General features: G+C 71.6%; 48 protein-coding genes and 2 tRNA genes (1 of these 50 only partly in view). 36 read left to right on the forward strand and 14 right to left on the reverse strand.

Features of this window, described 5'->3' with window-relative positions; all coding sequences use genetic code 11:
- The 4 genes in view from dnaN to AB0I42_RS07810 are tightly spaced (at most 29 nt apart) and all read left to right on the forward strand, a layout consistent with a single transcriptional unit that may run on beyond the window.
- Positions 1-933 carry the 3' portion of a DNA polymerase III subunit beta gene (gene dnaN, locus AB0I42_RS07795; protein ID WP_357535162.1) on the forward strand. It extends 201 nt beyond the left edge of the window, so only the last 933 of its 1,134 coding nucleotides appear in the window; its start codon lies beyond the left edge, outside the window; the stop codon is at positions 931-933.
- Positions 934-962: 29 nt separating this feature from the next.
- The gene (gnd, locus tag AB0I42_RS07800; RefSeq protein ID WP_357535164.1) at positions 963-1,835 is read left to right on the forward strand and encodes a phosphogluconate dehydrogenase (NAD(+)-dependent, decarboxylating); all 873 of its coding nucleotides are present in this window, start codon (positions 963-965) and stop codon (positions 1,833-1,835) included.
- Between the two features lie 7 nt (positions 1,836-1,842).
- Complete coding sequence (gene recF / locus AB0I42_RS07805) at positions 1,843-2,976, forward strand: DNA replication/repair protein RecF (RefSeq protein WP_357535166.1); 1,134 nt, start codon at positions 1,843-1,845, stop codon at positions 2,974-2,976.
- A complete protein-coding gene (locus AB0I42_RS07810; RefSeq protein WP_357535167.1) occupies positions 2,966-3,574 on the forward strand; it encodes a DciA family protein in 609 nt (202 codons plus the stop codon). The genes recF and AB0I42_RS07810 overlap by 11 nt, the downstream gene beginning before the upstream one ends.
- 5 nt (positions 3,575-3,579) lie before the next feature.
- On the opposite strand, the gene AB0I42_RS07815 is transcribed toward AB0I42_RS07810, so the two are convergent.
- On the reverse strand, positions 3,580-4,134 hold the full coding sequence (locus tag AB0I42_RS07815) for a hypothetical protein (RefSeq protein WP_357535169.1): 555 nt from the start codon (positions 4,132-4,134) through the stop codon (positions 3,580-3,582).
- Between the two features lie 572 nt (positions 4,135-4,706).
- Here AB0I42_RS07815 and gyrB point away from each other — a divergent pair.
- The 7 genes from gyrB to AB0I42_RS07850 all read left to right on the forward strand — a co-directional run bounded on the left by gyrB (position 4,707) and on the right by AB0I42_RS07850 (position 11,281).
- Complete coding sequence (gene gyrB / locus AB0I42_RS07820) at positions 4,707-6,650, forward strand: DNA topoisomerase (ATP-hydrolyzing) subunit B (RefSeq protein ID WP_357535171.1); 1,944 nt, start codon at positions 4,707-4,709, stop codon at positions 6,648-6,650.
- Positions 6,651-6,773: 123 nt separating this feature from the next.
- Complete coding sequence (gene gyrA / locus AB0I42_RS07825) at positions 6,774-9,296, forward strand: DNA gyrase subunit A (RefSeq protein ID WP_357535173.1); 2,523 nt, start codon at positions 6,774-6,776, stop codon at positions 9,294-9,296.
- 3 nt (positions 9,297-9,299) lie between these two features.
- Positions 9,300-10,184 carry a DUF3566 domain-containing protein gene (locus tag AB0I42_RS07830; protein WP_357535175.1) on the forward strand — a complete coding sequence of 295 codons (885 nt, stop codon included), beginning with the start codon at positions 9,300-9,302 and terminating at the stop codon, positions 10,182-10,184.
- Positions 10,185-10,378: 194 nt separating this feature from the next.
- Positions 10,379-10,452: transfer RNA gene (locus tag AB0I42_RS07835), tRNA-Ile, on the forward strand.
- A gap of 39 nt (positions 10,453-10,491) precedes the next feature.
- A complete protein-coding gene (locus AB0I42_RS07840) occupies positions 10,492-10,620 on the forward strand; it encodes a DLW-39 family protein (RefSeq protein ID WP_212824929.1) in 129 nt (42 codons plus the stop codon).
- Positions 10,621-10,656: 36 nt separating this feature from the next.
- Positions 10,657-10,732 (forward strand) — tRNA-Ala (locus AB0I42_RS07845).
- 126 nt (positions 10,733-10,858) lie between these two features.
- On the forward strand, positions 10,859-11,281 hold the full coding sequence (locus AB0I42_RS07850) for a hypothetical protein (protein ID WP_357535177.1): 423 nt from the start codon (positions 10,859-10,861) through the stop codon (positions 11,279-11,281).
- 11 nt (positions 11,282-11,292) lie between these two features.
- Here AB0I42_RS07850 and AB0I42_RS07855 read toward each other — a convergent pair whose 3' ends face one another.
- Positions 11,293-12,483, reverse strand: coding sequence for a winged helix DNA-binding domain-containing protein (locus AB0I42_RS07855; protein WP_357535178.1), 1,191 nt, complete (start codon positions 12,481-12,483; stop codon positions 11,293-11,295).
- Positions 12,484-12,695: 212 nt separating this feature from the next.
- Here AB0I42_RS07855 and AB0I42_RS07860 point away from each other — a divergent pair, with 212 nt between their 5' ends.
- A complete protein-coding gene (locus AB0I42_RS07860) occupies positions 12,696-14,612 on the forward strand; it encodes a hypothetical protein (protein ID WP_357535180.1) in 1,917 nt (638 codons plus the stop codon).
- Positions 14,613-14,677: 65 nt separating this feature from the next.
- Here AB0I42_RS07860 and AB0I42_RS07865 read toward each other — a convergent pair whose 3' ends face one another.
- From AB0I42_RS07865 to AB0I42_RS07875, 3 genes are read right to left on the reverse strand one after another with little or no spacing between them, the layout of a single operon-like run.
- Positions 14,678-15,151 carry a hypothetical protein gene (locus AB0I42_RS07865; RefSeq protein ID WP_357535182.1) on the reverse strand — a complete coding sequence of 158 codons (474 nt, stop codon included), beginning with the start codon at positions 15,149-15,151 and terminating at the stop codon, positions 14,678-14,680.
- 38 nt (positions 15,152-15,189) lie between these two features.
- A complete protein-coding gene (locus AB0I42_RS07870; RefSeq protein WP_357535184.1) occupies positions 15,190-15,753 on the reverse strand; it encodes a WHG domain-containing protein in 564 nt (187 codons plus the stop codon).
- The gene (locus tag AB0I42_RS07875; protein ID WP_357535186.1) at positions 15,746-16,552 is read right to left on the reverse strand and encodes an alpha/beta hydrolase; all 807 of its coding nucleotides are present in this window, start codon (positions 16,550-16,552) and stop codon (positions 15,746-15,748) included. The genes AB0I42_RS07870 and AB0I42_RS07875 overlap by 8 nt, the downstream gene beginning before the upstream one ends.
- Positions 16,553-16,640: 88 nt before the next feature.
- On the opposite strand from AB0I42_RS07875, the gene AB0I42_RS07880 reads away from it, so the two are divergent.
- On the forward strand, positions 16,641-17,192 hold the full coding sequence (locus AB0I42_RS07880) for a YbaK/EbsC family protein (protein WP_357535266.1): 552 nt from the start codon (positions 16,641-16,643) through the stop codon (positions 17,190-17,192).
- A 151-nt stretch (positions 17,193-17,343) separates the two neighbouring features.
- On the opposite strand, the gene AB0I42_RS07885 is transcribed toward AB0I42_RS07880, so the two are convergent.
- The 3 genes from AB0I42_RS07885 to AB0I42_RS07895 form a co-directional block, all read right to left on the reverse strand.
- Positions 17,344-18,051 carry a DsbA family oxidoreductase gene (locus AB0I42_RS07885; protein ID WP_357535187.1) on the reverse strand — a complete coding sequence of 236 codons (708 nt, stop codon included), beginning with the start codon at positions 18,049-18,051 and terminating at the stop codon, positions 17,344-17,346.
- Positions 18,052-18,072: 21 nt separating this feature from the next.
- Entirely contained in the window at positions 18,073-18,498 is a 426-nt protein-coding gene (locus AB0I42_RS07890) for a SufE family protein (RefSeq protein WP_357535188.1), read from the reverse strand.
- 93 nt (positions 18,499-18,591) lie between these two features.
- Entirely contained in the window at positions 18,592-19,017 is a 426-nt protein-coding gene (locus tag AB0I42_RS07895) for a CBS domain-containing protein (protein ID WP_357535190.1), read from the reverse strand.
- A gap of 119 nt (positions 19,018-19,136) precedes the next feature.
- Here AB0I42_RS07895 and rfbC point away from each other — a divergent pair, with 119 nt between their 5' ends.
- A complete protein-coding gene (rfbC, locus tag AB0I42_RS07900) occupies positions 19,137-19,742 on the forward strand; it encodes a dTDP-4-dehydrorhamnose 3,5-epimerase (RefSeq protein ID WP_357535192.1) in 606 nt (201 codons plus the stop codon).
- 65 nt (positions 19,743-19,807) lie between these two features.
- On the opposite strand, the gene AB0I42_RS07905 is transcribed toward rfbC, so the two are convergent.
- Positions 19,808-21,547 (reverse strand): proline--tRNA ligase, encoded by a 1,740-nt coding sequence (locus tag AB0I42_RS07905; protein WP_357535194.1) that lies wholly within the window; start codon positions 21,545-21,547, stop codon positions 19,808-19,810.
- 102 nt (positions 21,548-21,649) lie between these two features.
- On the opposite strand from AB0I42_RS07905, the gene AB0I42_RS07910 reads away from it, so the two are divergent.
- The 14 genes from AB0I42_RS07910 to AB0I42_RS07975 all read left to right on the forward strand — a co-directional run bounded on the left by AB0I42_RS07910 (position 21,650) and on the right by AB0I42_RS07975 (position 43,232).
- Positions 21,650-22,417, forward strand: a complete 768-nt coding sequence (locus AB0I42_RS07910) for an SGNH/GDSL hydrolase family protein (RefSeq protein ID WP_357535196.1) — start codon at positions 21,650-21,652, stop codon at positions 22,415-22,417.
- Between the two features lie 77 nt (positions 22,418-22,494).
- On the forward strand, positions 22,495-23,397 hold the full coding sequence (locus AB0I42_RS07915) for a sulfurtransferase (RefSeq protein WP_357535197.1): 903 nt from the start codon (positions 22,495-22,497) through the stop codon (positions 23,395-23,397).
- A 22-nt stretch (positions 23,398-23,419) separates the two neighbouring features.
- Positions 23,420-24,088, forward strand: coding sequence for a VanZ family protein (locus AB0I42_RS07920; protein ID WP_357535199.1), 669 nt, complete (start codon positions 23,420-23,422; stop codon positions 24,086-24,088).
- Positions 24,089-24,158: 70 nt separating this feature from the next.
- Complete coding sequence (locus AB0I42_RS07925) at positions 24,159-25,946, forward strand: HSP90 family protein (protein WP_357535201.1); 1,788 nt, start codon at positions 24,159-24,161, stop codon at positions 25,944-25,946.
- Positions 25,947-25,948: 2 nt separating this feature from the next.
- Positions 25,949-28,855 (forward strand): hypothetical protein, encoded by a 2,907-nt coding sequence (locus tag AB0I42_RS07930; protein WP_357535203.1) that lies wholly within the window; start codon positions 25,949-25,951, stop codon positions 28,853-28,855.
- Between the two features lie 89 nt (positions 28,856-28,944).
- Positions 28,945-29,574, forward strand: a complete 630-nt coding sequence (locus tag AB0I42_RS07935) for a helix-turn-helix domain-containing protein (RefSeq protein ID WP_357535205.1) — start codon at positions 28,945-28,947, stop codon at positions 29,572-29,574.
- A 69-nt stretch (positions 29,575-29,643) separates the two neighbouring features.
- Positions 29,644-30,981: a biotin carboxylase N-terminal domain-containing protein gene (locus AB0I42_RS07940; RefSeq protein WP_357535207.1), complete on the forward strand. Its 1,338-nt coding sequence runs from the start codon at positions 29,644-29,646 to the stop codon at positions 30,979-30,981.
- Positions 30,982-31,127: 146 nt separating this feature from the next.
- Entirely contained in the window at positions 31,128-32,036 is a 909-nt protein-coding gene (locus AB0I42_RS07945) for a hydroxymethylglutaryl-CoA lyase (RefSeq protein ID WP_357535209.1), read from the forward strand.
- A 127-nt stretch (positions 32,037-32,163) separates the two neighbouring features.
- Positions 32,164-33,366, forward strand: coding sequence for a hypothetical protein (locus tag AB0I42_RS07950; protein WP_357535211.1), 1,203 nt, complete (start codon positions 32,164-32,166; stop codon positions 33,364-33,366).
- 314 nt (positions 33,367-33,680) lie between these two features.
- A complete protein-coding gene (locus AB0I42_RS07955) occupies positions 33,681-35,012 on the forward strand; it encodes a hypothetical protein (RefSeq protein WP_357535213.1) in 1,332 nt (443 codons plus the stop codon).
- Positions 35,013-35,155: 143 nt separating this feature from the next.
- On the forward strand, positions 35,156-36,688 hold the full coding sequence (locus AB0I42_RS07960; protein WP_357535214.1) for an acyl-CoA carboxylase subunit beta: 1,533 nt from the start codon (positions 35,156-35,158) through the stop codon (positions 36,686-36,688).
- Positions 36,689-36,751: 63 nt separating this feature from the next.
- The gene (locus tag AB0I42_RS07965) at positions 36,752-37,900 is read left to right on the forward strand and encodes an acyl-CoA dehydrogenase family protein (protein WP_357535216.1); all 1,149 of its coding nucleotides are present in this window, start codon (positions 36,752-36,754) and stop codon (positions 37,898-37,900) included.
- A 163-nt stretch (positions 37,901-38,063) separates the two neighbouring features.
- Positions 38,064-40,463, forward strand: coding sequence for an MMPL family transporter (locus AB0I42_RS07970; RefSeq protein WP_357535218.1), 2,400 nt, complete (start codon positions 38,064-38,066; stop codon positions 40,461-40,463).
- 108 nt (positions 40,464-40,571) lie between these two features.
- Complete coding sequence (locus AB0I42_RS07975; RefSeq protein WP_357535220.1) at positions 40,572-43,232, forward strand: helix-turn-helix domain-containing protein; 2,661 nt, start codon at positions 40,572-40,574, stop codon at positions 43,230-43,232.
- 256 nt (positions 43,233-43,488) lie between these two features.
- Here AB0I42_RS07975 and AB0I42_RS07980 read toward each other — a convergent pair whose 3' ends face one another.
- A complete protein-coding gene (locus AB0I42_RS07980; protein ID WP_357535221.1) occupies positions 43,489-43,989 on the reverse strand; it encodes a MarR family transcriptional regulator in 501 nt (166 codons plus the stop codon).
- 103 nt (positions 43,990-44,092) lie between these two features.
- Between AB0I42_RS07980 and AB0I42_RS07985 the strand changes: the two genes are divergently transcribed.
- Both AB0I42_RS07985 and AB0I42_RS07990 read left to right on the forward strand, forming a co-directional pair.
- Positions 44,093-44,668, forward strand: a complete 576-nt coding sequence (locus tag AB0I42_RS07985; RefSeq protein WP_357535223.1) for a YceI family protein — start codon at positions 44,093-44,095, stop codon at positions 44,666-44,668.
- Positions 44,669-44,921: 253 nt separating this feature from the next.
- Positions 44,922-46,400, forward strand: coding sequence for a glutamate--cysteine ligase (locus AB0I42_RS07990; protein WP_357535225.1), 1,479 nt, complete (start codon positions 44,922-44,924; stop codon positions 46,398-46,400).
- 45 nt (positions 46,401-46,445) lie between these two features.
- On the opposite strand, the gene AB0I42_RS07995 is transcribed toward AB0I42_RS07990, so the two are convergent.
- Positions 46,446-48,071 (reverse strand): hypothetical protein, encoded by a 1,626-nt coding sequence (locus tag AB0I42_RS07995; protein ID WP_357535227.1) that lies wholly within the window; start codon positions 48,069-48,071, stop codon positions 46,446-46,448.
- A gap of 233 nt (positions 48,072-48,304) precedes the next feature.
- Between AB0I42_RS07995 and AB0I42_RS08000 the strand changes: the two genes are divergently transcribed.
- The gene (locus AB0I42_RS08000) at positions 48,305-48,820 is read left to right on the forward strand and encodes a PASTA domain-containing protein (RefSeq protein WP_357535229.1); all 516 of its coding nucleotides are present in this window, start codon (positions 48,305-48,307) and stop codon (positions 48,818-48,820) included.
- A 105-nt stretch (positions 48,821-48,925) separates the two neighbouring features.
- A complete protein-coding gene (locus tag AB0I42_RS08005) occupies positions 48,926-49,783 on the forward strand; it encodes a PASTA domain-containing protein (RefSeq protein WP_357535230.1) in 858 nt (285 codons plus the stop codon).
- Positions 49,784-49,790: 7 nt separating this feature from the next.
- Here the strand turns inward: AB0I42_RS08005 and AB0I42_RS08010 are convergent, their stop codons facing one another.
- Entirely contained in the window at positions 49,791-50,480 is a 690-nt protein-coding gene (locus AB0I42_RS08010) for a hypothetical protein (protein ID WP_357535232.1), read from the reverse strand.
- Between the two features lie 114 nt (positions 50,481-50,594).
- Positions 50,595-50,861: a hypothetical protein gene (locus AB0I42_RS08015; protein WP_357535233.1), complete on the reverse strand. Its 267-nt coding sequence runs from the start codon at positions 50,859-50,861 to the stop codon at positions 50,595-50,597.
- Between the two features lie 522 nt (positions 50,862-51,383).
- Between AB0I42_RS08015 and AB0I42_RS08020 the strand changes: the two genes are divergently transcribed.
- From AB0I42_RS08020 to AB0I42_RS08030, 3 genes are all read left to right on the forward strand, one after another.
- The gene (locus AB0I42_RS08020) at positions 51,384-52,265 is read left to right on the forward strand and encodes a helix-turn-helix transcriptional regulator (protein ID WP_357535235.1); all 882 of its coding nucleotides are present in this window, start codon (positions 51,384-51,386) and stop codon (positions 52,263-52,265) included.
- Positions 52,235-52,456 (forward strand): DUF397 domain-containing protein, encoded by a 222-nt coding sequence (locus AB0I42_RS08025; RefSeq protein WP_357535268.1) that lies wholly within the window; start codon positions 52,235-52,237, stop codon positions 52,454-52,456. Before AB0I42_RS08020 ends, AB0I42_RS08025 begins: the two co-directional genes overlap by 31 nt.
- A gap of 141 nt (positions 52,457-52,597) precedes the next feature.
- Complete coding sequence (locus AB0I42_RS08030) at positions 52,598-52,990, forward strand: hypothetical protein (RefSeq protein WP_357535270.1); 393 nt, start codon at positions 52,598-52,600, stop codon at positions 52,988-52,990.
- Here AB0I42_RS08030 and AB0I42_RS08035 read toward each other — a convergent pair.
- Positions 52,947-53,600 carry a hypothetical protein gene (locus AB0I42_RS08035; RefSeq protein ID WP_357535237.1) on the reverse strand — a complete coding sequence of 218 codons (654 nt, stop codon included), beginning with the start codon at positions 53,598-53,600 and terminating at the stop codon, positions 52,947-52,949. The two genes, AB0I42_RS08030 and AB0I42_RS08035, sit on opposite strands and share 44 nt — an antisense overlap.
- A 218-nt stretch (positions 53,601-53,818) precedes the next feature.
- On the opposite strand from AB0I42_RS08035, the gene AB0I42_RS08040 reads away from it, so the two are divergent.
- Positions 53,819-55,687: a S8 family serine peptidase gene (locus tag AB0I42_RS08040; protein WP_357535239.1), complete on the forward strand. Its 1,869-nt coding sequence runs from the start codon at positions 53,819-53,821 to the stop codon at positions 55,685-55,687.
- Positions 55,688-55,783: the final 96 nt, after the last annotated feature.

Below are 55,783 nucleotides of genomic sequence, written 5' to 3' on the forward strand. Positions count from 1 at the left end.
CTGGTCTCCGGTCGGCTGCTCGCCGAGATCACCAAGGCGCTGCCCGCCAAGCCGGTCGACATCGCCGCGGTCGGAGCACATCTGGAACTCGTCTGTGGCAGCGCGCGGTTCACACTGCCGACGATGCCCGTCGAGGACTACCCGGCGCTGCCGGACATGCCGGCCAGCACCGGCAGCGTCGACGCCGCCGCGTTCGCCGCCGCCGTCGCCCAGGTCGCCATTGCCGCTGGACGTGACGAGACGCTGCCGATGATGACCGGCATCCGGGTCGAGCTCAACGGTTCGACGCTGGCCATGCTCGCCACCGACCGCTACCGGCTCGCGCTGCGCGAGATGCAGTGGCGTCCCGACGACCCCGACATCAGCATCAACGCGCTCGTGCCGGCCCGTACCCTCGCCGACACCGCCAAGACGCTCGGCCCGCTCGGTGGTGAGGTGACCGTCGCCCTCGCCCAGGGATCGGCCGGCGAGGGCATGATCGGGTTTGCCGGCGGTACCCGGCGTACCACCAGCCGGCTTCTCGACGGGGCCAACTATCCGCCGGTGCGATCGCTCTTCCCCAGCTCGCACAACGCCGAGGCCAGGGTGCTCGTGGCCGCCCTCGTCGAGGTGGTCCGCCGGGTCGCCCTGGTCGCCGAGCGCACCACCCCGGTTCTGCTGAGCTTCAGCTCCGACGGCCTGGTCGTCGAGGCCGGCGGCACCGAGGAGGCGCGGGCGAGCGAGGCGATGGACGCGACCTTCACCGGCGAACCGCTGACCATCGGCTTCAACCCGCAATACCTGATCGACGGGTTGCAGAACCTCGGGTCGCCCCACGCGGTGCTCTCGTTCGTCGACGCGTTCAAGTCGGCCGTGATCTCGCCCGCCACCGAGGACGGCGAGATCATCGAGGGCTACCGCTACCTGATCATGCCGATCCGCGTCACCCGCTGATCGCGCTGAACCGGAAGGAAAGGCACAAAATGCAGCTTGGCCTCGTTGGTCTCGGCCGGATGGGCGGCAACATGCGCGAGCGTCTGCGCACGGCTGGTCACGAGGTTGTCGGCTACGACCCCAACCCCGACCTGGCCGACGTCGCCAGCCTCGCCGAAATGGTGGAGAAGCTGGCCACGCCCCGCGCAGTCTGGATCATGGTGCCGGCCAGCGTCACCGAGCAGACCGTCGACGAACTGGCCGCGCTGCTCTCCGAGGGCGACATCATCATCGATGGCGGCAACTCGCGCTACAGCGACGACCTGCCGCGGTCCGAGCGGCTGAACGCGGTCGGGGTCGGCTACATCGACGTCGGAGTCTCCGGTGGGGTCTGGGGCCGGGAGAACGGCTACGCCCTCATGGTCGGCGGCTCCGAGGAGCACGTCGAACGGCTCATGCCGATCTTCGAGTCGCTGAAGCCGGCGGGCGAGTTCGGCTTTGTCCACGCCGGTCCGGTCGGCGCCGGCCACTACGCCAAGATGGTGCACAACGGCATCGAGTACGGGCTCATGCACGCGTACGCCGAGGGCTACGAGCTGCTGTGCAAGTCGGAACTGGTGACCAACGTCCCCGGCGTGTTCAAGTCGTGGCGGGAGGGCACCGTCGTGCGTTCCTGGCTCCTCGACCTGCTCGACATCGCGCTCGAGGAGGACCCGGAGCTGGCCAGCCTGCGCGGCTACGCCGACGACACCGGCGAGGGCCGGTGGACGGTCGAGGAGGCGATCCGGCTGGCGGTGCCGATGAACGTCATCGCCGCCTCGCTGTTCGCCCGGTTCGCCTCCCGGCAGGACGACTCGCCCGCGATGAAGGCGATCGCCGCGCTGCGCCAGCAGTTCGGCGGTCACGCGATCCACAAGAACTGACCGACGCATGCATGTCCGCCGGCTCGAACTGGTCGACTTCCGCTCGTACGAGCGGGTCGTGGTCGACCTCGAGCCGGGGGTCAGCGTGCTCGTCGGCCCGAACGGGGTCGGCAAGACGAACCTCGTCGAGGCGTTGGGTTACGTGGCGACCCTGGGCAGCCACCGGGTCGCCACCGACGCCCCACTGGTCCGGATGGGGGCCGGCGCGGCGGTGATCCGCTGCGAGATCGTGCACGGCGGCCGTGAACTGCTCGTCGAGCTGGAGATCGTGCCGGGCAAGGCCAACCGGGCCCGGCTGGGCCGGTCACCCGTACGCCGGTCGAGGGACATTCTCGGCGCGCTCCGGCTGGTGCTGTTCGCACCAGAGGACCTCGAACTGGTCCGGGGCGATCCGGCCGAACGGCGGAGCTACCTCGACGACCTGCTGGTCGCCCGGCTGCCCCGCTTCGCGGGCGTACGGGCCGACTACGAACGGGTCGTCAAGCAGCGCAACGCCCTGCTGCGCAGCGCCTACCTGGCCCGCAAGACCGGCGGCACCCGAGGCGGTGACCTCTCGACACTCGACGTGTGGGATGCCCACCTGGCCCGGCACGGCGCCGAGTTGCTGGCCGGCCGGCTTGCCCTGGTCGCCGCGCTGGCCCCGCACGTGACCAAGGCGTACGACGCCGTCGCGGCCGGTCGGGGGGCGGCCGGTATCACCTACCGCTCCACGCTCGAGGCCGCCGAGACCGCCCCGGCCCGGGCCGAGCTGGAGGCGGGGCTCGCCGCAGCGCTGGCTGCCGCCCGGCAGTCGGAGGTCGACCGGGGCATGACGCTGGTCGGCCCGCACCGCGACGACCTCGCACTGACGCTCGGCCCGATGCCCGCCAAGGGCTACGCCAGCCACGGTGAATCCTGGTCGTACGCGCTCGCGCTGCGCCTGGCCGCGTACGACCTTCTCCGGGCCGACGGGATCGAGCCGGTACTCGTGCTCGACGACGTCTTCGCCGAGCTGGACAGCGGCCGGCGGGAGCGGCTCGCCGAACTGGTCGGCTCCGCTACCCAGATGCTGGTCACCTGCGCCGTCGCCGAAGACGTACCGGAGGCGTTGCGCGGTGCCCGGTTCACGGTGACCGAGGGCGCGGTGGCCCGTGCCGGCTGACTCCGGACGCAAGCCGCCGGCCCGACCCGCCGACCCGCCGGCGGGCGCGGGTGCGGGCGGCGAGGCGGCGCAACCCAGCGGCCCGGAACTGGCCCGCGCGGTGCTCGACGCCGCCAAGGCCCGACGGGAGGCCGCCCGCCCCCGTCGACGTACCGGCGGCGACCGGGACCGGGACGGCGGTGACGGGAGCGACGGCCAGCCGCGACGGCGGCTGCGGGGCTATTCCGGCCCCGGTCCCGATCCGCGCGACCCGCAGTTGTTCGGTGACGTGCTGGCCCGGCTGGTCAAGGCGCGGGGCTGGCAGCAGCCGGCCGCCGAGGCGACCGTCTTCGGGGCCTGGGAACGGGTCGTCGGGCCGGACGTGGCCAAGCACAGCCGGCCGGTCAAGCTCGAGGACGGCGAACTGACCGTGGAGGCGGAGTCGACCGCGTGGGCGACCCAGCTCCGGCTGCTCGCCGCCTCGCTGCTGCGCCGGATCGCCGCCGAGGTCGGCCACAACGTGGTGCGCAAGCTCCACATCCACGGCCCGGCGGCGCCGTCGTGGTCACGCGGGCCGCGCCGGGTGCGCGGTCGTGGTCCCCGCGACACGTACGGCTGACCGGGTCAGAAGTCGGCGTAGACGGCGAAGCCCTGGTCGGCGCAGCGGCGGTAGAAGCGGGTCAGGACCACCAGCTCCGTGTGCGGGAAGCCCCACTGCGGCACCTGGCCGGTGTCGTCGCGCAGGCCGTCGAGGCGGGCGTCGAGCCACCGCAGTTGCTGTTCGGGGAGGCGCCCGGCCGAGATGGCCGCCCGGAGCACCGCCCCGACGGTGTCGAAGGTGACCAGGTCGCCGTACGCCCGGTGCGCCTCGACGAACCGCTCCAGGCCGCCGGCGATCCAGGCGCAGCCGTCGGGGTCGATCACCGGGTCCTCGTCCTCGGCGGAGGCGTCTGTGGCGTACAGCACACCCTGCAGTCCGAGGAGCAGGTCGACCAGTTCGGTGTACGGGGTGGCGTGGACCGCTCCGGTCTTGGCGATGTGCCCGGCGAGCGTGGCGGTCGGTGCCGGGATCCGTGGCGCGTCGACCAGTTCACCGAACTCGGGGAACCCCGCCGGGCCGACCGGTTCGTAGAACGAGCCGGTCCGGGGCCACTGTACGGCGACGTTGTCCAGCCCCATCGGGCTCCACCTCTCCTGGTCACGGTCCTGTCGGGTCGGCCGCGGCGGTCCACCGACCGGCTCGCGGCCGTCATACGGGCGGTCCGGCCGGCGGCCGAAACCGCCCGTCCGGCACGGCGCCGCCAAATTACGACACCTGACCCGATTCCGCGACCCCCGCACGCCGCGTGTCGCGGTTGCCGGAGCCGGCGCGGGTCCGAAACCGAAGCCTTGATCGCACCGTGGCGTGTGGGGGGAGTCGCGGACAGAGAGGTTCGGCCGGCTATGAACGTCTGAGGCGCCTTCGCGGGTGCCGCGTACCCGTTTGGTCGCCCGGGCACAGTAGGATTCAGTTGGAGACGAGGAACATCGTGACACGACGGCCCGGGCTGTTGTTCTGCCCGGGTTGCCGACACGAGTCCCAGCCGATCGCGATCCGCGGGAGTCCGCGGCGACCGGTGTGTCCGGCCCTCTGGCGATCCGTCGTTCCCCGACCGTGATCGTGGTGTCGGCCGCGCGCCTGCCGTCGTAATGCCCGCCGAACCCCGTGTCCCCGGAGCCGCAGCCCGGGTGGTGCGAGAAAGTGGCCGAGGGTGTCAGCGCAGAAGAAGCAGGAGTACGGCGCCGATTCAATCACCGTGCTGGAGGGCTTGGAGGCGGTCCGCAAGCGGCCCGGTATGTATATCGGGTCGACCGGTGAGCGTGGTCTGCACCACCTTGTCTGGGAGGTCGTGGACAACGCGGTCGACGAGGCGCTCGCCGGTCACTGTGACACGATCGACGTGGTGCTGCTCGCCGACGGCGGTGTGCGCGTGGTCGACAACGGCCGTGGCTTCCCGGTCGACCTCCACCCGAAGCTGAAGAAGCCGGGTGTCGAGGTCGCGCTGACCGTGCTGCACGCGGGCGGAAAGTTCGACGGCAAGGCGTACGCGGTTTCCGGCGGTCTGCACGGCGTCGGTGTCTCGGTGGTCAACGCGCTGTCCGTACGGATGTTCGTCGAGATCCACAAGTCCGGCCACGTGTGGCGGCAGCACTACACCAACTCGGTGCCCTCGCCGCTGGAGAAGGGCGAGACCACCGACCAGACCGGTTCCTCGGTGTCGTTCTGGCCCGACCCGGACGTCTTCGAGACGGTCGACTTCAACTTCGAGACGATCTACCGGCGGCTCCAGGAGATGGCCTTCCTGAACCGTGGGCTGACCATCCGGCTGCGCGACGAGCGGGTGCAGGAGGAGGACGGCAACGCCCGCGAGGTGACCTTCCTCTACAGGGGCGGCATCGCCGACTTCGTCCGGCACCTCAACAACACCAAGAGCCCCATCCACAAGAGCGTGATCGAGTTCGGGGCGGAAGAGGAAGGCATGGCGGTGGAGATCGCCATGCAGTGGAACGAGTCGTACGGCGAGTCGGTCTACACCTTCGCCAACACCATCAACACCCATGAGGGCGGCACCCACGAGGAGGGCTTCCGGGCCGCGCTGACCACCGTGGTCAACCGGTACGGCGCGGACAAGAAGCTGCTCAAGGGCGACGAGAAGCTCACCGGCGAGGACATCCGCGAGGGGCTCGCCGCGATCATCTCGGTGAAGCTGGCCAACCCCCAGTTCGAGGGCCAGACGAAGACCAAGCTCGGCAACACCCCGGTCAAGAGCTTCGTGCAGCGGGTCTGCAACGAGTGGCTGGTCGACTGGTTCGACCGCAACCCGGCCGAGGTCAAGCAGATCATCACCAAGGCGACCCAGGCTTCCCGGGCCCGGATCGCCGCCCAGCAGGCGCGCAAGCTGGCCCGGCGCAAGTCGCTGCTGGAGTCGGGTTCGATGCCGGGCAAGCTCGCCGACTGCCAGTCGACCGATCCGCGTGAGTCCGAGGTGTTCATCGTCGAGGGCGACTCGGCCGGTGGTTCGGCCAAGCAGGGCCGCGACCCGCGCACGCAGGCGATCCTGCCGATCCGCGGCAAGATCCTCAACGTGGAGAAGGCCCGGATCGACCGGGTGCTGAAGAACAACGAGGTGCAGGCGCTGATCACCGCGCTCGGCACCGGCATCCACGACGACTTCGACATCGAGAAGCTGCGCTACCACAAGATCGTGCTGATGGCGGATGCCGACGTCGACGGCCAGCACATCCAGACGCTGCTGCTCACCCTGCTCTTCCGCTTCATGCGTCCACTGGTCGAGCTGGGGCACGTCTACCTGGCCGCCCCGCCGCTCTACAAGATCAAGTGGAACAAGAAGGGCGACGACGCGCAGTACGCCTACTCCGACCGGGAGCGTGACGGGCTGATCGCGCTGCGCCAGCAGAAGAAGCCGAACGCCAGGCCCGACGACATCCAGCGGTTCAAGGGTCTGGGTGAGATGAACTACCCGGAGCTGTGGGAGACCACGATGAACCCGGCGACGCGTACGCTGCGTCAGGTCACTCTCGACGACGCGGCGACCGCCGACGAGTTGTTCAGCGTTCTGATGGGTGAGGACGTCGAAGCTCGCCGTTCCTTCATCCAGCGCAACGCAAAGGACGTGCGGTTCCTGGACATCTAGGTGACTCAGCGGTGGCCAGAACATTGACCACCGCGTTGAGTCACCGAGTTATCCACAGCTTCGACGGTTTCCACAGCCGTTATCCACAGCGATATGCGGCTTTAAGTCTGATAAGGGTTGACTGTGACGGATAATCCCGAGTCCTTCGAGAGCGAGCCGGAGGGCGCTCCGGCCGCCGCCGGTGGTGCGATCGTCCACGACCGCATCGAACCGGTCGGCCTCGAGATCGAGATGCAGCGCTCGTACCTCGACTACGCGATGAGCGTCATCGTGGGCCGGGCCCTGCCGGACGTGCGCGACGGCCTCAAGCCCGTCCACCGCAAGATCCTCTACGCCATGTTCGACTCCGGCTTCCGGCCGGACCGCGGATACGTGAAGTGCGCGCGCGTCGTCGGTGACGTCATGGGTAACTACCACCCGCACGGTGACGCGTCGATCTACGACGCCCTGGTGCGGATGGCCCAGCCCTGGTCGTTGCGCTACCCGCTGATCGACGGCAACGGCAACTTCGGCTCGCCCGGCAACGACCCGGCCGCGGCCATGCGTTACACCGAGTCGAAGCTGTCCCCGCTCGCGATGGAGCTGCTCCGCGACATCGACGAGGACACCGTCGACTTCCAGGACAACTACGACGGCCGGGCCAAAGAGCCGACCATCCTGCCGGCCCGGATCCCCAACCTGCTGATCAACGGCTCCGAGGGCATCGCGGTCGGCATGGCGACCAAGATCCCGCCGCACAACCTCCGGGAGATCGCCGCCGCCGTCCAGTGGTGCCTGGAGCACCCGGAGGCCGACGAGCCGACCACCCTCGACGCGCTCATCGAGATCGTCAAGGGCCCCGACTTCCCGACGTACGGCCTGATCGTCGGCACCCAGGCGATCCAGGACGCCTACCGCACCGGGCGCGGTTCGATCAGGATGCGCGCCGTCGTGGAGGTCGAGGAGGACAAGCGGGGCCGGACCAGCCTCGTCGTCACCGAGCTGCCCTACCAGGTCAACCCGGACAACCTCGCCGAACGGATCGCCGAGCTGATCAAGGAGGGCAAGCTCGCCGGCATCGCCGACATCCGCGAGGAGTCCTCCGGCCGTACCGGCATGCGCCTGGTGCTGGTGCTCAAGCGCGACGCGGTCGCCAAGGTGGTGCTCAACAACCTCTACAAGCACACCCAGCTCCAGGAGACGTTCGGCGCCAACATGCTGGCGCTGGTCGACGGCGTGCCGCGCACCCTCAACCTGGCCCAGTTCATCCGCCACTACGTCGACCACCAGATCGACGTGATCCGGCGCCGGACCGCCTACCGGCTGCGCAAGGCCGAGGAGCGGGCCCACATCCTGCGCGGCCTGGTCAAGGCGCTCGACGCGCTCGACGAGGTGATCGCCCTGATCCGGCGGTCGCCGACGGTGGAGGACGCCCGGCAGGGCCTCATCCAGCTTCTCGACATCGACGAGATCCAGGCCACGGCGATCCTCGACATGCAGCTTCGCCGGCTGGCCGCGCTGGAACGCCAGAAGATCCTCGACGACCTGGCCAAGCTCGAACTCGAGATCCTCGACCTCAAGGACATCCTGGCCAAGCCCGAACGGCAGCGGAAGATCGTCTCGGAGGAACTCGGCGAGATCGTCGCCAAGTGGGGCGACGAGCGGCGTACCAAGATCCTGCCGTTCGACGGCGAGGTCTCGATGGAAGACCTGATCGCCCGCGAGGACGTCGTCGTCACCATCACCCGGACCGGCTACGCCAAGCGCACCAAGGTCGACCTCTACCGCTCGCAGCGGCGCGGCGGCAAGGGTGTGAGCGGCGCCACGCTGCGGCAGGACGACATCGTCAGCCACTTCTTCGTCTGCTCGACCCACGACTGGATCCTCTTCTTCACCAACAAGGGGCGGGTCTACCGCGCCAAGGCGTACGAACTGCCCGAGGCCAGCCGTACCGCCAAGGGCCAGCACGTGGCCAACCTGCTCGCGTTCCAGCCCGACGAGCAGATCGCGCAGATCATCGAGATCCCGAACTACCAGGTCGCGCCCTACCTGGTGCTCGCCACCAAGAACGGCCTGGTCAAGAAGACCCGACTGGAGGAGTTCGACTCCAACCGCAGCGGCGGCATCATCGGCATCAACCTGCGTGACGAGGACGAACTCGTCGGCGCCGCCCTGGTCGCCGCCGAGGACGACCTGCTGTTGGTGTCGAAGCAGGCCCAGGCGATCCGGTTCAACGCCACCGACGAGGCGCTGCGGCCGATGGGCCGGGCGACCTCCGGGGTGATCGGTATGCGGTTCACCGATGACGACGTACTCCTCGCGATGGAGGTCGTTCGCGAGGGAATGGATGTTTTGGTGGCCACGAACGGCGGGTACGCCAAGCGGACGCCGATCGAGGAATATCCCGTCCAGGGACGGGGTGGCAAGGGTGTGCTGACCGCGAAGATCACCGAACGCCGGGGCGGGCTGGTCGGAGCGGTTGTGATCAGTCCGGATGACGAGTTGTTCGCGATCACGAGCAACGGCGGGGTCATCCGGACTCCGGTGAAGCCTGTACGGCGAACGCGGGATCGGAACACAATGGGGGTCAAGCTGATGGACCTGCCAGAAGGCGTAACCATCGTGGCCATCGCTCGCAACGCCGACGAGCCTGACGAACAGGACTAGTTGATGACGGAGACACAGGCGAAGTCGGGGACTGCGGGGGCCCCGACGACCCCGGTCGATGAGGAAGCCGCGAAGAGCGGCGCACCAGCGACCGGTCGCGCGGCCGTTGGTCGGGCGACAGTCCCCGGCGATACACCGTCACCCAAGTTCACGCGGGCTCCCGGGATGGCGCCGCCGCCCGACCAGCCCGCGGACCAGGGCAACGGCACGGCGCCGCCCAACGACGGCGCCGGCCAGGGCCACGTCGTGATGACAAAGGCTCCCGGAGACGCGGGTGGCGACGGGGCCCGGGGCAACCAGGCCGGAACCGCCACCCGTCCGGGCGCCGCCGGGCAGGGTCGCCTGGCTGCCGGCGGCACCACGATCCGCACCTCCGGCGTCGGCGCCGCGCCCGGTTCGACAGGCCAGCCCACGGCCGGGGGCAACGGTGCCGGTGGCCCGGGAGCGGTCGGCGCGGCCCGGGTGACCGAAGCCGTACGCGCCGCCCGCAACACGGTCAGCTCCGCCGCGTCGCGCGGCCCCCGGCGGGCCCGGCTGAACGTCAAGCGGATCGACCCGTGGTCGGTGATGAAGTTCTCGTTCGCCGTCTCGCTGGTGCTGTTCATCGTGGTGATCGTGGCGACGTCGGTGCTCTACCTGGCGCTCGACGCGATGGGCGTCTTCGAGACGGTCAACACCAGCCTCGGTGAGCTGATCAGCGCCGGCGGTGGCCAGGACGGCGGCGGCGGCTTCCAGATCACCGCCAAGGGCGTCATCGGCACCTCCGCCCTGATCGGCCTGGTCAACGTGGTGCTCTTCACCGCTCTGGCCACCCTGGGCGCCTTCGTCTACAACGTCTGCGCCGACCTGGTCGGTGGCGTCGAACTCACCCTCGCCGAGCGCGACTGAGGCTCGGGAAAAGACCCGGACGCCGGGGCGCCGCGAAACGCGGTTGCCCCGGCGTTGCGCATCCGCCTACGGTTACGGCAGGTCGGCGGCCATCCGGAACGGACGGCAGGCGGCCCGGTTCGACCCCCGGCGTGACACCCACCCCCCGATTGGAAAGAAGCGCCGGTGGTGCGGTAACCTTGCTCGTCGCACGGGGGGCTATAGCTCAGTCGGTTAGAGCGCAGAGCTGATAACTCTGAGGTCGATGGTTCGATTCCATCTAGCCCCACTCCACAATCCGGTCCGACAGCAGTCAAGGGGTCTCCCCATGTTGAAGAAGATCCTGATCGTAGTCGGCGTCATCGGCGTCGCGGCCTTCGTCGCGAAGAAGGTCAAGGACGCCAACGACGAGCGCGCCCTGTGGCACGAGGCCACCACCGCGCCTGATCTTCGCTGAGGTTCGACCCGATCCGGCGGCTCCCGCCGCCGCTGCGGGGCCGTAGCTCAACTGGCAGAGCACTGCCTTTGCAAGGCAGGGGTTAGGGGTTCGAGTCCCCTCGGCTCCACCACAGCCCGCCCAGCTCAGGGCACCCCATCCACTCGATGTTCTTCGTAGTCGGTGTCGGCGATCTCGTTCAACGCGCAGGGCTATTGCAAGAGTTGGTTGCAGCCATGCGTTGATGACCATGAGATGGATGGTGGCCGCACGGATCGATTGTGATGATGTGAGCGTGGAGACGCTTGCACTGTTGGTGGCGATCCTTGTCTGCGGACCCATGGCCGGGGCGGGGCTCACGATCATCATGATCAGCCGGAAAGTTGAAGTACTCGGTCTGAGACCGGTTAACGGTGCGCTGTTCCTGTTGTCCGGGTTGACCGGCCTACTGCCGCAGGTCGGGAGACTGATCGGCGACGGTGCCACGCTGTTCTTCCTGCCGGCCTCGATCGGATGTGCTCTCTTCGGGCTGTGGTTGGGGCTGCGGCGCGGCGGTTTCAGTGTGGTGCGGCTGTCGGCGCCCGACGGCGCACGGCTGGAACGGCTTCCAACCGCGGCGACTCGCACCGATGCGCAGGGCATGAAGGCGCCTGGCCACCTCAGCCACGATGACCGGGTCTGACCTGGGGCGTCTCAGTAGGCGTCGAACGCGACGTCCACGGACGACGCGTCTCGCAACGGTGCGACCTGCTCGGCCTCGTCCTGGAGCGACTTCTTGGTCCGGGCCGGTAACGAACCGAACGTCTTGATGGTGATGGTCAGCTTCCGGCCGCTTTTCCGTGGCCGCCAAATACCGGTGATCCTGCCATCGGCGAGTATCGTGCCTGGTTCGCCGACCGTCTTCCACACCTCACCGCGGTACTTCTTGTCGACGATCGTTTCGCGGTCGCGCAGCTGGGTGTACGGGTCGCGCGGCGGGAGCAGACGTGCGCCCTTCGGCGTCGGTGCCGACCGCAACGTGTCGACGTCCTCGGTGAGAACCCACGACTTGCCGCCGAACTCGACCTGCGTCAGCTCGTCCTCGACCAGGCTCCACCAGGGCTCGGTGTCACCGGCCTGGATCCCCACCCACGCGGCGAAGTCTCCGCGGGTCGACGGTCCGTAGCAGCGCAGGTAGCGGCGAAGCAGTTCGGCGCGGGCGGCCTCCGGGTCGATGTCCGGGATCGGATGGCCGAGCCACTCGTCGACCAGGACGAACGGTGCCTTGTTTCCGGCCCGTGGCGCGAAGCAGACGACCCCCTGCAACGTCAGAATGCGGATGCAGAAATGCACGACACCCTCACCGAGTGGCTGGCCCGGGGCGTAGGGACCCTCTTCTTCCCACCTGCGGCGTTGTTCGTCCGGCAGCTTGCCGGCGATCCGCCCGGCGACTTCCGCACCGAGCTCGTTGATGGGGAGTTGGCGCCCGGACAGCACGTCGCCGATCTCGGCGCCGGACAGCCCGACCGCCTCGGTCAGGCTCATGTCGAGCTTGGTCAGCGTCTGTTCCACGCCGGGAACGAAATGCCGCATCGCCTTCTCGGTCGGCGGTAGCACGCCGGTGGTGAAGACCGGTGCGTCCACGGTCGGGAAGTAGAACGGTGAGCCGCGCATGCTCCAGGTCTGCAGCAGGCTCTTCTCGTCGGCGACCGCTTCCGACACCTGTGCCCCGGTGAGGTCGCGCACCCTGGCGTGCAGCGCCAGCAGCGCCGACCCGGGTGGGCTGTTCTGGATACCGCACCGGCCGGCCGCGTCGAGCAGCCTGGGGCCGTCCAGCCGTTCGGTGAGGTGGTGGGCGTTGAGGCGAAAGGCGATGACGTCGCCTTTCGAAACCCGCTCGGCCATCGGCCTACGCTATCGCGACCGGTATGCCGCCGTCCCTTCCTGCACGCCATGGGACGTATCCGCAGGACCGTCGGTGTCGCCCGCCACCCGGAATGATCGAATCGTCGCGCGTCGTGGTGCCCGAAAGGCTGTTGCCGATGATCGCAACTGATAGTTAGATGCCGGTGACTGTCCGGACGGGGGTCCGGGCAGGATACGGGAGGGCAACCTACGTGACAGGATCCTGGCCACGTCGTGGCCTCATCGGCGGACTCGCGCTGGCGCTTGGCGCCACAGGTCTCGCCGTCGTCACCACCGGGGGCGTCGCACTCGCGTCGCCCCACAACGAAACGCCGCCGATCGTGCAGCTCGGCTGGACGGACTCGGCCACCCCGCGCAAGGCGTACGACGCGGATGAAAGGGTCAACCTGCCGCTCGGCACCTGGCAGGACGACACCGGCGACAGTCACACGTCGCGGGTGTACGCCACCTTCGATCTCTCCTCGTTCGAGGGAAAGAAGATCTACGGCGGCACGATGTTCATCCAGGAGCACAGCGCCGCCGACTGCGGCAAGCGGGCAATCGAGATCTGGCACACGAGGCCGGTGGACTCGACGCCCACCTGGCGGCGGGCACCACAGCCGTTGACCAAGGTCGCCGAGGGGCAGGGGCCGCAGTACTGCCCGGCCTATCTCACGTTCGACGTCGGTGCCGCGCTGCGGGACGCCGCCGCGAAAAAGCAGCGCCGGGCCACCTTCGAAATCCGGGTACCGGAGCAGTACGAGAGCGATCCCAGCTACGGTCGCCACATCAACTGGTTCCGTGGCGTCAACCTGACGGTGCAGTACAACTCGCCACCGAAGATCGACAACACCCACCTCTACAACGGCGGGTTCGCCTGCACCCAACTGCGGCCGTACCCCAGGCTCGGCGGGTTCGCCCACCGGCTCCAGGCGGTGGGTACCGACACCGACCCGGCCGACGAGTTGGGCCTGACCACGGAGTACGCCATCTGGCCGAGAGGCGACGCCGCAGCGCGTACCGCCTTCACCCGGGACGGTGGCCGGTCGGGGCGGGTGAACGGCGTCACCCTGCCCGAAGGCACCCTGGTCGACGGGGTGACGTACGGCTGGCAGGCCCGGGTCGGCGACGGCGCGGAGATGTCGGCGTGGTCGAAGAAGTGCTTCTTCACGTACGACGCGACCCGTCCCTCGACGCCGACGGTGACCTCGGCGAACTACCCGCCGGCCGGTGGTGGGGTCTGGGCGCCGGCCGGCGTGCCGGCCGTGTTCACGTTCTCCGGCAACGGTGACCGGGACGTCGCCGGCTTCGAGTATTCCTGGAACGAGCTCGGCGTCCCCGGTTGCAGCTCGAGCGGTGACGTCGGGCAACTGGTCTGCCAAGACCCGTTCAGCTATCCGAACCGGGTGCGGGCCGACGTCCCCGGCGGATCGGCGACGATCACCCTCAGCCCCAACGGCGCCAGCCTGCAGCGGCTGACCGTGCGCGCGGTCGACCTGGCCGGCAACGTCTCCCCGACGACGGAATACCAGGTTCAGGTGCCCCCGTCCATGCCGGAGGTGCTGGTCAAGAGCGGGAAGCCGGAATGGGGCCAGGAGATACGGCTGAAGTTTCTCCCGGAGGACGGCATCACCGGCATCCAGCATTACGAGGTCATCCTGGACAACGGGCAGCCCGAGACGAGGCAGGCCACGGCGGACGGCACGGCCGAGTTCAGCTTCGTCGCCACCAACACCTACGGGCATCGGGTGAAGGTGCGCAGCCACAGCAGCAACGGCTTCGTATCGCAGGAAGCGATGTGGTTCACGTACTTCGACCCCTGGCCCGGGGTCCGGTCGGACATCTATCTCTCCGAAGGGCCGCCGACGGGCGGTGTCGGGGTGCAGGGCACCTTCACCTTCTCCCCGCCACCGGGCTGGACCGACACGGTCGCGTACCGCTATGTCTTCGGGTTCGACCCGGAGGCCGTGTACACCGAGGTCGCCGCCGGCGCCGACGGTCGGGCGACGATCACCTGGACGCCGACCGTGAGCGGCCCCACCGAGTTGATCGTCTACGCCGTACGGGCCAACGGAACGGTCGGCGACGATTACAACTGGTACTCGTTCTCGGTGGCAGCCGCCACCTGACCGGGTCGGTAGTGACGGCGGGGAGGGGCGGCAGCGGCCATCCCTCCCCGCTTTCCTGTCGGTGGTCAGTCGTGGAGTTCGGTCCGCTCGATCTCGGCGAAGGCGGCGGTCAGGTAGCCGTCGAGCGGCCGGCCGTCCACCGCCAGCAGGTCGGCGACGAGGAGCGGTGCGTGCCGGGCGACGGCCTGCGCGTCGGGCGGAGTGGTGTCGTCGTCGGGGTCGTAGACGCCGAGCGCGCCGGCCAGCAGGACCAGCACCACGTGCGGATCCACCCCGGTCTGCCAGGTCGCGGCGGACCGGACGCACCGTTCGAGCACCTGCCGCACGTCGTCGCCGTCGAGCCCGTCCGGATGGGTCTGTTCGAGCAGGAGCCGGACCACCGCCCCGAGGACGGCACCGGACCGGTCGGCCGCGCCGAGGTCGATCACCACCGACCCGTACGCCTCGACGTCGCGGGCCCGGGCCGCGGCCACGGCTTCGGTGCTCGCCCTGGCGATCTCACGGGCGGCTGGGGGCAGGTGTCGCCAACTGCTGGTCATCGCCGACCAGCATCGCAGACGGCCGCCGGGGCGGGAGCCTACGGCCAGGTGGTGAGGGCGCGGTCGAGAGCGTCGATCATGCGCTCGTACGAGCGGTCGACGTTTTGCGGCAGGCCGAACCCGCCGGCGGCGTGCAGGGCGATGAACCCGTGCAGGGCGCTGCGTAGGCAGCGTGCCGCGTCGACGGCCCGCTCGCCGCTGAGGCCGTAACCGTCGAGCACGGCGTAGATGATGTTCACGGCACCTTCGGCGGCGGCGATGTGCGCCGGGTCGGTCGGGTCGGGGGCGCGTACGGTGGCCGCGTAGCGGCCCGGCCGGCGTTGGGCGTACGTGCGGAAGGCGGCGGCGAGGGCGTGCAGTGCCTGCCGACCGGCCCGGCCCGCGACGGCGGTTGTCGCCTCGGTGGTCAGCTCTTCGAGCGCGCGTACGGCGAGCTGCTGGTGGAGCGCGTCGGCGCCGCGTACGTGCTTGTAGAGGCTGGGCAGGGCGACGCCGACCCGTTGGGCGACGCCGGCCAGGGTGAGCCGGTCGAGTCCGATCTCGTCGGCGAGCTGGGCGGCCTGCTCGACCACGATGGCGGGGGTGAGCCCGGCCCTAGGCATCGGCGTGCACCGTGCCGAGGAACCGCACCAGTTCCGGGTTGACCAGTTCCGGGTATTCGGCCATCGGGTAGTGGCCGGCGTCGGGCACCAGCAGTAGTTCGCCGGAGAGGCGTTCGGCGACGAAGCGGGCCTCGGCGACCGGGTCGGGGAAGTCGGGATCTTTCGTACCCATGACGACGAGGGTAGGGGCATGGACCGAGTCGAGGCGCTGCTCGGCCGGCCGGTGACTGGTGCGGGTGGTCTTGACGAACGAGCGCCAGTGGTCGCCCCGGCGCAGGCTCTCGCGGATGCGGGCCCGGTGCTCGGTCAGGTCGGCGGGCGGGCGGCCCGGATAGAACTTCTGGTAGTACCAGTGCCAGGCGGCGGGGCCCCAGGGTTTGGCGAGCAGCAGCCGGAAGGCGAGGTTCATCGCCGGACCGAGGTCGGGGTCGCGGACGAAGGGGCCGAGCAGCACCAGCCCGGTGATCCGGTCGGGGGCTTCGGCGGCGGCCCAGACGGCGGCGCCGGCGCCCATCGAGTTGCCGAGCACGACGGCTGGTCCGCCGAGTTCCTCGATCAGGGCGAGCAGGTCGGTGCCGAGCGCGACGTCGTCGTGGCGGCTGAATCCGTCGTCGCTGTCGCCGTGGCCGCGCAGGTCGACGGTGGCGACCCGGTAGCCGGCGTCGACCAGGGCGGGGACGGTGAATCGGTAGACCGAGCGCAGGTCACCCATGCCGGGCAGGCACACCACCAGCGGGCCGGTGCCGGTCACCTCGTACGCGATGCGGCCCTCGCCGCGATCCAGGTAGCTAACAGGCATGACGTAAAAGCTAATGGCATTAGCTTTTGTTGTCAAGGAGACCCGTGACCGCGCGGGCCCGGAGCGGCGGTGCGAGGATCGCAACGTGATGGGAACCCTGAAGACCGAGCCCGCCCGCAGCCGACCCGACCTGCTCGCACCGCCCGTCATGGCTGCCCTGGAGGCATGGCCGGCCGAGGCGCCGATCGACGTCGACGACGTACTGGTCGCGCCGATCGACGCGACCCTGGCCGACACCGCCGCGTTCTGTGCCGCGTACGAGGTGGGGCTCGAGGAGTCGGCCAACTGCGTGATCGTGGCCGGCAAGCGGGGTGGCGAGACCCGCTATGCGGCGTGCGTCATCCTGGCCACCACCCGCGCGGACGTCAACGGCGCCGTGCGCCGGCTGCTCGACGCGCGTAAGGCCAGCTTCGCCCCGATGGACGAGGCGGTGCGGTCGACCGGCATGGAGTACGGCGGGATCACCCCGATCGGGCTGCCGGCGGACTGGCCGATCCTGGTCGACTCCCGGGTGGTCGCCGTACCGCACGTGATCATCGGTTCGGGGGTACGGCACAGCAAGATCGCACTGCCCGGTCCGGCGGTGGGCGTGCTGCCCAACGCCCAGATCATCGCCGATCTGGCCAAACCCGCCGCCTGACGGGCCGACCGGCGCTGGCACCGGCTGTCGACGAACCGGCTGCCCGACGACGGCACCGGCTGGCGACAGCACGGGCCGGCCCGGAATGCTCGACATTCCGGGCCGACTCAGCTCGGTCGATGTGGTTCCACGTGAAACCAGCGCGGATGCGTCAGACCGCGCAACTGTCGTCGGCGCAGCCGTCGGCCCGGTCGCCGGTCGGCGTACCGCCGACCGGGCGCAGTGCGGCCTCGGCGGCTTCCCGCCGGCGTACCTCTTCGAGCACGCCGCGCAGGGTGTCCGGGTCCTGGGCGCCGGTGACCGCGTACTTGCCGGCGAAGACGAACGTCGGCACGCTGCTCACGCCGATCTCGCGGGCCTCGGCCAGGTCCGTCTGGACCTCGGCGGTGCCGGCGGGGGAGTCGAGGAAGGCGCGGACCTCGGCCTCGTCGAGGCCGGCCCCGGCGGCGACCGTGGCCAGCGCGGCCGGCGATCCGATGTCCACGCCCTGCGTGAAGTGCGCCCGGTAGAGCGCCTCGACCATCTCGGCCGCCCGACCGCGCTGGTCGGCGAACCAGACCAGCCGGTGGGCGTCGAAGGTGTTGGCGCTCAGTGCGCTGTCGAAGTCGAGGTGCAGGCCCGCACCGGCGGCCGCGCCGGTGACCCGGGTGACTATCTCGCTCACCCGGTCCGGGCCGCCGAACTTTCCGGCCAGCGCGGTCAGCAGCGGTTGCGGCTGCTCGACCGGTCGGGGGTCGAGCTGGAACGGACGGTAGCGGATCGTCACGTCACCGTCGTACGACTCGAGGGCCTGCTCCAGCTTGCGCTTGCCGATGTAGCACCACGGGCAGACCACGTCCGAGTAGATGTCAATCTCCACGAACGGTGGTAACGCGGCAGGTCAGGAGATCTGTTCCCGGACCTGCCGCTTCAGCCGGGCGAGTACGGCGGTGCCACCGCGTACCCGCAGCGGGCTGATCGCCTGGGCGAGCCCCATCCGCTGGTAGAGGTCGTCGGGTACGGCGAGGATCTCGTCGGCCGTGGCACCGGCCAGCCCCTCGGTGAGGATGCCGGCGAAGGCACGGGTCGTCGGCGCCTCCGGTGGGCAGTCGAACCACACGTCGACGCTGCGGTCCGGGTTGACCGCAGCCCGCAGGAAGAACTGCGTCTGGCACTCCGGCACCTGCTCCATGCCCTCGTGGCCGGCCAGCGACTCCGGCAGCGGCGCGACCGCGTCGGAGAACTCCAGCAACATCTCCAGCACCACCTCGCGGGGCGCGGCGGCGAACTCGTCGACGATCTCGGCGAGCTTGGGCGGCATCGGCATCTCGTGTCCTCCCTACCCGGTGTCCCGGCCGTACCCAAGCATGCGGGACGCCCGGACCGGCCGGTGAGGCGGTCCGGGCGTCGGAGTCGTACGTCAGGGTGACGGCGCGGTGCCGCTTATCCCGCTCAGGGCCGAGTCGGGATCGAAGCGGACCGCCAGGTCGCCGAGCGAGACGATGCCGACCAGTTGCCGGTCGAGGTCGCAGACGAGCACCCGGCGTACGGCCCGCTCCCGCATCAGTGCCGCCGCCTCCGCGACCGTCGAGTTCTGCTCGATCATGACGACCTCGCGGGTCGCCACGGCCCCGATGGTGGTGCTGGCCGGGTCGAGCTTCTCGGCCACCGCCCGGACCACGATGTCCCGGTCGGTGACCATCCCCGCCAGGGTCGGTCCCTCCGTCACGACGATGTCGCCGATGTCGGCGTCACGCATCGCCCGGGCCGCTTCGTCCAGTGTGGTTTCCGCCGGCAGGTACAGGACCTCCTTGGTCATTACCGCACCGACCGTGTGCCTGGTCATGAGAGCCTCCGCGGTGAGATGGACGATGGCTACCCGTACCCGGTGGGTGCGCGGTTACACGTCCCCGGAGGCGGTATCGTGCTGCCGGGTTGTGCGTAGGACGCGAATGGGGTGAACGGGTGAAGGCCACCGAACTGTCGATCGCCGGCGCGTGGGAGTTCGTCCCCCGGCAGTTCGCCGACGAACGGGGCAGCTTCCACGTCTGGTACGACGCCGCCGTGTTCTCGGCCGCGCTCGGCTTCGAGCTGACCGTGGCCCAGACCAACCACAGCATTTCCCGGCGGGGCGTGATCCGCGGCATCCACTGGGCCGACGTGCCACCCGGCCAGGGCAAATACGTCTACTGCCCGAGCGGTTCGCTGCTCGACGTCATCGTCGACCTGCGGGTCGGGTCGCCCACCTTCGGCGCGCACGAGTTCGTCCAGCTGGACGCGGCCGAGGGGCGGGCGCTCTACCTCGCCGAAGGGCTCGGGCACGGCTTCGTCGCCCTTGAGGACGACACCGTGCTCAGCTACCTGTGCAGCACCGGATACAACCCGGCCCGGGAGCGGATCGTCAACGTCTTCGACGAGGACCTGGCCCTGCCCTGGCCCGCGATCGAACCGCCGATCCTGTCCGAGCGCGACGCCGCCGGCCCACGGCTCGCCGAGCTGCGCACGGCCGGGCTCCTCCCCGACTACGCCGACTGCCTCGCTCACTACCGGGCACTGCGCGGCGAAGCCTGACCCGGCCGTCCACGGCGGAGCCCGACCGACCCGCCCGCCCGGGCCGGTCGGCGGACCCGTCCGCGTCAGCCGGCCAGCCGGGACACCACCTCGGCGAGCGGCACGTCCACCCGCTCCCCGTCGGCGCGGACCCGCAGCTCCACGTACCCTTCGGCGAGCCGGCGGCCGACGACGACGGCACGCGGCACACCGATCAGCTCGGCGTCGGTGAACTTCACGCCCGGCGACACCTGCGGCCGGTCGTCGACCAGCACCCGTAGGCCCGCGTCGGCGAGCTGGCCGGCCAGGTGGACCGCCGCCGCGACCTGGTCGCCCCGGCCGGCGGCCACCACGTGTACGTCCGCCGGCGCGACCGCCGCCGGCCAGATCAGCCCCCGCTCGTCGTGGTGCTGCTCGGCGATCGCGGCCACCGTACGGGAGATGCCGATCCCGTAGCAGCCCATCGTGGGCCGTACCGGCTTGCCGTCCGCGCCGAGCGCGTCGACCTCGAAGGCGTTCGTGTAGCGCCGGCCGAGCTGGAAGATGTGGCCGATCTCGATGCCCCGCCGGATGGCCAGCGCACCGGTGCCGCAACGTGGGCAGGGGTCGCCGGCGCGGACCTCGGCCGCCTCGATCGTGCCGTCCGGCACGAAGTCGCGTCCGCAGACCACGTCGACCGCGTGCCGGCCCGGCTGGTTGGCGCCGGTCAGCCACCCGGTGCCGGCCACCACCCGGGGGTCGACCAGATAACGGATGCCAAGGTCGGACAGGACCTGCGGGCCGATGTAGCCGCGGACCAGCTCCGGATGGTCGGCCCAGCCGTCGAACATCGTCACGGTCGCCGGTTCGAGCGCGGCGGCGAGCCGTTTCAGGTCCACCTCGCGGTCCCCGGGTATCCCGACGACCAGCAGCTCGTCGGTGTCGGCTCCGGGGCGGCGTACGGCCAGCACCACGTTCTTCAGCGTCGCCGCGGCGGTCCAGCCGGTCCGCCCGCCGAGCCGCCGCTCGTTGGCCATCGCGACCAGCGCGGCGATCGTCGGGGTGTCCGGCGTGTCGTGGACGGTCATCGCCGGGTGGTGGGCCGGATCGCCGGGCGCCGGTGCCGCCGTGACCACCGCCTCGGTGTTCGCCGCGTAACCGCACGCCGGGCAGCCGACGTAGGTGTCCTCGCCGGCCGCGGTAGTGGCCAGAAACTCCTCCGACGCCGAACCGCCCATCGCCCCCGAGGTCGCCGCCACCACCGCGAAGTCCAGCCCGAGCCGGGTGAAGATCCGCTCGTACGCCGCCCGGTGCCGGTCGTACGCCGCCCGCAGGCCGTCGTCGGACAGGTCGAACGAGTACGCGTCCTTCATCAGGAACTCGCGGGTGCGCAGCAGTCCGGCGCGTGGGCGGGCCTCGTTGCGGAACTTCGTCTGCACCTGGAAGAGCGTCACCGGATAGTCCCGGTGCGAGCCGAACATGTCCCGGACCAGCAGCGTCGCCATCTCCTCGTGGGTCGGCGCGAGCAGGAACTCCGCGCCCCGCCGGTCCCGCAACGTGAAGATGTCGTCGCCGTACTCGGTCCACCGGCCACTGGTCTCGTACGGCCCGCGCGGCAGCAGTGCCGGGAAGTGCACCTCCTGGCCGCCGATCGCCGTCATCTCCTCGCGTACGACCCGGGTCACCCGGTCGAGCACCAGCCGGCCAAGCGGCAGCCACGTGTAGCCGCCCGGCGCGGCCCGCCGGACGTAGCCGGCCCGGACCAGCAGCCGGTGGCTCGCCACCTCGGCGTCGGCCGGGTCCTCGCGCAGCGTGCGCAGGAACAGGGTGGACATCCGCAGCAACATCCGCGCAGCGTATGGAAACGGTCACCGATGCGGCACCCGATTAACCGATGTGCCGTGAATCGGGTGTAGAAACTGGTCGAGGCACGACGGTAGGGAGGCGCGGTGCGCTGGCGCAGTTACGTGGCGGTCGGGGACAGCTTCACCGAGGGCATGGACGACCCGTACCCGGACGGGACCTTCCGGGGCTGGGCGGATCTGGTCGCCACCCGGCTCGCCGTCGAGGCCGGTCCGGACTTCGGGTACGCCAACCTCGCGATCCGGGGCCGGCTCTTTCCCGCCGTGGTGGCCGAGCAGGTGCCGGTCGTCCTCGACATGAAACCCGACCTGATCAGCTTCGCCGCCGGCGGCAACGACGTACTGCGCCGGTCCTTCGACCCGGTCACGCTGGCATCCCGCTTCGACGCGGTGATCGGTGAACTCCGTGCCACCGGTGCCGACGTACTGCTGTTCCGGTTCGCCGACCTGACGGCGCACCTGCCCGGCCAGCGGCTCATGGGACCCCGGGTGCAACTGGTCAACCGGGCCGTCGGCGAGACCGCGCAGCGGCACGGTGCGATGCTCGTCGACCTCTACGCCGACGACGAGTTCCGCAACCCGCTGATGTGGAGCGTCGACCGGCTGCACCTGTCGGAGATCGGGCACCGGCGGGTGGCCGCCCACGTGCTGACCGCGCTCGGCGTCGACGCCGACGAGGACTGGCTGTTGGTCCCGCCCGCCCCGGCACCCACGCCGTGGCTCGCCGCCCGCCGCGCCGACCTACGCTGGGCCGGGCAGCATCTCGCACCATGGATCAGGCGGCGGCTGACCGGCCGCTCGTCCGGCGACACCGTCACCGCCAAGCGGCCCCTGCTGGCCCCGTTCACCGACTGACACCGGAGCCGGCGGGCGGGTGCACCGGTCGGGCCGGTAACCCGGTGCCGGGCCGCCGGCCGGCGTACCTTTACGGGATGCCGGTTCCGAACGATCCCTCACCCAGCCTGCAGTCGTACGCCGACCCCGGACGCCTGGTCACCACCGAGTGGCTGGCCGAGCACCTCGGCACCGACGGCCTCGTGGTCGTCGAGTCCGACGAGGACGTGCTGCTCTACGAGAGCGGCCACATCCCCGGCGCGGTCAAGGTCGACTGGCACCTCGAACTCAACGACCAGGACAGCCGCGACTACCTCCACCCGGAGCAGTTCGCCGCGCTGTGCGAGGCCAAGGGCATCGGCCGCGACGACACGATCGTCTTCTACGGCGACAACTTCAACTGGTGGGCGGCGTACGCGCTCTGGGTCTTCAGCCTCTTCGGCCACCGCGACCTTCGGCTGCTCGACGGCGGCCGGCAGAAGTGGATCGCCGAAGGGCGGGAACTGACCCGCGAGCGCACCACCCCGAAGCCGGCCAGCTACCCGGCGCCGGACCGTGACGACGCCAGCCTGCGCGCCTTCCGTGACCAGGTGCTCGGGCACGTCGCCGCCGGCCGGCCACTGGTCGACGTGCGGTCGCCGGGGGAGTACACCGGCGAACTTCTGCACATGCCGGACTACCCGCAGGAGGGCGCGCTGCGCGGCGGCCACATCCCCGGCGCGGTCAACAAGCCGTGGAAGTCGGCGGCCAACGAGGACGGCACGTTCAGGTCGGCCGACGAACTGCGGGCGATCTACGCCGACCAGTTGGGACTGTCGTCGGCCGACGACGTGATCGCGTACTGCCGGATCGGGGAGCGGTCCAGCCACACCTGGTTCGTGCTCCGCCACCTGCTCGGCTATCCGCAGGTACGCAACTACGACGGCTCGTGGACCGAGTGGGGCAACCTGGTCCGCGCTCCCGTCGTACGCGGCGACAAGCCCGGCGGGCTGATGGGCTGACCGGCGCCGCTAGCCTGCGCGGATGGCGCAGGTGTGGCGGGACTGGGGACCGGTGCTGGTGGCCTCGGCGGTCGCGCTGCCGCTGGCCGGGCTGTTCGCCGTACTGCTGACCCGGCTCCGGCGGCGGTCCGGGCTGCCGGCCCGCGTGGCCGCGTGGCGCAGCGTCGCGGAGGTCGGCATGGTGGCCGGCACGCTGCCCTGGATCTGGATGATCCTCACGCCGCGGCCGGCGCCCAGGACGCTCGACCTCGTGCCGCTGCGCGGGCTCGTCGACCTGCTGGCCGGCAGCCCGGCGGTCGCGGTGGTGCAGATCGGCGGCAACCTGCTCGTCTTCGCCGCACTCGGCTTCTTCGCCCCGATCCGGTTCGCCGCACTGTCCCGTCCGGCCGGCCCGCTGCGCCGTACGGCGTCCGGCGCGCTGCGGCTGCTCGCGGTCGGCGCGGCCGGCTCGGTCCTGGTCGAGACGCTTCAGTACGCGCTCGACCTGGGCCGGGTGTCGGCGGTGGACGACGTGCTGGTCAACGGCGCGGGTGCCATGCTGGCCGCGCTGGTCGCCCGGCACTGGTGGGGTTCCGGCGACCCTGTCCCGCCGCCGGTTCCGGTCCGCCGGGGCGAACCGGAACGGCCGGGCCATCCGGCCCTTCCCGGTCGGTCCGGGCGACCGGACCGGCGGGCCGACGGCGGCGGCTGAAAAGGGGGACGCGGGTTGTCGGCCCCTCCCGGTACGGTGGGCGCCGGCACCGGACCGGGGAGCAGCAGGCGTGGACCGCACCTTCCAGGTCGACCTCCGAGGCGTGGTCGACCTGCTCAGTCATCATCTCTACGGCAGCCCGCGGGTGTTCGTCCGGGAACTGCTGCAGAACGCCGTCGACGCGATCACCGCGCGCCGCGCGGTCGAGCCCGACGCGCCCGCCGTGGTGCGGTTCGAGCCGCCCGCGCTGACCGGAGACGGCACGCTGCGGGTGCACGACAGCGGCATCGGGCTCACCGAGGCGCAGGTGCACGAGCTGCTGGCCACCATCGGCCGCAGCTCCAAACGCGACGAACTGGGCTTCGCCCGGCACGAGTTCCTTGGCCAGTTCGGCATCGGCCTGCTCTCCTGCTTCCTGGTCGCCGACGAGATCCGGGTGACGACCAGGCGCGGCGACGACCGCACGGTGTTGTGGACCGGATACGCCGACGGCCGCTACGCGGTCGAGTTGGCCGCGCCGGACGCCGGCCGGGCCGAGCCGGGCACGACCGTGACCCTGGTGCCCCGGCGGGACACCGACCGGTGGTTCAGTGTGCCGACCGTCACCGAGCTGGCCCGGCTGTTCGGCTCGCTGCTGCCGGTCGACGTACGCGTCGGTGACGTGCCGACGACCGCCGGCCCGCCGCCGTGGGCGGTTACCGGGTCGTCCGCCGCCCGCCGGCAGGCCCTGATCGGGTACGCCCAGGAGACGCTCGGCTTCGTTCCGTTCGACGTGGTGCCGCTGTCGGTGCCCGAGGCCGGGCTGACCGGTGCCGCGTTCGTGCTTCCGGTCCCGGTCAACCCGGCGGCGCGGGCCGGGCACCGGGTCTACCTGAAGCGGATGCTGCTGACCGAGGCCGCCGACGGGCTGCTGCCGGACTGGGCGTTCTTCGCGCAGTGCGTCGTCGACGCCAGCGAGCTGCGGCCCACGGCCAGCCGCGAGGCGCTTTACGAGGACAGCCTGCTCGAAGCCACCCGGGAGGCGCTCGGCGACCAGCTGCGCGGCTGGCTGGTCCGGCTTGCCAGCAGCGACCCGAACCGGCTGGCCGAGTTCCTGCGGGTGCACCACCTCGGCGTCAAGGCGCTCGCGCTGCACGACGACGAGATGCTCCGGCTCGTCGACGAGTGGTGGCCGATGGAGACCAACACCGGCCAGCTCACCCTGGCCGAGTTCCGGCAACGGCACGGCCTGGTTCGCTACGCCGCCAGCGTCGACGAGTTCCGCCAGCTCGCGGCCGTCGCGGCGGCGCAGGACCTGCCGGTGGTCAACGCCGGATACACGTACGACGCCGAACTCGTCGAGCGGCTGCCGGCGCTCGACCGCGACGTGCTGATCGAACGGCTCGAACCCAGCGATCTGACCACCCGGTTCGACACCCTGGACCCGGCGGCCGAGTTGGCGCTGCGGCCGTTCGTCACCGCTGCCCAGCGGTCGCTGGACCGGCTCGGCTGCGAGGTGGTGGTCCGGGCGTACGACCCGGCTTCGCTGCCGGCGCTCTACCTGGTCAGCCGCAGCGCCGCCTTCCAGGACCAGCTCGAGGCGACCCGGGAGAAGGCCGACGAGTTGTGGGCCGGGGTGCTCGACGCGTTCGCGGCGAGCGGCCCGCCGGAGCGCCCGCAACTGGTGCTCAACCACCGCAACCCGCTGGTCCGTCGGGTCACCACGCTCGGCGATCCGGCCCTGGTCGGGCTGGCCGTGGAGGCGCTCTACGGCCAGGCGCTGCTGCTCGGGCACCACCCGATCCGGCCGGCCGACGCCGCACTGCTCAACAGTTCCTTTCTCGGCCTGCTCGGCCGGGCCGTCTCCGGACAGGAGTGATGGTGTCCTCCACCGACGATCTCTGGCGGATGCTCGACCAGATCACCGGCATGCCGTGGGGCGCCGGACAGATCGCCGCGGTCGAGCAACTGGTCCAGCGGGCCGACGCCGCCGACGACCCGCACCTGGCGTTCGCGGCCCGGATGCTCGCCACCAACGCCTACGTCTACGGCGGTGAGCCGGCCAAGTCCTTCGTGACCTTCTCCTGGTGTCTGACCGAGTTCGACCGGGAACCGCGGCCCTACCACGAGCGGCACGCCCACACCCTGTTCTGGTACTTCAAGTACATGGCCAACGCGTTGGTCAATTTCCCGGCGGTGCCGCTGGTCAGGACCTACGGGGTCCTCGACGACATGGAGCGGCGCTACCGTGCCGGCGGGCACAGCGTCCAGGCGGTGCACAAGTACCGGCACCGGGTGGCCCGGCACATCGGCGCGGCCGACGAGGCCGAGGAGTGGTACCGCCAGTGGGTGACCGCGCCACGCGACCAGCTCTCCGACTGCGCCGGCTGCGACCCCACCTCGCAGGTGAGTTACCTGGCGCAGTTGGGGCGCGACGAGGAGGCGGTGGCGCTGGCCGAGCCGGTGCTGGCCGGCCGGCTGACCTGTTCCGAGCAGCCGCAGGCGATCCTGACCGCACTGATGCTGCCCTACCTGCGTACCGGCCGGACCGAGCAGGCCCGCGACGCGCACCGGCTGGCCTACCGGCGACACCGGCGGCATCTCGCCGACCTCGGCGAGATCGGCGAGCACGTCGAGTTCTGTGCCCTTACCGGCAACGACACCCGTGGGCTGGAGATCGTCGAGCGGCACCTGGAATGGCTCGACCGGGCCCCGTCACCGGCGGCCGCCATGCGGTTCGCGGCGGCCGGTGCCCTGCTGTTGGGCCGCCTCGCGACGGCCGGGCCGGCGGGCGGCGCCGCCGGTGAGCTGACCGTGCACCGCCGGGCGTACGGCGACCGGGCGGCGGCGGACGTCCCGGTCGGTGTGCTCGCCGCCGAACTCGCCGCCACCGCGAAGGAACTGGGTGCCCGGTTCGACGCCCGCAACGGCACCACCGAACAGTCCGAGCAGGTGGTGCGCTGGCTCACCGCCGAGCCGGTCGTCGACTACCTACCGCTGTCGGCCAGCCTGCGCCGCCGGGTATCGGCGCCGGGCACCGGCCCGGCTCCGGCCGCCAGCGACACCGGCACCGGCGACGTGGCGCCGGCCCGCGCGCCGTACGACGGCCCGGTGCCGGTGCCCGCCGAGGCCACCGTCGACGAACTGCTCGACCTGGCCGAAGAGTTGTGGCGTACGCACCGCCCGGCCGGAATGGCCGAGGTGCTGGCCGCCTTCGACGAGCGGTTCGCCGGCACCGACCTGCCGGCGCGGGCCCTGGCCCGCCGGTCGGAGATGCGGGCCGCGCAACTGTTCGGTGCCGGCGATCGCGCCGGTTCGATCGCCGCGAACCGGGAGGCGATGGCCCGCTACCGGGAGCTCGGCGACACCGTGCTCGCCGAGGTCGTCGCCGGACGCCTCGGCCCGCTACTGCACGAGTCGGGTTCCGCCGACGAGGGCATGGTGCTGAGCCGGGGCGCGGTCGAACACCTCGACCGGCACGGAAACGCCCGGCAGCGGGCGGCGGCCAGCCTCCGGTTGGCCGCGCTGCTGTCGAGGACGCAGGCGGGGGAGGAGGCGCTGGCACTGATCGACCGGGTCGACCTGGCCGCCGCCGACGATCCGTACCTGTCCGTCCAGGCCGCCCTGCACCGTACGCAGCTGCTCGGGCAGCTCGGCCGGCAGGAGGAGTACGGCCCGGCGGCGGAGCACGCCTACCGGGTCAGTCGCGAGCTGGGCATCTCCGAATACCTCGTCCCCGCCGCGATCTGGTACGCGCAGACGGTCGACGACCCGGCCGAACGGGTCGCGATCTGCGACGAGGCGCTGCCGGTGGCGCCGGCCGAGGCGCTGCTGCCGCTGCGGGTCACCCGGGGGCAGGCCCTGCTCGCCATCGGCCGGCCGGCCGAGGCGGTCGACGAGTTGGTCGAAGCGGTGGCGCTCTGCGTCGAGCAGGACGCCGACGGCATCGACTACCTGCGGTTCGACCTGGCCAACGCCTACCGGTTGGCCGGCCGGCTCGGTGAGGCGGCCGAGGTCGCGGAAGAGGCGGTGGCCGGACTGGACCGGGCGGGGCGGCAGGCCGACGCCGACCAGAGCCGCTACCTGCTGGCCGGCATCTACCGGGGGCTCGACGAACCGGAGCCGGCCCTGGCCCTGCTTGACCAGCTCGCCGAGAACCTCGACGGGCCGGACAACCTGCCGGGCCGGGGGCAGATGCTGGAGGAGGCCGGCGACATCCTCTACGACACCGACCGGGACGGCCTGGCCGCGCAGCGGTTCGCCGCCGCCGCCGAGGCGTACCGGCTGGCCGGGTTGCCCCAGCACGAGCTGCGGGCCCGGCGCCGGGAGGCGGCGGCCCTGCTCTGGTCGCCGGACGTCCCGGGCGCGCTGGCGGCCGTCGGTCGCGCCGAGCGGGTGGCGGCCGGCCTTACGGCGGGGGAGCCGGTGGAGCCGGCAGTGGTGTGGGAGCTGTCGATGCTCGCCGACACCGCCGCCCGGGTGTTGGCCCAGTCCGGCCAGCTTGACGAGGCGCTCGACCGGCTGGCCGGCGTACCCGACAAGCTGCGTTCGATCGAGGCGTTCGGGGAGGCGGCCCAGGTCGAGGTGTTCGGCGGCGAACTGCTGCTCGACTCCGGCCGCCCGGCGCAGGCCGAGCCGGTGTTGCGGCGGGTGCTCGGCGGGCTGCCGACCGGCTCGGATCCGGCCCGCCGTACGGCGTGGCTGCTCGCCCGGGCCCTCGACCAGTTGGACCGTCCGGCGGAGGCCGACGCGCTGCGCGCCGAGCACGGCCTGACGGCCGACGACTGAGGTTTCGGGTGTGACGAGCGACGGTGGATTCGTGGGTGAACCAGGGATTGACAAAGGGCTACGCTGACCGCGTGAGGGTGGAGCATCCGATGACATCGGCCGGCGCCGCGGACGCGGCCAGGGCAGGGGAGGCGGCCCAGCCCGCCGCCCGGCGCAGGTCCCGTCGTGACGAGATCCTGGACATCGCGGTCGGGCTCTTCGCCGCGCGCGGCTACCACGGCGTTTCGATGGACGACATCGGCTCGGCCGCCGGGGTCACCGGCCCGGCGCTCTATCACCACTTCGCCGGCAAGGAGGCGATGCTGGTCGCCGCGCTCATCCCGGTCAGCGAGAGCCTGCTCGAAGGCGGCCGCCAGCGGGTCGCCGAGCATCCCGACGACCCGGACGCGGCGTTGCAGTCCCTGGTCAACTTCCACGTCGACTTCGCGCTGGCCAATCCGGCGGTCATCGCCCTGCACCTGCACGAGCTGGACCGCCTGCCCGACGAACCGCGCCGGCAGATCCGGCGGTTGCAGCGGCTCTACGTGGAGGAGTGGGTGACCGTGCTGACCGGGCTGCATCCCGGGCTGGTCGCCGCGGAGAGTCGGGTGCTCGCGCACGCCGCGTTCGGTCTGATGAACTCCACGCCGTTCCTCGGCGGCGAGGTCGACCGGCAGCGGCGGGCCAGCTTGCTGCGCGCCGCGACACTGGCCGCGCTGCGTGCCGCCAGCGATTCTTGATCCACGGCCTCGGCGTGATCTTCTGATCATCCGTTGCCGGACGCCTGTTTCAACGAGGAAAGGGCATCAATGATCGAGTCGCTGCTCGTCGCCAACCGGGGCGAGATCGCCCGCCGGATCATCCGTACCGCCCGCCGGCTGGGCGTGCGGGCGATCGCGGTGCACTCCGACGCCGACGCGGACCTGCCGTTCGTGACCGAGGCCGACGAGGCGGTCTGCGTCGGGCCGGCCAACCCCGCGCTGAGCTACCGCAACACCGAAGCGATCATGGCCGCGGCGAAGGACACCGGTGCCCAGGCGATCCACCCCGGCTACGGCTTCCTGTCGGAGAACGCCGACTTCGCCCGTACCGTCTCCGACGCCGGCCTGGTCTGGGTCGGCCCGGGCGCCGACGCGATCACCGCGATGGGCGACAAGATCAATGCCCGCAACCTGATGGCGGCGGCCGGCGTCCCGGTCGCCGCCGGCACCACCGATCCGGCCGGGACGGTCGAGGCGGCGCTCGACGCGGCGACCACCATCGGCTACCCCGTCATGGTCAAGGCCGCCGCCGGCGGGGGCGGCATGGGCATGGGCGTCGCCGTCGACGAGGCCGCCCTGCGCGGCGAGTACGAGAAGGTGCGCGGCTTCGCCGAGCGGATGTTCGGCGACGGTTCGGTGCTGATCGAGCGCTTCTTTCCCCGGGTACGCCACGTCGAGGTGCAGATCCTCGGCCTGGCCGACGGCCGGGTGGTGGCGCTCGGCGAGCGGGAGTGCTCGGTGCAGCGCCGCAACCAGAAGCTGGTCGAGGAGTCGCCGTCGCCAGCGGTGACCCCGCAGCTGCGCGAACGCTTCCTGGCCGCGGCCGTACGGGCCGGCGAGGCGGTCGGCTACCGCAACGCGGGTACGGTCGAATGCCTGCTCGATCCGGCCAGCGGCGAGTTCTTTTTCCTGGAGATGAACACCCGGCTCCAGGTCGAGCACCCGGTGACCGAGCTGGTCTACGGGGTCGATCTGGTCGAGGAGCAGCTGCGGGTGGCGGCGGGGCTGCCGCCGACCTTCGACCCCGACGCGCTGACCGCCCGGGGGCACGCGATCGAGCTGCGGATCAACGCCGAGGACCCGAAGCGGTTCCTGCCCGGCCCGGGCGCGGTGAAGACCTGGATCGAGCCGGTCGGCGAGGGCGTACGCGTCGACGCCGGCTACGTGGCGGGCAACACCGTCACCCCGTTCTACGACTCCCTGCTGGCCAAGCTGATCGTGTACGGCGCCGACCGGGCGCAGGCGCTGGAGCGGGCCCGGGCGGCGGTGGCCGGGTTCGAGGTGGCCGGCCCGAAGTGCAACCTGCCGTTCTTCGCCGAGCTGCTCGACAACGCCGAGTTCGTCTCTGGCGACTACGACACCGGCATCGTCGCCCGCATGCGCTGACCGTCCCGCATTCCCGGTGGGTGCGCGCGTTGATCAAGGACTAGTTGCGCCCCGAACCTGGCGAAACGGGCACGACTAGTCCTTGATCACGTCGCAGGCAGTGCGGTGCGGTTATATGGACGGTGAGCACAGGGAGGTGCGCGTCGATGGGCGAGTTGCCGGCGAAGGTATCGATCCGCGAGGTGGGTCCGCGCGACGGGTTGCAGAACGAGGACCCGGTGCCGACCGGGGCCAAGATCAGGCTCCTGGACGCACTGTCGGGCACCGGGGTGGGCCGGATCGAGGCGGTCTCGTTCGTGCACCCCAAGGCGATCCCGCAGATGGCCGACGCCGACGAGGTCTGGTCCGGTGCCACCCCGGTCGACGGGGTCCGCTACTCGGCGCTGGTGCCGAACTCGCGGGGCGCGCAGCGTGCGCTGGCCGCCGGGTTCACCGAGGTCGAGGTGGTGGTCTCGGCCAGCGACACGCACAACCGGCGCAACGTCAACCGGTCGACGGCCGAGTCGCTCGACGACATCGCCGGACTGATCACGCTGCTGCACGACGCGGGTGCCACCGCCGAGGTGATCGTGGCGACCAGCTTCGGCTGCCCGTACGAGGGGGACGTCGACCCGGCCCGGGTGGCCGGGATCGTCGACCGGGTGGTCGCCGACGGGGCCGACCGGGTCGCGTTCGGCGACACGACGGGCATGGGCACGCCGCGCCGGGTCCGCGAGCTGGTCACCGCTGTCCGTGACCGGCAGCCCGACGTGCCGATGCTGCTGCACTTCCACAACACCCGGGGTACGGCACTGGCGAACCTGCTGGCCGCGCTGGAGCTGGGGGTGACCGAGTTCGATGCCAGTGTCGGCGGGCTGGGCGGCTGCCCGTACGCACCCGGGGCCAGCGGGAACGTGGCCACCGAGGAGGTGGTGCACATGCTCCATGACATGGGGGTCGACACCGGGATCGATCTCGACCGGCTGATCGAGGTCGCGGCGTACGCCGAGGAGATCGTCGGCCGTCAGTTGCCGTCCGGGGTGTTGCGGGCCGGTCCGCGTACACGTCTCGGGTAGTTCGGAGTTTTTCCAAATGGCGGCGTGACCCCTCGGGGATCTCTTCGTTACCAATTGCAGTGGCGGTCATAACGGATCTAATCCGGGCAGATCGCCACAGAATTTGGTCGACGACGAGAGGCGGAACATGATCCGGTCGGAGGTCGAGCGCAACCAGCGCACGGCGTCGCGGCCGACGCGTGTTCCTTCGACCGCACCGTCCAGCCGGACGGGGCGTACCGACCGCATCCGGTCCGCGGCGCGGACCGGGCTGCGTGCGCTCGTCGTCGGTGGATTCGCCGGAGCGGCCTGGCTGCTCTGCGGTGCCGCCGCGCACGCCGCGCAGGCGGACACCCACTCCGTGGACGACCAGGCGTCGTCGCTCGTCTCGCTCACCCCGCTCGTCGGGGTGCCGGAGGAGTCGACGCCGCTCGTCCCGGTCACCGACACCCTGGGCACGGCCTCCGGCTCGCTGCTCGGGACCACGTCGACGCTCGCCGGCGACCTGCTGGCTCCCGCGGACGGCGTGACCTCGGTGGTCCTGCCCGGCGGGACCACCACGACCGCCGACCCGGTCACGAACTCCCCGGCCAGCGGGCCGGGGGGTGGCGTGCCGGCCGGCGACCCGGCGACCATCGCCGGTGCCTCGGGCGGCTCTGCCACCGCGGCACCGGCGCGGGACGCCACACCGACCCGGTCGGCGTCGGGCGCCAGTGGCGTCACCGGCGTGATCGGTGTCGTCGACGGGTTGGTCGCTCCGCTCGGGCTCACCGATGCGCTGACCGGCCCGGCGGGTCTGCTCACCCCGCTCACCTCGGCGATCGACCCGGTCGTCGCCCCGCTCGACTTCGTCCTCGCCCCGGTCACCGCCCTGCTGTCCGCCGTGACAGCGCCGGTCGCCGACGCGGTGGGCGGACTCCGGGCGGGCGGCACCGGAGACCTTCCCGGGGTCGCGGAAGAGCCTGGACGGTCCGGGGTCCCCGGTTCCGACGCCATCCGTACGCCCGTAACGGGAACGGCCGCCGGCGACGGCATGGCGGAGGCAGGTACCGGAACCGTCCACTCCGTACTGCGGCAGTACGCCGGTACGGACCAGCGCCCGGCCGCTGCGGCGGTCGCGCGTACGGGTGCCGGTCAGGCACCTGACCTGCCCGCCCCGGTCCGGGGTTATCTCGGTTCGGCAGGGCACGGGATTCCGGCGGGTGCCGGATCCCCCTCGGAGGGCGGCGCCTTCGCCGTGATCCCCTCCGCGGTCGCCGGCAACCCGGTGGCGTTCCACCGGCTCCCGGTTTCGACCGAGGTCGAGGCGCTCGGCATCGTCGCCGAGTCCCCGACCTTCTCGCCCGACTAGGGGCGACACCCCGACCCGTCGGTCCGACGGGCACGGGTGCGGCCGCCGCGCCGCCCGGGTCGTACGACCCACCCAAGCGGCCCGGCCCGACATTCCGCCGCCGATGAATGCGGCAACTCCACGAAACACAGGCACGGCAGGGCGCGCGTCGACAGGCGGCAAAGGCAGACGGTTGGCAACAACCGGGCCAGCACCGCCGCGCCCGAAAACAAATGCGACACCTCCGGAAAGGGTAGAGCTCGCCTCGATTCCGGAATCAAAACTGAATTCGAATGACATTCTTCTGAAAATTACCGAGAGGCTTTTACCTCACCATGAAGACGTGGGTTCGTAAGTCCCTGAGCGTTGGCGTCCTGGCCGCGGGTGGTCTGCTCCTCACCCAGACCGCCGCGTCGGCCGACGTGATCACGGGCAACAACTTCGGCATCGGCAACGGCACCCAGGCCGTCGCGCCGGTCCAGGCCGTGGTCGACGTCTGCGGCAACGGGGTCGCCGGGGCGGCCGGTGTCTCCTTCGCGGCCTGCGACGGCGGCGCCTCGGCCACCAACGAGGGCGTCGGCGACGTCGTCAGCTTCGACAACTACGGGATCGGCAACGGCACCCAGGCCGTCGCGCCGGTCCAGGCCGTCGCCGACGTCTGCGGCAACGGCGTGTCGGGCGTGGGCGGCGTGGCCTTCGCGGCCTGCGACGGTGGCGCGGACGCCTCGATGGGCGAGGAGAACGGTAACGGGGGCGGCTACTACTCCGCCCGCGAGGCCACGACCGAGCGGACCGAGGGCCGTTGGGACAAGGCCGCGACGAACATCGTCTCCTCCGGCAACTACGGAATCCTGAACGGGACCCAGGTCTACGCCCCGATCCAGACCGTGATCAATGTGTGCGGCCTGGCCATCCCGGCGCTGGGCGGGGTCGCCTTCGCCGAGTGCGACGGTGGCGCGAGCGCCGAGCAGGAGAGCACCCGGCTCGAGGGGCGTCGCGGCGGCGGCACCAACATGGTCTCGACCGGCAACTACGGGATCGGCAACGGCACCCAGGTGTACGCCCCGGTGCAGACCGTGATCGACGTGTGCGGCAACAGCGTCGCCGGGCTGGGCGGGGTCTCCTTCGCGGCCTGCGACGGCGGCGCGAGCGCCGAGAACGAGAGCCGTGGCGGCACCACGATGCTGACCAGCGACAACTACGGCATCGGCAACGGCACCCAGGCGTACACGCCGATCCAGCTCGTGGGTGAGCTCAGCGGCAACGCGGTCTCGGCCGCCGGTGGCGTGGCCTTCGCGGGCAGCGAGGGTGGCGCGTCCGCCGAGCTGGAGTCGACCTCGAAGGAAGAGGCGCTGCCGATCCTGGACAGCCTGCCCGTCGTCGCCGGCCTGCCGGTCGTCGGCAGCCTGGGCAAGGGTGTGCCGGCCGTCGCCGACACCAACCTGGGCACCAAGAAGCCGGCCCGCACCACGGCCGCGGCCGAGGAGGGCTACGGCTCCAACGGCGGTGGCGTCGACCTGATCACCATGGGCAACTACGGGATCGGCAACGGCACCCAGGTCTTCGCCCCGGTGCAGACCGTGGCGAACGTGAGCGGCAACGCGGTCGCCGGCGCCGGTGGTGTCGCGTTCGCGGCGAGCGAGGGCGGGGCTTCGGCCGAGCAGTGAGCCGTCCGGGCACTCACCCGAACCGAGGGTGATCCGGCCTGACGTATGACGAAGGGGCCTCCGGTACCACCGGAGGCCCCTTCCGTCGTACCCGGTCGGGTACGCTAACGATCGTTCAGTTCACTGCGGGCAGGGGAGTCGGCGTGACGCTCGACGGCGAGGCACTGGAGCAGCTCCGCAAGCGGGTCCGGGCCGGTGGCGCGGAGAAATACCACGCCGCGAACGCGGCCAAGGGCAAGCTTTTCGCCCGCGAACGGATCGCGCTGCTCGTCGACGAGGACACCTTCGTCGAGGACGGGCTCTACGCCAACGCCGGCGCCGAGGGACTGCCCGCCGACGGGGTCGTCACCGGCACGGCCGAGATCGACGGCCGGCAGGTCTGCCTGATGGCCAACGACTCCACGGTGAAGGCCGGCAGCTGGGGCGCCCGCACGGTCGAGAAGATCATCCGGATCATCGAGCGGGCGTACGACGCCGGGCTGCCGATGGTCTATCTGGTCGACTCCGCCGGGGCCCGGATCACCGACCAGGTCGACCTGTTCCCCGGCCGGCGCGGCGCCGGCAAGATCTTCTGGAACCAGGTCCGCGCCTCCGGCTCCATCCCGCAGGTCTGCGCACTGTTCGGCCCGTCGGCCGCCGGTGGCGCCTACATCCCGGCGTTCTGCGACGTGGTCGCCATGGTCGAGGGCAACGCCAGCATGTATCTCGGCTCGGACCGGATGGTCGAGATGGTCACCGGGGAGAAGACCACGCTGGAGGCGATGGGCGGCGCGAAGGTCCACTGTGCCGAGTCTGGGGTCGGTCACTTCCTGTGCAAGACCGAGGCCGACGCGCTCGACGTCGTCCGGCGCTACCTGTCCTACCTGCCGGCCAACTGGACCCAGCGGCCGCCGGCCGCCACCGCCGCGCCCGCGCCGTCCAACGTGGATCTCGCCGCGCTGGTGCCGGCCAGCGAGCGGCAGGCGTTCGACATGCGCCGCTACGCCAAGGGCCTGCTCGACGAGGGATCGTTCCTGGAGATCCAGGCACTGTGGGCCAAGGAGCTGACCATCGGGTTCGGCCGCCTCGACGGCGAGGTGGTCGGCGTGGTCGCCAACAACTCGATGTTCAAGGGCGGCGTGCTCTTCGTCGACTCCGCCGACAAGGCGGCCCGCTTCGTGCAGCTCTGCGACGCCTTCAACGTGCCGCTGCTGTTCCTGTCCGACGTACCCGGGTTCATGGTCGGCACGGCCGTGGAGAAGCAGGGCATCATCCGGCACGGCGCCAAGATGATCACCGCGATCTCCGAGGCGACCGTACCCAAGATCTGTGTCGTGGTCCGCAAGGCGTACGGCGCCGGCCTCTACGCGATGGCCGGCCCGGGCTTCGAGCCGGACGCCACCATCGCGCTGCCCACCGCGAAGATCGCCGTGATGGGCGCGGAGGCCGCCGTCAACGCCGTCTACGCCAACAAGATCGCGGCGATCGCCGACCCGGACGAGCGGGCGGCCTTCGTGGCCGCCCGGCGCGAGGAGTACGAGCGCGACATCGACATCGTCCGGCTGGCGAGCGAACTCGTCGTGGACACCATCGTCGAACCTGCCGACCTGCGCGCCGAACTCGTCCGGCGATTCGCCGCCGCCCGCCACAAGGACCGCGGCTTCTCGCGGCGCCGGCACGGCGTCACCCCCGTCTGACCCCCGGCGCGGCGTCACGAGCCCCGCGCCGGTTTCCCCAGCAACACCTGCCAGGAGGAACCGATGGACTTCAGGCTCACCGAGGAGCACGAGGCACTGCGGAGCAGCGTTCGGGAGTTCGCCCACGAGGTGGTGGCGCCGGTCATCGCCGAGCACTACGAGAACCACACCTTCCCGTACGAGGTCGTCCGGCAGATGGGGAAGATGGGGCTGTTCGGCCTGCCGTTCCCCGAGGAGCACGGCGGGATGGGCGGTGACTACTTCGCCCTCTGCCTGGCCCTGGAGGAACTGGCCCGGGTCGACTCGAGCGTGGCGATCACCCTGGAGGCCGCCGTCTCGCTGGGCGCGATGCCCATCCACCGCTTCGGTAGCGACGCCCAGAAGGCCCGCTGGCTGCCGATGCTGACCAGCGGCGAGGCGCTGGCCGCCTTCGGCCTCACCGAGCCGGGCTTCGGCTCCGACGCCGGCGGTACGGCGACCCGCGCCGTCCTCGACGGCGACCACTGGGTGATCAACGGGTCGAAGGCGTTCATCACCAACTCCGGCACCGACATCACCGCGCTGGTGACCGTCACCGCCGTCACCGGGACCAACCCCGACGGGTCCAAGGAGCTGTCGACCATCATCGTGCCGTCCGGCACCCCCGGCTTCACCGTCCAGCCGGGCTATTCCAAGGTCGGCTGGTGCGCCTCCGACACCCACGAGCTGTCCTTCGACGACTGCCGGGTGCCGGCGGAGAACCTGCTCGGTGAGCGCGGCCGGGGCTTCGCCCAGTTCCTGCGCATCCTCGACGAGGGCCGCATCGCCATCGCCGCGCTCGGCGTCGGCCTGGCCCAGGGCTGCGTCGACGAATCGATCAAGTACGCCAGGGAGCGGCACGCCTTCGGCCGGCCGATCGGCAACTTCCAGGCCATCCAGTTCAAGATCGCCGACATGGAGATGCGGGCGCACACCGCCCGGCTGGCCTACTACGACGCGGCGGCCCGGATGCTGGCCGGCGCCGACTTCAAGCGCCAGGCCGCCATCGCCAAGCTGCTCTCCAGCGAAACCGCCGTCGACAACGCCCGGGAGGCGACCCAGATCCACGGCGGGTACGGCTTCATGAACGAGTTCCCGGTCGCCCGGTTCTGGCGTGACTCGAAGATCCTGGAGATCGGCGAGGGCACGTCCGAGGTGCAGCGCATGATCATCGCGAGGGACCTCGGGCTGTAACGGGGGTGGCAATTTCCGCCGAAAGCTGGCTGGTTCGACCGAAAGCTGACTGGCGGAGCCGACCGGTTTGGTGCTTCCATCACCCGGGGTGACGCGGGCATCGCGTCCCCGGGTGCGCGGGCGACGTACGCCGGCGCGGTGTTCGCCACGGAGGAACCCGGTCATGTTCGCTGCTCTCGGACGGTTGATGTGGCGCTGGCGCTGGCCCGTCCTGGGCGGTTGGCTGGTCCTCGTCCTGGCCGGCGCCGTCCTCGGCGGCCAGGTCTTCGACCGGCTCGGCGCGACCGACAGCCTGCGCGCCGACGCCGAGTCGCAGCGTGCCGAGCGGCGGGTCAAGGAACTGCTGCCCGAGGGCACCACCGTCGTCGCGGTCGTACGCGACCGTGAGATCTACGACCCGCCGCTGGTCGAGAGCGTCACCCGGATCACGAACGAGATCCGCGACCTGCCCGGCGTGATCGAGGTCGACGACGTCTACAACTCGGCCGGCGGCCAGATCGGCGCCGACAACTCCAGCAGCCTGGTCGTCGTCGAACTCGCCGACGAACTGCCGGACGCCGAACGCGAGCGGCTCGAGGACCAGGTCGTCGCCCTGCTGCGCGGCATCGACGCCCCCGAGGTGCTGGTCGGCGGCGAGAAACTCGCCGAGCGGGCCTTCGCCGACCAGGCGATCCGCGACGCCACGATCGGCGAGTCGATCGCCCTCGTCGTGCTGCTCGTCGCGCTGGTCGTCATCCTCGGCGGGTTCGTCGCCGGGGTGATCCCGCTGGCCGCCGCGCTCGGCGCCGTCGCCGTCACGCTGCTCGGCCTGCTCGGCCTGGCCACCGTCATGCAGGTCAGCGAGTTCGCCGTCAACGTGGTCACGCTGCTCGGCATCGGGCTCGCCGTCGACTACGCGCTGCTGCTGATCGCCCGGTTCCGCGAGGAACGTGCCGCCGACCCCGACGCGCCACCGGCCGAACTGCTCGCCCGGACGACCGCCACCGCCGGTCGGGCCGTACTCGTCTCCGGCCTTGCCGTCGGCGCCGCCATGGTCGGGCTCTTCGCCTTCGCCGAGCCGCTGCTCGCCGCGATGGCGCTCGGCGGCGCGCTGGTCGTCGTACTCGCGACCCTGGTCGGGCTCACCGCGGTGCCGGCACTGATCGCCGTCGGCCACCGGCGTATCCCCGCTCCCGGTGCCGACACCCGGATCAGCCGGGTGGTCGCCACCGTCACCGGCCCGGTGCGCCGGCTCCTCTCCCGCCGTAACCCCGTTCCGGCCGGTGCCGCCCGCCGGGCCGCCGCCGGTCAGGGCGCCCCGGGTACGCCCGACGGACTGCTCGCCCGGCTCGCCGGCTACGCACAGCGCCGCCCGAAGCCGGTGGCGATCGGCGTCTCGCTGGTGCTGCTCCTGCTCGCCGCCCCGTTTGTGTTTGGCGCCAACCTCGCCAACTCCGACGCCCGCGCGCTGCCCGCGTCGATGGAGGCCCGGCAGGTGCACGACGTGGTGCTGCGCGACTTCCAGGCCGGCCGCGCCGCGCCGGTCGTCGTGGTCGTCGAGACCGACCCGGCCACCGCGGCCGTACGCGACCTGCTGAACCAGCTCAACACCATGCCGAACGTGATCCGGATGCAGCCCCGGCCCGACGTGCCGGGCAACGCCGCCGTGATCGACGTGACCCCGGAGGGGGAGACCGGCGGCCCGGCGTCCCGCGAGGTCGTCCGCCAGATCCGGGAACTGGACACCCCGTTCCCGATCCTGGTCGGCGGTCCGGCGGCCGAACTGGTCGACTACCAGTCGTCGGTGACGTCCCGGCTGCCGCTGGCCGTGCTGGTGCTGCTGCTGGCCACCGCCGTACTGATGTTCGCCCTGACCGGCTCGGTGGTGATCCCGGTCAAGGCGCTGCTGATGAACGTGCTGACCCTGCTCGCCACCCTCGGCCTGCTGGTCGTCGTCTTCCAGTGGGGGATCGGCGCCCCGCTGATCGGCGTCGAGTCGTGGGGGGCCATCGACCTGACCACGCCGATCCTGCTCTTCGTCTTCGTGTTCGGCCTGACCATGGACTACGAGGTGTTCCTGCTCGGCCGGATCCGCGAAGAGTGGACCCGCTGGTCGGGCCGGCACACGCCGCAGGCCCGTGCCCAGGCCAGCGACCGGGCCGTGCTGGACGGCATCCGGCACACCGGCCCGGTGGTGACGGCGGCCGCGGTCTGCATCACGATCGTGTTCCTCGGCTTCCTGCTCGGCGAACTGACCGCGGTCAAGGAGATCGGGTTCGGCATGGCGGTCGCCGTGATCCTCGACGTCACCGTCGTACGGGGGCTGCTGCTGCCCGCGCTGATGAGCCTGCTCGGCGAATGGAACTGGTGGGCGCCCGCGCCGTTGCGCCGCCTGCACGAGCGGCTGTTCGCCGACCGTACGGTGACCCCGGCGGTGGCACTGGCCGGAAGCGACGCCGGCCGGAAAACCGCGGTCGGTCGGGCCACCCCGCCGTCGCCCCGGGTCCCGGCGGCACCGGGTTCCGCCGGGGCGGAAACCGGCGGCGGCGCCCGCGCCACGGCCGAGGAGAGCGCCAACCGCTGACCCGCCCAGCCGTCGCCGTCAACCTTCTGTCGGGTATCCGCGTCAGTCTCGGTCGGCACCGCGACGCTCGGCTCCACAGGGTCCGGCCACTGCGTACCCTTCCGACCCATGACCCTCCCGGATCATGACGACTGCGACCCGAACGGGCAGTCGACCGATCCGTCCGCCCAGGGCCGTGACCAGGGCGTGGCCGGTTTCGACGAGTTGCTTCGCCAGCGCCGTCTCGCGGCCGGACTGACCCAGGCCGACCTGGCCGCCCGTGCCGGCATCGGCGTACGCACCGTCCGCGACCTCGAACGCGGCCGGTCGTCCCGGCCCCAGCGGACCACCGTCGCGCTGCTCGCCACCGCGCTCGGCCTGACCGGAGCCGACCGGGACGCCTTTCTGGTCGCCGCCCGTGGTGCCACCGCGCTTCCGGCATCGACCGCCAGCGGTGCGCCGGCCGACGGCGGACCGACCACCGCGCCGGCGGCCGAGCCCGTACCGCACACCTTCGGGCTGCCCGCGCCCGTGAAACTGGTCGGCCGGGACACCGACGTGGCCGAACTCGCCGACCTGATCACCGCCGGCCCGGCGGCGGGCATCGTCAACCTGGTCGGGCTCGCCGGGGTCGGCAAGACCGGGCTGGCCCTGGCCGTCGGCGAGCGGCTCGGCGCCGCCCACCCCGGTGGTGTGGCCGGGATAGTGGTCACCGAGGAGTCCTCGCCCGGGGAGGTGCTCGCCGCGATCGCGACCGTCTTCGGCGTCGGCCGGTCCGCGGACCTCGCCGCCCGGCTCGCCGGTGCGCCCGCGTTGCTGGTCGTCGACGCCGTCGAACGGGCCCCCGACGCGGTCGCCGAGATCCTGCGGTCCCTCGCCACGTCAGCACCCACGCTGCGGATCCTCGCCACCGGGCGGCACCCGGTCGGCGTACCCGGCGAGCGGGTCTGGCCGGTCGCCCCGCTGGAGGTGCCACCGGTCGAGGCCGGCACCGATCTCGCGTCGGTCGCCCGCTACCCGGCGGCCGTACTCTTCCTGGCCCGGCTACGCCAGGTACGCCGGGACCCGCTCGACCCCGGTGAGGTCAGGGCCCTGGCCGACCTCGTACGACGGCTCGGCGGCCTGCCCCTCGCCCTCGAACTCGCCGCCGCCCGGGGCCGCGTCCTCGACCTGAACGAAATGCTCGACCGGTACGGCGACCGGGTGCTCGACCTCGCCAGCCGACCGGCCACCCGGGAGGCGGTCGCCGTCAGCCTGCGTGACGCGGTGGCCGCCAGCTACCGGCTGCTCGAACCCGGGGAGCAGGCGGCGCTGCGCCGGCTCTCGGCGTTCCGTAACCGCTGGTCGGTCGAACTGGGCGAGGCGATGCTGGCCGACGTGTCCGGCCCGGACGGCCAGCCGGTCGGCACCGCCGACCAGGTGCCGTTGCTCGACCGGCTGGTCGCGCTCGGACTGCTCAGCGTGCGTGGCTCCGGTCCGTACCGGTTCCGGCTGCTCGACGTCGTACGGGACTTCGCCGTCGAACAGGCGGCGGCGATGGGGGAGACGACGGCCATCCGGCGTCGGCACGCGACGATCTTCGCCCGGCTGGCCGGCCGGATCGCCGGTGAACTCAGCGGAGCGAACCTGCCGGCCGGGGTCGGGCGGCTCGACGAGGTGAGCAGCGACCTGTCGGCCGCGCTCGCCCACTCGGCGAACGACGACCCGCACACCGCGCTCTTCCTCGCGTCCCGGCTACCCCGCTGGTGGCGGTTCCGGGGCCGCGACGTCGCCGGCCGGCAGTGGCTGCGCCGGGTCCTCGACGATCCGCGTACGGCCGACGCCGACCCGACGACCCGCGCCTGGGCCAAGGTCGGGCTCGGGCAGCTCGCCGCCGAGCACCACGCCGGCCGGCAGGAGCTGCCGGCGATCCAGGAGGCGCTGGCCACCTTCCAGGAGGTGGGTGACGTGTCGGGGGAGCTGGCCGCCCACACGATCCTCTGTCGGGTGTGGACGGCCGCCGGCGGCTACGACCGGGCCCGCCGGCACGGTGAGGCGGTGCTCGCGCTCGCCAACCGCAGCGGCCGGGTACGGGACCTGGCGGTGGCGCAGAACAACCTGACCTGGCACGAGATCCGGGTCGGTGACCTGCGGGCGGCCCGGCGCCGGCTGGCCGCCGTAGACCAGTTGGCGGCCCAGTGCGGCGACGACCGGCTGCGGGCGTTGACCGTGGCGAACCTCGCCGAGGTCGCCCGGCTGGACGGCCGGTACGCCGACGCGGTGACCCTCGGCCGGCGGGCCAGTGCGGCCCTGGCCGACCTCGGCGACCCCGGACACCGGCGGCGGGTGCTCGGTACGGTCGGGTTGGCGCTGGCCCAGGACGATCGGCTGGGCGAGGCGTCGGCGGTGCTGGCGGAGTTACGGGCCGGACCGGCGGGTGCGCTGGCCGAGCCGGGTCCGGCGGACGGGCCGGACCCGGGGGCGATCCGGGAACTTCCGGCCGGCTACGGCGCCTGTGCCTCGATCGAGGCCACCATCGCGCTGCGGCGTGGCGACCGGGAACTCGCCGCCGAGTGGTACGCGGTGGCCGCGCGGACGTACGCCAGCGGCCACGACCTTCGGGATGTGGCGGAAGCCCTGGTGGGACTGGTGGCCACGACGGACGACCCACCGGAGCGGACAGCGGTGCGCGACCGGCTGGCGGCGGTCTGCGTCGAGGGTGGGATCACGTTGTTGCCAGGGGAGCGGGCGCTGATCCGCTCGTCGGGTGGGGTTCCGCGCCGCAACGGTACGGCCGCCCCCGCCCAGTGACCGGGTGGTCGACCCGGCGCGGACGACCGGCGCTGGCCGCCTTTCGGCTGGCCGGCGCCGGTCGTCGACGCGCCCCCGGTTGACGCGGGCGGAATCGCCCCCCAGCGGAGCCGTCGGCTCCCGCGCCCGCGTCGCACCCCCCGTGCTGTCTGTGTTCGGTGCACTGTAGTTGGCTGATACGGGTGTTCTGTCCAGTTGCTAGGTGTTTGAGGTCTGCCCCGAACAGTTCTGCCGGTCTTTCTGCCGGTGACCGGATCTAGGCGGCGGAATCCGGGCAGTGGCCCCGTTCCGCCGTGCCCGCCGTCGCCCCGGGATGCACCGCGTCGCGTACGGCGCGCAGCGAGTCGAGCATGCCGGCGAGCGCTTCCGGGCTGAGTTGACCGGTGAACCACTGGCGGATCAGTTCGAGGTGACCGGGGAGAACCTCGCTCAGCCGGGCGAGCCCGGCGTCCGTGATCGCGGCATAGGAACTGCGCCGGTCGGAGGGGCAGGCCCGCCGGCAGAGCAGCCCGTCGCGTTCCATCCGGTCGACCACCCGGGTGACGCCACTGGTGGACAGTGTGGTCTGGGCGGCGAGGTCGGTCATCCTGAGTTGCTGGCCGGGAGACCGGGCGAGGCGCATGAGTACCTCGAACTCGACCGGGGAGAGGTCGTGCTCCTCGAACTGGGTCGCGAACCGCGCGGCCAGACCGGCGTACGCCTCCATGAAGAGGCCCATCGCGGTAAGCCGGAAGTCGTCCAGCGGGTTCTCGGTCACGGCCCCATCCTAGCAATACTTGACACGCGGAATATTGAGACGACTATAGTTGCTGAGTCAGCCAACGGCTCAAGACCCGATCTGCTCCTGGAGGGCAACGACAATGACCACCGACACGAACACCCGCTCCTGGGACGGCCTGACCATCCCGACCGCCGGCACCTTCGAGCTCGACCAGGCCCACAAGCGGGTCGGCTTCGTTGCCCGGCACCTCATGGTGAGCAAGGTTCGTGGTGAGTTCACCGAGGCGACGGCGACGGTCACGATCGGCGAGGACCCGCTGCAGTCGTCCGTCGTCGCCACGATCCAGGCCGCGAGCATCAGCACCGGCCAGGCTGACCGCGACAACCACCTGCGCACCGGCGACTTCCTCGAGGCCGACAAGTACCCGACGCTGGAGTTCCGCAGCACCGGCGTGAAGTCGCACAGCGGCAACGAGTTCGTCCTGACCGGCGACCTCACCATCAAGGACGTCACCCGCCAGGTCGAGCTGGCCGTCGAGTTCGAGGGCGCCGGCCGCAGCCCGTACGGCTTCGACGTGTTCGGCTTCTCCGCCGCCACCGAGATCGACCGGGAGGACTTCGGTCTGACCTGGAACGTCGCGCTGGAGTCCGGTGGCGTGATGGTCGGCAAGAAGGTCAAGATCGAGATCGAGGGTGAGGCCATCCGTCAGGCCTGACCTTCGCGCAGCGCTCGGAAGCGCCCCGGTGATCGTGCCCACGGTCACCGGGGCGCTTCTCTGGGTAGGAGACCGGATCGGCGTATGAAAAGGTGGACGTAGCGCTTCCCCCCGCTTACGCAGGGGTGACGTGTGCCTGTTTTGTCCCCCACTCTGCGCGGTTGCGGCTTCACCAGAATCGGTTAGTCGCGCGGTTGGATGGGCATGCGGACATGTGATCGCGCTGGGACAGCTCTGCGCCGGGGAGGGCAACATGGGCAGGGACCTCACGCCGGACGCATTCTCGCGCGAGGATCGCGTCCGATATCGGCAAAAAGTACGCCGATGTCTGGACGTCTTCGCGCTGATGCTCGACGACTTCGGCTTCGACGCCGACCGGCCCACCACCGGCCTGGAGATCGAACTCAACCTGGTCGACGCCAACGCCGACCCGGCCATGCGCAACGCGGAGATCCTGGCCAACCTCGCCGATCCCACGTTCCAGACCGAACTGGGGCAGTTCAACCTCGAACTCAACGCCCGACCGCGGCTCATCGAGGGCGACGGCTTCGCCGACTACGAGGCCGACCTCCAGGACAGCCTCGGCCGGGCCGAGGACCGGGCGGTCAAGGCCGACTCGACCATCATCCTGATCGGCATGCTGCCGACCCTGACCCCGCAGCACCTCGTGCTCGACAACCTCTCCACCAACGAGCGCTACCGGGCGCTGAACGACCAGATCGTCGCCGCCCGTGGCGAGGACCTCCAGCTCGACATCCGGGGCGTCGAGCGGCTGAGCACCCACACCGACTCGATCGCGCCGGAGGCGGCGTGCACCAGCGTCCAGTTCCACCTGCAGGTGGCGCCGGACAGCTTCGCGAACTACTGGAACGCCTCCCAGGCGATCGCCGGGGTCCAGGTCGCGATCGGGGCGAACTCCCCGTTCCTGTACGGCCGGCAACTCTGGGCCGAGACCCGCATCGCCCTCTTCGAGCAGGCCACCGACACCCGGCCCGACGAGCTCAAGGCCCAGGGCGTACGACCACGGGTGTGGTTCGGCGAACGGTGGATCACCTCGATCTTCGACCTCTTCGAGGAGAACGTCCGCTACTTCCCGCCGCTGCTGCCGATCTGCGACGACGAGGACCCGGTCGAGGTGCTGCACGACGGCGGCGTACCGCTGCTCAGCGAGCTTCGGCTGCACAACGGCACCATCTACCGGTGGAACCGGCCGGTCTACGACATCATGAACGGCCGCCCGCACCTGCGGGTGGAGAACCGGGTGCTGCCGGCCGGACCCACCGTCGTCGACATGCTCGCCAACGCCGCCTTCTACCTCGGGCTCTCCCGCGAACTCGCCGAAGCCGACCGTCCGATCTGGAGTCAGATGCCGTTCGCCACCGCCGAGGAGAACTTCCACGTCGCGGCCCGGCGGGGCATCGCGGCGACCGTCCAGTGGCCCGGGCTGGGCGAGACGCCGGTCACCGACCTGGTGCTGGAGGTCCTGCTACCGAAGGCGTACGCGGGACTCGACCGGTTCGGGGTCGACCGCGCGCACCGCGACCGGCTGCTCGGCATCATCGAGCAGCGCTGCCGTACCGGCCGCAACGGCGCGGTCTGGCAGGCCGAGGCGGTGTGGGCCGCCGAACACCAGCGGGGAATGGACCGTCCGGCCGCGCTGCGCTACATGCTCCAGTGCTACGGCGATCTCCAGCACACCAACGAACCCGTCCACACCTGGCCGATCGACTGACCCGTACGCCGTCTCCGGCGGTCGGCAGGTCGCGTCGGGCGCGGCTCAGCGGGAGCGGCGGCCGAGCCGGCGCAGCCTGCTCATCGCCTTCGACTCCTCGGGCGCCGGTTCCGGCTCGGCGCCGGGCAGGGTGCCCGTCGGCCACAGCGGTTGCGGCGGGGCGCCGCCGGCAGCACCGGCCGTCGGCGCGGTGGTCCCGGCACCGGACGTCTCCGAGACGTACGCCCGCGACGGCGCGTACGCGTCGTCCGCCAGGTCGGCGTCCGGCCGGGCCGGCGCCGGCGGCGCCGGTGGGGGTTGCACCGGGGTGGGCGCCACCGGGGCGGGCTGAGTCGGCGCGGGCGCCTTGGCCGGCTTGGCCGCGGCCTTCGGGGCGGCCTTTGCGGCGGCCGGCTTCGGAGCGGCGGGTTTCGGAGCGGCGGGTTTCGTGCCGGCGGCCTTCGCCGCGCGGGGCGACGGCGCTACCGGCTTCGCCGATCCGGTGACCTTGGCCGGCGCGGGTGATTTCGTGAGTTCGGGAGTGCCGCCCGGTCCGGTGGCCTTCGTCGGCGTCGCGGCGTCGGCCGGAGCCGGGGCGCCGGCCTTGACCGCCACGGCGCCCGAGGCTCCCCCGACCGGCTGGGTGGACGGGATCGGCTGGGTGGACGGGACCGGTGGCGCGGAACGGGCATCGGCCTGGTCGGCGTCGGTGGTGTCCGGCCCGGCACCCGACTCCCCGTCGGCCGGCGGCTCGGTGGTGTCGTCCCCGGACCCGGCCGCCGCCCGGTTACGGCTCTCGGTCCGCTGGGCGAGGGCGGTCACCAGCACCGACCCGGCGAGACCGGCGATCACCGCGTACGGCGCCAGCAGGTGCGCGGAAAGCTGCTCGGCCTGGATGCCGGCCAGTCGGGGCGCGGCGAGGAAGTAGGCGGCGGCCACCAGCAGCGGGCCGATACCTCCGGAGACAGCGGTGCCGACCCGGGTGCGGGCCAGCCGCGCCGAGGGCCAGGCGGCGAGCACCCCGATCACCAGGGCGGAGCCGAGGGCCAGCGCGGCGCCGGGCCAGTAGAAGTAGTCACGGATCCAGAACCGCTCGCTGTCGTTGGTGATCTGCCACACGCCGAGCTGGGCGCTGGTCAGGCCGCGCCCCGACAGGACCCCGTCGACCACGGCGATCACGGCGAGCAGCCACAGCCAGCCGACGGTGGCGACGACGTTGCGTGCCACGGCCCGCGAGGCGAGTGCCCAGATCGCCACCAGCAGGCCCCCGACGACGCCGACGACGGCGTAGCCGGCCGCGATGGTCTGGGGCGAGAAGGTGTCGGCGCGACTGGCCGCCCGGGCCGGTACGGCCACGAGCGCGACCGTGACCAGCGCCCCGACCGCGGCCGCGACGGCGATCGCGATCCGCCACAGGGTGGTGGCGAGGGTCACATGGTCGTCGTCGGCGGGCCGCTCACCGACCGGTGTGCTGAGCCGTTCGGCACAGATCGCGCCGATGATCGTCGAAGTCGCGGCGATCCACGCCGCCCAGGCCAGGCTCGCGACCCAGCCTGCGTCGCCGCCGGCCCCGGTCGCCGGAACCCAGGTGATGATGCCGAGGCCGTAGCCCAGACCCAGCTGCGCGGCGCCAGCACCCGCTGCACTGCCGACCGCGGTGGCGATCGGCCCTCCCCAGCCTCGTACGGCCATGCGGGGCAGCGTATCGTTCGGCCGCCAGTCGGGCGAGTCGTCGTACGCGCGGCACCGGGCCGACCGACCCCGAAAGGCTGGCGTGGTTGGTCGTGGTCGCGCCCGTCTTGCAGACTCGAACCGGTCGGATTCTGGATTGGCGGAGCATCGATCGCGTCGGATCATGGTTGCGGCGGGTCGGCAGGCCGTCGGACAGGTGGGACAGTGGGCGGCATGATGGACGGGAAGTCGGCATGACGGACGGAAACGGTTCCTGGGGAGCACCGGGCGGGACGCGGCAGGAGCTGACCCGGCCCGGCGTGCTGGCCGGGGCGGCGGTGTTGACGGTCGTGCTCGCCGTGGTCGGGGCGACCGCCGGCTGGGCGGCCGCCGGCTCGGAGAGCGACTCGAACGCGAATCCGGGCGGTCCGACCCCCTCGGTCACGACGAGCCAGCAGGCGCCGGACCGGCAGGACGAACCGACCGAGTCCCCCACGCCCTCGCCGTCGGCCAGCTCGTCCGCGCCGCCCGAGTCGATGCCGATGCCGGATGTGCTCGGCATGGAATGCGAAGAGGCGGTCGAGGAGCTGAAGGAGGCCGGTCTTCGGCCGCCGGCCCTGCTGATCGGTCGGGGAAAGGTGGACCGGCAGAGTCCGGATGCCGGCGTCCAGGTCCGACAGGGGCAACCGGTGATCATCACCTGTGACAACGGTCGGCCGGGCGGTCCCAGCCCGTCCGAGAGTGACGGCGGCGACGAAGGCGACGACTGAGCGACCGGATCCGGACACACCCGGTGATCACGGTCGACGGCAGACGCCCGGTCGGCCGGATAGGTTGGATCCACGTGGATGGGTTCCACGTGGGGAGGACCTGTGATGGCCGACGAGCCGCGTGACGGTGTGCACCCGCCGGATCGGTCGGACGGCGCACCGGACCAGACCCGTCCCTTCGACCCGGTCACCGACGACGACGGGCCGGACGTCACCGGGGGGCCGGCAGCGGCGGCGAGGCCCGGCGGGCCCGATGCCACCACCGTCCACGGAGCCGGCCCCGACGCCGACTCGACCGCACCCTTGCCGGCCGGTGACGACCGGACCGCCCGGCTCGGCGACGACCGGACCGCACAGTTCGGCGGTGGCGACCGGGTGGGCGGCGACGTGTGGTCCGGCCGGGCCGGCGTGCCACCACCCGGCGCCGCGCCACGTACCCCGGCTCCCGCGACGGTCGAGCAGGTGGAGTGGGACGAGGTCGACCGGGGTCCCCGTCGGTGGTGGCTGCCGATCGTCGCGGGTGTCGTGGCGTTGCTGCTGCTGGCCGTACTCGGCTTCGGCATCTGGCTGATCGTGGGCTCGACGGGTGACGACGGGGGACCGGTCACCCCGTCCCCCTCGGCGACGACCGGATCGCCGAGCCCGTCGCCGTCACCCACCTCGGCCGCGCCGACCACGGCCTCGGCCAGCCCCAGCCCGAGCGAGCCGGAGACCGTCGAGGTGCCGCCGGTGCTGGGACTGCCGGAGGCTGTCGCCCGAGGTCTGCTGGACCAGTTCGGGCTGACCTACGGCCTGGAGTTCCGCGACTCCGACGAGGCGCCGGGAACCGTCATCGAGGTGCAGCCCGGGGTCGGCACCGAGGTTCCACCGGGCGAGCAGGTCACGCTCGTCATCGCACAGGCGCCGGCGCCGACGGTCACCCCGACGGTGAGCCCGACGCCGTCGGTGACGCCGGGCGGCTGACACCCGCTCACCAGTGCTGGCGGCGCCAGCCGACCATCGCCAGTCCGGTGGTGGCGATGGCCAGGCCGAAGATTCCCGAGTAGACCAGCGTGCGCCGGTGGTCTTCCGGCCGGCGGTCCGCCGCGGTGGACCGTACCGGCACGGTTTCGACCGGTGCGGCGGCCGGCATGTCCGGCCGTGCCGTCGCGGCCGGCGCCGACCGGGTCGGAGTCGGCCCGCCGAAGCCGGCGCCGGCACCGCGCCACGCCGCGTCCGACGGGGTGATCGGGGTGATCTGCCGTGGCCCGTCGGCGCCACCGCCGTGACCGTCGGCGGACGGCACCGGCCCCGACGGTGCGGAACTGGGCGGGGTCGACCGGGTCGGTGCCGGCGTGGGGGTGCCGGACGGCGACGGGCTGGCGGGGGTCGGGTCGGTGGACGGCGTCGGCTCGATGGACCGGGTCGGCTCGACCGTCGGGGAGGCGCCCGGCGAGGTGCCGGTCGACGGGTCGGACCAGGTCGGGGTCACCGCGTTCGCGGCCATGCCGTGGCCGGCCGGTCCGGCGTGGCCGGCAGCCGCCGTCCCGGCCAGGACCGCCGCGGACAGGCTGACGAACACGGCGCCGACGGCCACGAGTGTCCTGGTCGGACGGTGGCGGTCCGGCGGGTCGGCCGGCGACCCGATCAGGTGTGGATGCCTCGGCGCGGTGATGGGCATGGCGGTCCCCCAGGTTCGGGGTCCGGGCCACGGGCGAGGAAGCAAACGTGCTGGGTGGGTGTGCCGAGTCTATGCCGGCCGAACCGCCGTCCGGGCCGAACGGCGAGATTCCGGTCAGCCGGTGCGAACCGGGCTCGGCTTGACGACCCGTCCCCGTGGTCCCGCGTTGGGGCGCAGCTGGCGCAGCCCACTCAACTGGACGAAGATCGATCGACGGTCGACGGCCTCGCCCGCGGCGTTCAGTTCGTAGCCGTCGAGCCAGGCCCAGCCGTCGTACGTCGTCCAGTCGTGCACCCGGATCACCCGGAAGAGGATGGGCTCGGTGAACTGGACGCTTGCCGCACGGGTCACATGGAGGACGTCGCCGGAGCGGGGAAGCACATCGACTCCTGTCTGGAAAGGACTAATTGTCCGGTCCGGGACAACTATGGACCATCGCGAATTGCTCGCCGCGCTCGTGGCGGTGTCGGGGCACCCGGCCGGGGTGGCGGCGGGTGGAGCACCGGCCGGATCGGCGCTTGAGTGTCGGGCAACTGTCCCGTCGATGCCGGCATCCGCGCCGACCCGGCCGAGTGCTCAATCCGCGTGGTCCCGCACCCGCCGCCGTGGCAGCTCGGCTTACAGCGGCGAGGCTTTGACCGCGGAATGTGGTGGTGCCGTTTTGCCGTAGTGATGGACGCGCAGCCCGCCGGCACCTTGATCGTTTAAGTGTCGTGGGACTTCAGCGATCTTCTGTCGGAACTCTGAGTGATTCGACCCGTACGGACAGCCTGCACGAACGGCATGATTCATGCAAGTTGCAGTTCTCGATTCACCCGTGCCTCGATCGGGGGGTAGGTCCTCCGGTTGCCGTCACATACGGCCGGGCGACACACTGGGGCGTGCTGTGGAAGATCGTGTCCGGTGACTGAGCGCCGGAGTCCGACCGTCCGGCGCCGCCGGCTCGGCGCCGAGCTGCGGCGGCGCCGGGAAGATGCCGGGGTCACCATCGAGATGGTCGCCGAGCGGCTGCGGTGCTCCTCGTCGAAGATCTCCCGGATCGAAACCGGCCACACCAGCGCGACGCCCCGCGACGTCGCGGACATGCTGGGCATCTACGGCGTCGTCGGCCCCGAGGGCGAGGAACTGGTGCAGATCGCCAGGGAGGCCCGGCAGAAGGGATGGTGGCATCCGTACAGCACGGTCCTGACCGGTGCGTACGTCGGTCTCGAGGCCGCGGCCCGCTCGGTGCGGGCGTACGAGCAGCAGGTGGTGCCCGGCCTGTTGCAGACCGGTGACTACGCGAAGGCGATGATCCGTTCGGCCCGCCCGGACATCACCGCCGAGGAGGTCGAGCGGCGGGTCCGCGTCCGACTGCAGCGCCAGTCGTTATTGACCCAGGACGATCCGATCGAGGTGTGGGTGGTACTGGACGAGGCGGTGGTCAGTCGCCCGGTTGGTGGCGACGAGGTGATGCGCGCCCAGTTGGCGCGGCTCGTCGAGGCCGCCGACCTGCCGAACGTGACGTTGCAGATCCTGCCGTTCGAGGTGGGGGCGCACGCCGGCATGGACGGTACGTTCACCATTCTCGACTTCGCCGAGGCACTTGACCCCGGTGTGGTGTACGCCGAGAACGCCACCGGGGGACTCTTCCTGGAGAAGGCCGAGGAACTACGCAAGTACGTCTTCATCTTCGATCACATCCGAGCGGCGGCACTGCGTCCGGAGGAGTCCGTGGCAGCCATCGCCAAGCTTGCAGAGGAGCCATTGTGGAGATCGAGACCGAAGAGTTCCGGGTGGACCTGACCCGGGCGGTGTGGCGGAAGAGTTCACGCAGCGGCCCCAACTGCGACAACTGCGTCGAGGTCGCCCAGTTGGCGGGCGTGGTGGCGGTGCGGGACTCCAAGGACCCGACGGGGCCGGCGCTGATCTTCGACCCGCGCGAGTGGGCCGCCTTCGTCGGCGGCGCCCGGGTCGGCGGGTTCGTCGCGAGCTAGCCCGGCCGGCGGCGAACGGATCACCACCGTCGCCTGCCTCCCGCCGCGTCGTTGTAAAAGATGGCGCGGCGGATGCCGGGCCACCCGCCGCAGCACCGATTGCCCCCGCGGCGGGACGCCACCGAGTTAGGCAGGCGAAAGATCATGACGTTAGGGCAGAACAACCTGGGTAACGGAGCGACGACGCAGGAGCGGTTCCCCGGGCCGTACCGGGGTGGCCGGCGCGACGGCGGACTGGCGGAGGACGGGCCGGCGAAGGGTGACGCCCCGCGTAACGGGATGTCCGCCGTCGACCGGGCGCCGAAGCTTCCCGGGCTCGAACTCGACGGTCTCGCCGACCCGGCCTTTCCGCTGCCGAGCTGGGACGAGCCGGCCGGTCAGCGGATGGCCGACCACCCGTTGCTGCGCGGACTGCTGCTGGAGTTGCCGCCGAAGGGGACCCTGCCGGATCCGGGGTGGCTCGACCGCTGGTTCGAGGCCACCCGTTCGGTCATCGAACTGCTGTACCTGCAGGACGCCGCCCGCCCGCGTTGACGGCCGCGACGGCGGGGGCCGGGCCGACCCGGCGGGCGGTGCGGCCGGCCCGCAGCACCGTCACGGCATGCGCGGCGAGGCGGCTGTGTCGCAGGGAGTGGCGTATCCCGATGCTGGCCCCGGCCAGCACCGCCGCGGTGAGCACCAGTCCGAGCATCGTCGGCCCGGTCAGCTCGGCCAGGCCGGCCGCGGTCACCGTCGCGGGCAGCGTGAGCAGCCCGGCGACCTGTAGCGGCATGGCGAGCAGGGGATGGGCCGCGGCGGCCCGCAGCGCCGGCGGCGCCGGGGTGTGTGGCGCGCTGGCGAAGGCGCCCGCGCCGCGGTGCAGCCGGAGGAGCCGGCGGGTGGTGGCCACCGCCACGACGACGGCCGGCACGGCCGGCAGGGCCAGTGCCCGGAGAGCCTGGTCGGCGGCGACGTCCGTGGTGACCAGTGCGACGGCCGCGACGCCCGCCATGGCGGCGAGGCCGGTTCCGGCCAGCATCACGAGCAACGCGGTACGGCGGCGCAGGCCACGGGCGGTGCCGACCGCTGGGAGACCGTCGGCGACGACGCCGGCGGTGAGCCAGACGGCGGCGACCGCGAGCAGGGTCGCGAGCTCGATGTTCACGACGACAAGTCTTTCCCGTCCCGGCCGCCGGGGGATCAGGGCATGGTCCCGGTTAGGCCCCTATGGACGCCCCGTAGGGGGCATCACAAAGTGATATATAAATTTCGACATCTATCGTTATGGTTACCTGGTTCCATAACCTCACCTTGATCGGCCATCACTGATCCCTCGTCTCCAGCGAGCGGACGGTCCGGGCCGGTCGGAGGGGAGGACGGGAGATGAATCTCCCACGTAGAACCGTTCTGGTCGGCGTAGCCGCGCTGACCGCCATCGCGGCCGCCACCCCGGCGCTCGCCGCGGAACCCACCGGAACCATCCGCAACGCGGGCGGCGCCACCGCGGTCGCGGACAGCTACATCGTCGTGCTCAAGGACAGCGCGGTCAGCCGCGCCAGCGTCGACACGACGGCCAGCAGCCTGGCCGGCCAGTACGGCGGCTCGATCGCCCGCACCTACAGCTCGGCGCTGCGCGGCTTCGAGGCCCGGCTCGACGCCAGGTCGGCGGCCCGCCTCGCGGCCCACCCGTCGGTGGCGTTCGTCGAGCAGAACCACACCGTCTCGCTGGCCGGCACCCAGCCCAACCCGCCGTCCTGGGGCCTCGACCGTATCGACCAGCCCAACCTGCCGCTGAACAGCTCGTACACCTACCCGAACGAGGGCAGCGGCGTCCGCGCCTACGTCATCGACACCGGGGTACGGACCAGCCACAACGACTTCAACCAGGCGAGCAGTGGCTACGACGCGGTCGACGGCGGAACCGCCGACGACTGCAACGGGCACGGCACCCACGTCGCCGGCACCGTCGGCGGCACCTCGTACGGCGTTGCCAAGGACGTGCAGATCGTCGGCGTACGCGTCCTCGACTGCAGCGGCAACGGCACCTACGCCGGGGTCATCGACGGCATCGACTGGGTGACCGCGAACGCGGTCCTGCCGGCCGTGGCGAACATGAGCCTCGGCGGCCCCGCCGACAGCTCGGTCGACCTGGCGGTCCAGAACTCGATCGACGAAGGCATCACCTACGTCGTGGCCGCCGGTAACGGCAACATCTTCGGCCAGCGCCAGAACGCCTGCAACTACTCGCCGGCCCGGGTCCCGGCCGCGATCACCGTCGGTGCGACCCAGAGCAACGACGCGGCCGCGAGCTTCTCCAACTTCGGCACCTGCGTCGACATCCTCGCGCCCGGCGTGAGCATCCCCTCGGCGTGGCACACCAACGACAGCGCCACGAACTCGATCAGCGGTACGTCGATGGCCTCCCCGCACGTCGCGGGCGCGGCCGCGCTGGTCCTGTCGCAGAACCCGACCTGGACGCCGCAGCAGGTTCGCGACGAACTGGTGAACACGTCCACCCCGAACGTGGTCACCAACGTCGGCACCGGAACCCCGAACCGGCTGCTCTTCGTCGGTGGCACGACCCCCCCGCCGACGAACAACTTCTCGGTCTCCGTCGCGCCGACCTCCGGCTCGGTCGTGGCGGGCGGCTCGGTGACCGCCACCGTCTCCACCGCCACCACGGCCGGCTCGCCGCAGGCGGTCAGCCTGTCCGCCAGCGGCCTGCCGAGCGGGGCGACCGCCTCGTTCAGCCCGGCCAGCGTCACCTCGGGCGGCTCCTCGACGCTGACCATCGCCACCACGGCGAGCACCGCGGCCGGGACGTACACCGTCTCGGTCAACGGCAGCGGCGCGGCCGGCACCCGGACGGCGACGTACACCCTGACGGTAACCGGTACCGGTGGCGGCTGCTCCGGCACCAACGGCACCGACGTGGCCATCCCGGACGGCGGCTCGGCGGTGACCAGCAGCATCGTGATCAGCGGCTGCAACCGCAACGCCTCGGCGACCTCGCGGGTGGCCGTGAACATCGTCCACACCTACCGCGGTGACCTGGTCGTCGACCTGCTGGCTCCGGACGGGACGTCGTACCGGCTGAAGAACAGCAGCGCCTCGGACAGCGCCGACAACGTCAACACGACGTACACGGTGAACCTGTCGTCGGAGGCGGCCAACGGCACCTGGCGACTCCAGGTCCGTGACGTCTACCTGGCGGACACCGGCTACATCAACACCTGGACCCTGACGCTCTAGTCGCAGGCTGGTCTCCAGGCCGGGGTCGATGCCGTGTTCGGCGTACGCGTCGGGGCAGGACGCGGCGGGCGGGTCCCAGCGTGCCCCGTCGCCTCC

It is taken from the genome of Polymorphospora sp. NPDC050346 (assembly GCF_040655695.1).
Taxonomy (GTDB): domain Bacteria; phylum Actinomycetota; class Actinomycetes; order Mycobacteriales; family Micromonosporaceae; genus Polymorphospora; species Polymorphospora lycopeni.

Bases quoted from the DNA above. Each gene is read 5' to 3' on its own strand.
- gnd (WP_357535164.1), top strand. From the start codon at position 963: ATGCAGCTTGGCCTCGTTGGTCTCGGCCGGATGGGCGGCAACATGCGC.
- recF (WP_357535166.1), top strand. From the start codon at position 1,843: ATGCATGTCCGCCGGCTCGAACTGGTCGACTTCCGCTCGTACGAGCGG.
- AB0I42_RS07815 (WP_357535169.1), bottom strand. From the start codon at position 4,134: ATGGGGCTGGACAACGTCGCCGTACAGTGGCCCCGGACCGGCTCGTTC.
- AB0I42_RS07830 (WP_357535175.1), top strand. From the start codon at position 9,300: ATGACGGAGACACAGGCGAAGTCGGGGACTGCGGGGGCCCCGACGACC.
- AB0I42_RS07840 (WP_212824929.1), top strand. From the start codon at position 10,492: ATGTTGAAGAAGATCCTGATCGTAGTCGGCGTCATCGGCGTCGCGGCC.
- AB0I42_RS07850 (WP_357535177.1), top strand. From the start codon at position 10,859: ATGGTGGCCGCACGGATCGATTGTGATGATGTGAGCGTGGAGACGCTT.
- AB0I42_RS07855 (WP_357535178.1), bottom strand. From the start codon at position 12,483: ATGGCCGAGCGGGTTTCGAAAGGCGACGTCATCGCCTTTCGCCTCAAC.
- AB0I42_RS07865 (WP_357535182.1), bottom strand. From the start codon at position 15,151: ATGACCAGCAGTTGGCGACACCTGCCCCCAGCCGCCCGTGAGATCGCC.
- AB0I42_RS07870 (WP_357535184.1), bottom strand. From the start codon at position 15,753: ATGCCTAGGGCCGGGCTCACCCCCGCCATCGTGGTCGAGCAGGCCGCC.
- AB0I42_RS07875 (WP_357535186.1), bottom strand. From the start codon at position 16,552: ATGCCTGTTAGCTACCTGGATCGCGGCGAGGGCCGCATCGCGTACGAG.
- AB0I42_RS07880 (WP_357535266.1), top strand. From the start codon at position 16,641: ATGGGAACCCTGAAGACCGAGCCCGCCCGCAGCCGACCCGACCTGCTC.
- AB0I42_RS07890 (WP_357535188.1), bottom strand. From the start codon at position 18,498: ATGCCGATGCCGCCCAAGCTCGCCGAGATCGTCGACGAGTTCGCCGCC.
- AB0I42_RS07895 (WP_357535190.1), bottom strand. From the start codon at position 19,017: ATGACCAGGCACACGGTCGGTGCGGTAATGACCAAGGAGGTCCTGTAC.
- AB0I42_RS07905 (WP_357535194.1), bottom strand. From the start codon at position 21,547: ATGTTGCTGCGGATGTCCACCCTGTTCCTGCGCACGCTGCGCGAGGAC.
- AB0I42_RS07915 (WP_357535197.1), top strand. From the start codon at position 22,495: ATGCCGGTTCCGAACGATCCCTCACCCAGCCTGCAGTCGTACGCCGAC.
- AB0I42_RS07920 (WP_357535199.1), top strand. From the start codon at position 23,420: ATGGCGCAGGTGTGGCGGGACTGGGGACCGGTGCTGGTGGCCTCGGCG.
- AB0I42_RS07935 (WP_357535205.1), top strand. From the start codon at position 28,945: ATGACATCGGCCGGCGCCGCGGACGCGGCCAGGGCAGGGGAGGCGGCC.
- AB0I42_RS07940 (WP_357535207.1), top strand. From the start codon at position 29,644: ATGATCGAGTCGCTGCTCGTCGCCAACCGGGGCGAGATCGCCCGCCGG.
- AB0I42_RS07945 (WP_357535209.1), top strand. From the start codon at position 31,128: ATGGGCGAGTTGCCGGCGAAGGTATCGATCCGCGAGGTGGGTCCGCGC.
- AB0I42_RS07950 (WP_357535211.1), top strand. From the start codon at position 32,164: ATGATCCGGTCGGAGGTCGAGCGCAACCAGCGCACGGCGTCGCGGCCG.
- AB0I42_RS07955 (WP_357535213.1), top strand. From the start codon at position 33,681: ATGAAGACGTGGGTTCGTAAGTCCCTGAGCGTTGGCGTCCTGGCCGCG.
- AB0I42_RS07965 (WP_357535216.1), top strand. From the start codon at position 36,752: ATGGACTTCAGGCTCACCGAGGAGCACGAGGCACTGCGGAGCAGCGTT.
- AB0I42_RS07970 (WP_357535218.1), top strand. From the start codon at position 38,064: ATGTTCGCTGCTCTCGGACGGTTGATGTGGCGCTGGCGCTGGCCCGTC.
- AB0I42_RS07975 (WP_357535220.1), top strand. From the start codon at position 40,572: ATGACCCTCCCGGATCATGACGACTGCGACCCGAACGGGCAGTCGACC.
- AB0I42_RS07985 (WP_357535223.1), top strand. From the start codon at position 44,093: ATGACCACCGACACGAACACCCGCTCCTGGGACGGCCTGACCATCCCG.
- AB0I42_RS07990 (WP_357535225.1), top strand. From the start codon at position 44,922: ATGGGCAGGGACCTCACGCCGGACGCATTCTCGCGCGAGGATCGCGTC.
- AB0I42_RS07995 (WP_357535227.1), bottom strand. From the start codon at position 48,071: ATGGCCGTACGAGGCTGGGGAGGGCCGATCGCCACCGCGGTCGGCAGT.
- AB0I42_RS08000 (WP_357535229.1), top strand. From the start codon at position 48,305: ATGACGGACGGAAACGGTTCCTGGGGAGCACCGGGCGGGACGCGGCAG.
- AB0I42_RS08005 (WP_357535230.1), top strand. From the start codon at position 48,926: ATGGCCGACGAGCCGCGTGACGGTGTGCACCCGCCGGATCGGTCGGAC.
- AB0I42_RS08010 (WP_357535232.1), bottom strand. From the start codon at position 50,480: ATGCCCATCACCGCGCCGAGGCATCCACACCTGATCGGGTCGCCGGCC.
- AB0I42_RS08040 (WP_357535239.1), top strand. From the start codon at position 53,819: ATGAATCTCCCACGTAGAACCGTTCTGGTCGGCGTAGCCGCGCTGACC.